Origin of the sequence: Virgisporangium aliadipatigenens (genome assembly GCF_016863615.1) — a bacterium.
In the GTDB taxonomy this organism is placed as follows: Bacteria; Actinomycetota; Actinomycetes; order Mycobacteriales; family Micromonosporaceae; genus Virgisporangium; species Virgisporangium aliadipatigenens.
The window spans coordinates 1-57671 of sequence record NZ_BOPF01000050.1 but is presented as its reverse complement, the minus strand read 5'-3'; the positions used below and the strand labels follow the sequence as shown (position 1 = coordinate 57671).

Genomic DNA, 57671 nt, shown 5'->3' with positions numbered 1-57671 from the left:
GCGACACCGCGGAGGCGGTCACGCCGATGCGGCTGGCGATCGGTTCGCGCACAGCGCTGCTCCGCGAACGCGCGGCGAGCCGGTTCCGCCGCCGACAGCCTTGATAGCGCCCGAGTAGCGGATCCCGTGGCACCGGGCAGGTGGATCGGCTCGAACACCTGCCCGGCGTTCCGGGATTCGCAAGGTGCTTCCGTTAGGGTCGTCACGTCGGACAACTGGTGCTGGAGGGACGATGCTCACCCGTCTGGAGGTCAACGGCTTCAAGAACCTGCTGGACCTCACGGTCGAGTTCGGTCCCTTCACCTGCATCGCCGGGGAGAACGGCACCGGCAAGTCCAACGTGTTCGACGCGATCCAGTTCCTGAGCCTCCTGGCCGACCTGCCGATGCTGGAGGCCGCTCAGCGAATGCGCGGCGTGCATGACGAGCGCACCGGCGATCCCCGAGACCTGTTCTGGAACGGCTACGCGGCCGCCGAGCGCCGGATGTCCTTCGCTGCCGAGATGATCGTGCCGCCGATCGTCACCGACGACCTCGGCCGGCAGGCGACACCTCGGGCGACGTTCCTGCGCTATGAGGTGGAGATCGGATACCTGCCGCCGGAGGGCGCCGAACGGCTCGGCCGGCTGTGGCTGGCCCGCGAGTCTCTGGTCGCCGCCGACCGTGGACGCATCCGGTTCCCGCGCCATACCGAGCGCCTTCTTGCGCGTCTGCTGTGGGGCCGCGACGATGACGTGTTCATCTCGTCCGCCGACACCGACTCCGGCCCGCGCATTCAACTGCACGGACCCCCCGGAATGGCGCCGACCGTCGTCGCGGGCGCACCGCCGTCGGCTGTCGTGCGTATCGCCAACAGCATCGAGAATCCGACGCTGCTCGCGGCCCGCCGCGAGTTGCAATCCTGGCGGCGACTCGCATTGGAGCCGACGGCACTGCGCACCGCCGATCGGTACACCGATCCCACCACAATGGGACCGGACGGTAGGCATCTCGCCGCGACCCTCTACCGGGTGGCGGCTATGTCCGGCGCCGAGGACCCCACCGCCGTCTACGCCAGGGTCGCCAATCGACTGGCCGAGTTGACCGGTGTTCCCGTGCGCACGATCGAGGTGATCGCCGACGACGTGCGCGAACTGCTGAGCGTGGAGCTGACGGAGACCTCGGGGATGCGCCTGCCCGCGCGGAGCCTGTCCGAAGGCAGCCTGCGGTTCCTGGCGTTGTGCGTGCTGTTGGAGGACCCGTCGACCGGCGGCCTCTTCTGTATGGAGGAGCCGGAAAACGGGATTCACCCGTCGAACCTTCCCGCCATGGTCGATCTCGTCCGGAGTCTTGCTGTTGATCCGACGGAGGCGCCGGGCGACGACAACCCCTTCCGCCAGGTCATCATCAACACCCACTCGCCCGGAGTGGTCCAACTGGTCGACCCTGCCGACCTCCTGTTCGCGACGCCGGGACGGGCCGTTTCGCCGGACGGCGCCATCTCTCGCTCCCTGGCGTTGCGACCGTTGACCGGGACGTGGCGCGAAGCGACTCCGGCCCAGGTCGATGGGATGACCAAGGCCGACATCCTGCCCTACCTGGCCAAGCAGCCGGGTGCGCGGCTCTCGCTCGGGCCCGATGCGGCATGACGCACCGGGTGCCCTTCCTCGGTGAAGGGACGAGTGATCTTGGCATTGTCACCCACATCCAGCGACTCGCGGAGCAATGCGAGCGGACGATCCGGATCACCGCGCCGGACGTAGAGATGCTGCCGTCGCCCGACCGCTCCGTCGCCGGGAAGCTCGCCTCGGTACGACACCTGGGCGCCGACTACGACCTGGTCGTCGTGCACCGGGACGCGGACAACGCGGGCAGGGACGCGCGGCTGCACGAGATCCGGTCCGCCATGGAGGCGGTCATGCCCGGTTCGGCGTGTGCCCCCGCCATTCCGGTGCGGATGACCGAGGCCTGGCTCGTGCTCGACGAGGCCCAGATCAGGTCAATGGCCAGTAACCCCGGAGGCAAGATGCCGCTGGACATCCCGACCTGGAAGGAAGCGGAGCGGATCGCCGATCCGAAGACGCTTCTCCGGGATCTACTCGTGACCGCCTCAGGCCTGACCGGAAGGCGCCGCAAAGATCTTGCCAACCGGTTCCCGCGGCTGCGGGCACTCCTCCTCGAACGGCTGGATCCGCAGGGGCCGGTCTGCCGGCTCTCCTCCTGGCAGAGGTTCGAGGAGGACGTCACGGCAGGGCTCGCCGCCCTGCCGTGATTCGCTACGGGCGGGCGTACTCCAGGATCGCGGCGGACTCCGGGGGGAGTTGGACGGCGTCGCGGTCCAGGATCAGCCCCTGCTCGGTCGTGAAGAGCACACCCTTCACGACGTCGTGGAGGTTGAGGCGCTGCTCGTGGGACGCCAGGTTGGCCACGACCACGAAGCGGCCCCGGCGCATCGCCAGGTGCTGGTCGCCGTGCCACACCTCGACCCGGTCCAGCCGGGGGTCCGACAGGTCGGCGTGGGCCTTGCGGAGCCGGATCAGGGTCCGGTAGGTCTCCAGGATCTCCCGGTGCGCGGCCTTGTCGCACTCCGACCAGTCCAGCTTCGAACGGTCGAACGTCGCCCGGTCCTGCGGGTCGGGCACGTCGCCCTCGGGCCAGCCGTGCGCGGCGAACTCGCGCCGCCGGCCGGTCGCGACGGCGGTTGCCAGTTCGGGCTCGGGGTGGCTGGTGAAGAACTGCCACGGTGTGCTCGCGGCCCACTCCTCGCCCATGTACAGCATCGGCGTGAACGGCGACGTCAGCAGCAGGGTCGCCCCGACGCGCAGCAGCCGCGGCGAGAGCGTCTCGGCCAGCCGGTCGCCGGTGGCGCGGTTGCCGATCTGGTCGTGGTTCTGCAGGTAGGCCACGAAGCGGTGGCCGGGCACGCGGCTGCGGTCGACCGCCCGGCCGTGGATCCGGTTGCGGAAGCTCGACCACGTGCCGGCGTGGAAGAACGCGCCGGTGAGCACGTCGCTGAGGCACTCCAGCGAGCCGAAGTCGCCGTAGTAGCCCTGGCGTTCGCCGGTGAGCAGGGCGTGCAGGGCGTGGTGCACGTCGTCGTCCCACTGGGCGTGCAGGCCCATGCCGCCGCCCTCGCGCGCCGTGATCAGGCGCGGGTCGTTGAGGTCCGACTCGGCGATCAGGGTCAGCGGGCGGTTGAGGTGCGTCGACAGGCTCTCGATCTCGGTGGCCAGTTCTTCCAGCAGGTGAACGGCGCGATGGTCGACCAGCGCGTGCACGGCGTCCAGGCGCAGCCCGTCGATGTGGTAGTCGCGCAGCCACATGCGGGCGTTGTCGATGATGTACTGCCGCACACCCTCGGACCACGGCCCGTCGAGGTTCATCGAACGGCCCCAGCTGTTGCTGCCCTCGGAGATGTACGGGGCGAACTGCGGCGCGTACGCACCCGAGGGGCCGAAGTGGTTGTACACCACGTCGAGCACCACGCCGAGGCCGCGCCGGTGGCACTCGTTGACGAACCGCTTCAGCCCGTCCGGCCCGCCGTACGCCTCGTGCGGGGCGTACCAGGCGACGCCGTCGTAGCCCCAGTTGTACTCGCCGTTGAACGACGCCACGGGCAGCAGTTCGACCATGTCGACGCCGAGGTCGACGAGGTGGTCGAGGCGCTGGGCGGCGGCGTCGAAGGTGCCCTCCGGCGTGAACGAGCCGACGTGCAGCTCGTACAGCACGCTCCCGGGAAGTTGCCGGCCGGAGAAGCCTTCGTCCGACCATTCGAACGAGGCGTGGTCGTACAGGCGACTCGCCCGATGCACCCCTTCAGGTTGCCAGAGCGACCGCGGATCAGGTAGCGCTCTGTCATCATCCGCCAGCAGAAAGGCATAGTCGGTACCGGGGCCGGCGTCCGGCACGTCGGCCGACCACCAGCCGTCCTCGGCCCGCGTCATCTCATGATCGACGGCACCCACACGTACCCGGACGCGCGGCTGCTCCGGGGCCCATACCGAGAAGATGCTCATTGTTTCCCGCCCAATATCGGGGCGGCGCTTTCGGTGCCGCCTTCCCTCGTCGCTCCGGTCGCTGCGCTTCCTGCGCTCCTCGGTCCAGGCGGCACCGCGCCGCCCCGATGTGTGCTCATTCCCTCACCAGTAGCGCGACGGGGTAGACGGACAGCAGATCACGGATGACGGGTTCGACACCGTCGACGGGCCGGCCGGTGAGCGCGTCGGTCCACCGTCCGGGTGGCAGTTCGACGGTGGTGTCGGCCCAGCCGCCGCGGGCGCGCAGGCCCACCGGCAGGCGGGTCGCCAGGGCCACTACGCCGCCGCGGTCGAACGCGACCAGATGCCGCGCCGCTTCCCCCGTGACCATGAGCGGCCGATACCCGGAAAGTTCCCGTTCACGCCTGATCCGCAGGGCGCGGCTCACCACGAGCAGCTTCGCCGCGCCGGTGGCGTCGACCGGTGGCAGCCATCCGCCGTCGAGGCGGCCGAGCAGTTCGCGGCGCGCGTGGAAGTCGACGGGGCGGCGGTTGTCCGGGTCGACGAGGGAGTTGTCCCACAGTTCGGTGCCCTGGTACACGTCCGGCACCCCGGGCATGAGCAGCTGGACGATCTTCTGTCCGAGGGAGTTCGACCAGCCGTGCGGCGTGATGGCGGCGACGAACGCGTCGATGTCGGACTTGAGCGGCCCGTACGCGGCGTCGACGGCGTCGTGCAGCGCCCCCTCGAACTCGGCGTTCGGGTCGGCCCAGCTCGTGTGCGTCGAGGCCTCCCGGGCGGCCTTCTCGATGTAGGCGTGCAGGCGTTCGGGCTCGATCGGCCAGGTGCCCGCGACGCTCTGCCAGAGCAGGTGGGCGTGTGCCGCGTCGGGGATCGGGGCGGCCGCGTGCCAGCGCCGGACGACGGCGGCCCAGTCCTCGGGGCGTTCGGAGAGCACCGCCAGGCGGGCCCGCACGTCCTCGCCGCGCTTGGTGTCGTGGGTGGAGAGCGTGGTCATCGTCTCCGGCCAGCGGGCCTGCCGGGTGACCTGCGCCGCGTGGAAGTCGGCCGGCGGGACGCCGAAGCGGGCCGGGTCGCCGCCGACCTCGTTGAGGGCGGTGAAGCGGGTCCACCGGTAGAACGCCGTGTCCTCCACGCCCTTGGCCATCACCGCGCCCGTGTACTGCTGGAAGCGGATCGCCAGCTCCGAGGTCTCGTCGCGCAGCCGGCGGCCGAGCGTGTCGAAGTCGAGGTCCGGCCGGCGCGCCCGGGCGGCCGAGAGCGCGGCCTCCAGGTGGCCGAAGCCGACCGGCAGGTACGACCGGTAGACGCCGAAAGCCGCGGCTGTCTCAGCGACGGCTGCCCGTTCGACCGGAACAGGCGAGAGGGCGACGAGCCGCGACAGCTCCGCGGCGAGTAGCTCGGTGGCGGCCGCGAACTTGGCGTCGTGGACCAGCCCGGGCCAGTCGACGGGCCCGGCGATGGAGGTGAACGCGGCCTCGGCGGACGGGTCGACGAAGAGCCCGCAGGCCTCGCCGAGCGCGTCGTAGCCGGTGGTGCCGGCGACCGGCCAGTCGGGCAGGTCCTCACCGGGCTCGAGGATCTTCTCCACCACGATCCACGCGCCGGGCGCGGCGGCCGCCAGGTCCCGCAGGTAGCCGCCGGGGTCGCGCAGGCCGTCCGGGTGGTCGACCCGGATGCCGTCCAGCTCGCCGGCGGCGTGCCAGCGCAGCAGCTCGCGGTGCGTCGCCTCGAAGACGTCCGGGTCCTCGACCCGCACGGCGGCCAGCTCGGCGATGGCGAAGAAGCGCCGGTAGTTGATCTCGGTGTTGCCGCGCCGCCAGTCGACCAACTCGTACTGCTGCCGCTCGTGCACCTCCTGCGGGGTGCCGCCGGCCGTGCCGGGGGAGATCGGGAAACGGTGGTCGTAGTAGCGCAGTTCGCCGTCGGCGACGGTCAGCTCCTCCAGCGCCGCCGCGTTCCCGAGCACCGGGATCAGCAGACGCCCGCGGGACCAGTCGATGTCGAACCAGTGCGCGTAGCGCGACTCCCGCCCGTGCGTGAGAACGTCCCACCAGGCGGGATTGGCGGCCGGGACGGCGACGCCCATGTGGTTGGGCACGATGTCGACGACCAGCCCCAACCCGTTGGCGCGCAACGCCTTCACCAGGGTGAGCCGGCCCTCCTCGCCGCCGATCTCCGGGTTTACCGAGGAGTGGTCGACGACGTCGTAGCCGTGCTGCGAACCGGGCGTCGCCGTCAGGAGCGGCGACGTGTAGAGCCGGGTGACACCGAGATCGCGGAGGTAGTCGACGACGCCCGCCGTCTCGGAGAGTGGGAACGACGGGCTGACCTGGATCCGGTAGGTGGAGTCCGCCATCAGACGGTCCGCTCCAGGAGGACGAGCGAACGCTCCGGCACGGTCAGCTTGTCGCCGGCCGTCAGCGCCGTCAGCTTCTCCTCCACGTCGGCCGTGTTGACCAACGACTGCCACTTCTGCCCGAACTCCGGCCCCGGCAGCACGAAGTTCGTCGGCTCCCAGTGCGCGTTGAACAGCAGCAGGAACGAGTCGTCGGATCTGCGTTCGCCCTGCGGGCCGCGCTCCCTGATGCCCTCGCCGTTGACGAACAGCGTCACCGAGTGCCCGAAGCCGTGGCCCCAGTCCTCCATCGTCATCTCCCGCCCGTCCGGTGTGAACCAACCCAGGTCCGGCAGCGACGCGCCCGACGAGCGGCGCACCGGCCGGCCGGTGAAGAACTTCCGCCGCCGGAACACCCGGTGCGCCGTGCGGATCGCCGCCACCCGGCGGGTGAACGCCAGCAGCTGCTCGTCGACGTTCTCCCAGTCCACCCACGCCAGCTCGTTGTCCTGGCAGTAGGCGTTGTTGTTGCCCTTCTGGGTGCGGCCCAGCTCGTCGCCGTGCCCGATCATCGGCACGCCCTGCGACAGCAGCAGCGTCGCCATCAGGTTGCGCCGCTGTCGCGCCCGCAGCGCCAGCACGTCCGGGTCATCGGTCGGCCCCTCGGCCCCGTGGTTCCACGAACGGTTGTGGCTGTCGCCGTCCCGGTTGTCCTCGCCGTTGGCCTCGTTGTGCTTGTCGTTGTACGAGACCAGGTCGTTGAGCGTGAAGCCGTCGTGGCAGGTGACGAAGTTGATGCTGGCGAACGGCCGCCGCCCGTCGTCCTGGTACAGGTCGGCGCTGCCGCAGATCCGGCTGGCGAACTCGGCCAGGGTCGAGGGCTGGGTGCGCCAGAAGTCGCGCACGGTGTCGCGGTACTTTCCGTTCCACTCCGTCCACTGTGGAGGGAAATTGCCGACCTGGTAGCCGCCCGGCCCGATGTCCCACGGTTCGGCGATCAGTTTCACCTGGTTGAGTACCGGATCCTGCTGCACCACCTCGAAGAAGACCGACAGGCGCGCCACCTCGTTGCCCTCGCGGGCCAGCGTCGGCGCCAGGTCGAAGCGGAACCCGTCGACGTGCATCTCCTGCACCCAGTAGCGCAGCGAGTCCATCACCAGCTGCAGGGTGTGCGGGCTGCGGACGTTCAGGCTGTTGCCGCAGCCGGTGTAGTCCGTGTAGTAGCGCGGGTCCTGGTCGTCGAGCCGGTAGTAGTGCGAGTTGTCGATGCCCTTGAAGCACAGCGTCGGCCCCAGGTGGTTGCCCTCGGCCGTGTGGTTGTAGACGACGTCGAGGATCACCTCGATCCCGGCCGAGTGCAGCGCCTTGACCATCGCGCGGAACTCCTGCACCTGCTGGCCGTGCCGGCCGGTGGCGGCGTAGCCGTGGTAGGGCGCGAAGTAGCCGATCGAGTTGTAGCCCCAGTAGTTCGACAGGCCCAGTTCGGTCAGGCGGTGGTCGTGCACGAAGTGGTGCACCGGCAGCAGTTCGATCGCCGTGACGCCGAGCGACTTGAGATGTTCGATGATCACCGGGTGGGCGATGCCGGCGTACGTGCCGCGCAGGTCGTCCGGGATCTCGGGGTGACGCATCGTGAGGCCCTTCACGTGGGCCTCGTAGACGATCGAGTTGTGGTACGCCACCCGCGGCGGCCGGTCGTTGCCCCAGTCGAAGTACGGGTTGACCACCACCGACTTGGGCAGGAACCGCGCCGAGTCGGTGGTCGACATGCGTTCCGGGTCGCCCCACTCGTAGCCGTACAGCGCGGGGTCCCAGGTGATGTCGCCGTCGATCGCCCGCGCGTAGGGGTCGATCAGCAGCTTGTGCGGGTTGCACCGCAGGCCGCGCGCCGGGTCGTAGGGGCCGTGCACCCGGTAGCCGTACCGCTGGCCGGGCTCGATGCCGGGCAGGTAGGCGTGGAAGACGAACGCGTCGACCTCGGGCAGGGGGATGCGGCGTTCGGCCCCGTCGGCGTCGAACAGACACAGCTCCACCGCGTCGGCAACCTCGGAGAAGACCGCGAAGTTGGTGCCCATCCCGTCGTAGATCGCGCCGAGGGGGTACCGGTGTCCGGGCCAGACCTGCATCGTGCGCTGTGCTCCTTAAGTTATGGACCGTGCGTGCGGGGTATTGCCCCGTGACACGTTGCGCTAATCAGACCACGGTAATGTGACGTTCGGCCGACAGTTGGTCGGCGCGGGGACATGGGGTGCGGTGATCCATGATGGTTGACGACGACTCCCTTCCCGCCCTCCGGTTCGGCCCGCAGGTGTGCGGTGCGCTGGATCACCCCGCCGGTGGGGGCAGCCGCGAGTGGCTGGTGGCCGACGGCACCGGCGGTTACGCCACGGGCACCGTCGCCGGCCTGCGCACCCGCCGCTACCACGGGCTGCTGGTCGTGGCCGGTCCGGACGGTTCGCGCACGATGGGCCTCACCGCGCTGGACGCCGCGCTGACGCTTTCCTCCGGCGCCGAGGTGAAACTCGCCACGCACGAGTGGGAGTCGGGCGCGCACGCGCCGGCCGGGCACCGCTATCTGGAGCGGTTCGAGCTGGTCGGCGGGCTGCCGCGGTGGCGCTGGCGGATCGGCGAGGTGGTCCTCGAGCGCGAGCTGGCGATGCTGCACGGTTCGCCGTCGCTGGCCGTGGTGCACCGGCTGGTGTCGGCGCCGAGCGCGGTGACGCTGTCGCTGACGGCCCTGGTCGCGTGGCGGCCGGCCGACGAGATCCGCCGCGCGGGCGACCCGCCACGGGTGACGCAGGTCGCCGACGGGGTCACCGTCGAGGACGCGTTCCGCCTCGCCGGGCCGGGCTGGCGTTCGCGCGGGGAGTGGTGGCAGGGGGCGTTCCTGCGCGAGGAGATGGCGCGCGGCCTGCCGGCGACCGAGGACCTCTGGTGCGCGGGCGGTTTCACCACGACGCTCGCGCCGGGCGAGGTGGCGGAGGTCTCGGCGTGGGCCGGTGACCTCTCCCGGCGCCCGCCGCGCGCCACGGTCGTGCTGGGCGTCGCCCGCCGCCGGGCCCGCGCGGTGGTCGCGGCCGCGAAGCCGACCGACCGGACCGACGCGCTGCTCGCGCTGGCCGCCGACCAGTTCGTCGTCAAGGGCCCCGACGTGATCGCGGGTTACCCGTGGCACGGGACGTGGACCCGCGACTCCATGGCCTCCTACGAGGGGCTTTTCCTGGGAACGGGCAGAGCGGTCGAGGGCGCCGCGTTGCTGCACCGGCAGGCGGGGAAGATCGCCGGCAGGCGGGTCGACGACGTGCTGGCGCCGGAGGAGGGCGTCGACGGGCCGCTCTGGTTCGTGCACGCGGTCGACCGGCACGTGCACGCCACCGGCGACACCCACCTGGCGTCGGAGCTGCTCGGCACGCTCGACGCGGTGATCGCCGGCTACGAGGGGCCCGAACACACGTTCCGCGCCGAGGTGGACCCGGCCGACAACCTGCTCGCCATCGGGCACGCCGACGCGGCCGCCACGTGGATGAACGCCCGCCGCGACGGCCTGCCGGTCACCCCGCGCGACGGCAAGCCCGTCGAGCTGAACGCCCTGTGGGTCAACGCCCTGTCGGCGGTGGCCCGCCTTCGGGAGCGCTGCGGCGCCGACGCCGCCGACCTGTGGAGCCGGCACGACCTGGCGCACCGCAGCTTCGGCAAGCGGTTCGGGGCGCCCACGGGTTGGCTGTACGACGTCGTCGACGCGCCGCCCGGGGCCTACCCGCTGGGCGGCGACGAGCATCACGACGACCCGGTGCTGCGCCCCAACCAGCTCTTCGCGTACGCGCTGCCCTACGCGCCGATCGACCCGGCAGAGCCGCGCGCGGTGCGGGCGGTCGGCGCGGCGCTGCTGACGTCGCTGGGGCTGCGCAGCCTGGCGCCGTCGGAGTACGGCTACCGCGGTTCGTACGGCGGGCCGGAGCCGGACCGCGACGAGGCGTACCACCAGGGCACCGTGTGGCCGCACCTGATCGGCGCCTACGTGGACGCCTGCCGCTCGGCGGGCCTGCCGAGCACCGGGCTGCTGACGGGCCTGGAGACGCACCTGGAGGAGTGGGGCCTGGGCTCGATCTCCGAGGTGGCCGACGGCGACGCCCCGCACCAGGCCGGCGGCTGCCCGTTCTCGGCCCGCTCGGTGGCCGAGCTGATCCGCGCCCGCGCCCGCCTGTCGCGTTAGTCCAGGCGCCAGCGTTGCGTGGGGGCGCCGGTGCAGTCCCACATCCGTAGCCAGGTGCCGGGCTCGGCGTCCTTCGTCGCCGGTTCCACGCAGCGGCCGGTGGACTTCTGCATCAGGGCGCTGTCCGGCGTCAGCGTGAACAGCTGCGCCTCGGCGCCGGTGCACTCCGCCAGCCGCAGGCCGCTGCCGAGCGCCGGACTGCCGGTCTCCAGGCAGCGGCCGAGCGCGCGCAGGGTCCCGTCGGTCGGCAGGGTCAGGCGCTGGCCCGGGCCGCCGGTGCAGTCCCACAGGCGCACGGGCGACTTCGTGTCCGGGGCGCCGCCGGGGATGTCGACGCAGCGGCCGGTGGACTGGTGCACCAGCTGTCGGCCGGGTACGGAGCCCGCCTGACCCGCCGTCGGCCCCGGATCCTTCCCGCCCATCAGCGGCACCACGAACGCCGCGAGCATGACCAGCGCCGCGAACCCGCCGACCAGCCGCCACCGGTGCTTGCGCAGCCGCGAGCGCAGCCACCAGCGGAACGTCCCGAGATCGAGCCCCTTGCGCCCACCGGCCGCGGCAGCCAGCCGGCGGGCCGCCTCCGCGCCGTCGATGCGCCGCCGCACGTCCTTGCGCAGCAGCCCGTCGAGCGCACCGGCCAGCGGGCCCGCGTTCGTGGCGGGGGCCGGCTCCTCCGTCGCGAGCGCCACCAGCGTGGCCATCGACGTCGACCGCCGGAACGGCGCCTGCCCCTCGACGGCCGCGTAGAGCGTGGCGCCCAACGACCACAGGTCGGCGGCCGGCCCGCCGATGCCCTCGGTGGCGCGTTCGGGGGCCACGTACTCCGGCGAACCGAGCACCACCCCGGTCTGCGTCATCGACGGGTCGTCGGCGTGCGCGGCGACCCCGAAGTCGGTGAGCACGACGCGGCCGTCCTGGCCGAGCAGGATGTTCGCCGGCTTGACGTCCCGGTGCGAGATCCCGACGTCGTGCGCGGCCCGCAGCGCCGCCAGCACGGCCACCCCGATCCGCGCCACCCGTCGCGGCGACAGCGTCCCCTCGGTGGCGATGATCTCGTCGAGCGACCGCGACGGCACGAACTCCATGACGATCCACGGCTCGCCGCCGTCGTGCACCACGTCGAAGATGCGCACCACGTTGGCCTGGTCGATGCGGGCGATGGCGCGCGCCTCGCGCATCGAACGTTCGCGCAGATCGTCGCGGGCCTCGTCGGTGAGGCCGGGCGGCGACAGCAGTTCCTTGACCGCGACGTCACGGCGCAGCGTCTCGTCGCGGCCGAGCCACACCCGGCCCATCCCGCCCTGGCCCAACTGGCGGACGAGGCGGTACCGGCCCGCGACGATGCGGGACGACGTATCGGTCACGGTCGGCTACGCTAGCCGACTTTCCCGGCGGTGGAATGGTCCGGTGTCGATCGCTAGTTCTTTTCGGCCGGTGTCAGCCGACCCGCCACTTCTGGTGATCGACTCCCGTGCAGTCCCAGGTGTGCAGCCAGGTGCCGTTGGCGCTGTCGCCGTTCTTCGGCTCCAGGCACTTTCCCGTGCGAACGCTGGTCAGCGAGCCGCCCACGGTCATTGCGAAGCGCTGGAGGTCGCTACCGGTGCAGTCGGCGATGTGGAAGGCGCTGCCGGTGGCGGTCGAGTCGAGTTCCAGGCAGCGGCCGAGCACCCGCAGCGTCCCGTCGCCCGGCAGCGTGAACGCCTCGCCGGTGCCGCCGAAGCAGTCCCAGACGTGGATCTGCGACGTGGTGTTGCGGTCGGCGCCGGGCAGGTCGATGCACTTGCCGGTGCCGACGTTGCGGATCGGCTTGTCCGTCGCGATCGGCGTCAGCGGCGCGGCCGCGCTGGAGCGCGCGGCGCTCGGCGACCCGGCCCGCGACGGGGTGGCGCTCGCGGCGGCGCCGCGCGACGGCGACTGGCCGGCCGTGGGAACGGGCGACGGGATGACCGCCGCCGACGGGAACGCGCCACCGGCCCCGCCCGGCCGGGGCGGCGCCTTGCGGCTGTCGGCCGCCGACGGCTCACCGGAGCGGGTCAGCAGCAGCGGAACGGCCACCGCCAACGCGAGCACCGGCACCGCCAGCAGCGCCGCGACGGCCGCGCGCCGGGGCCTGCGCACGCCGGTGGCCGCCACGGTCGACGGCGGCGGGTCGCGCGGGTCGTCCGGGGCGGCCCAGGTGGGGCTGGCGGCCGCCGCGCGCACGGCGTCGGTGTCGCCCCACGCGCGGCCGAGGTCCGAGTCGGCCCGCCCGCCGGCGGCCGTGCCGACCACGGGATGGGACCAGGTGTCGCCGTCGTACCCGGGCCCACCGGCACCGCCGGCCGGACCGCTGCCCGGGGCGGACGGGCCCGCGTCGCCGGCCGCCGTGCCGCCGTCGGCGCCCGCCGGTCCCGGCGTTCCGGGAGCGGCCGGTGTGCGGGGCACGGCGACGGTGGCCGTCGCGCCGGAGGAGACCGGGCCGAGCGCCGTCACCCACCACGGCGGGCCGTCCACTGTGGACCGTCCGCCGGGGACGGTCGCGGCGGCCGCGCGGAGCAGGCGTTCGGTCTCGTCGGGGCCGACCCGGTCGCGGGGATCCTTGCGCAGCAAGCCTTCCAGCGCGGCCGTCAGGACACCGGCCTGCTTCGGCGGCGGCGGGCGTTCGGTGGCGAGGGCGGTGAGCGTGGCGACGCCGGTCGACCGCTCGTACGGCGGCCGGCCCTCCACGGCGGCGTACAGCGTGGCGCCGAGGGACCACAGGTCGGCGGCCGGACCGATCATGCCGTCGGTGGCGCGTTCCGGTGCCAGGTACTGCGGGGAGCCCATCACGATGCCGGTGACGGTGATCGACGTGTCCTCCGCGGCGAGCGCGACCCCGAAGTCGGTGAGCACGACCCGGCCGTCGTCGGCGAGCAGGATGTTCGCCGGCTTGACGTCCCGGTGCAGGATCCCCGCCCGGTGCGCGGCCCGCAGCGCGGCCAGGACCCCGAGGCCGATCCGCGCGGCGCGCGCCGGGGCGACCGGGCCGTGCGCGTTCAGCACGTCCTGGAGGGAACGCGACGGGATCAGCTCCATCACGATCCACGGCTGCCCGCCGTCGTGCACCACGTCGAAGAGGCGCACCACGTTGGCCTGATCGATGCGGGCGATGGCACGCGCCTCCCGCAGGGCGCGCTCCCGCAGGTCGTCGCGGTCCCGTTCGGTGGCGGCCGGGGGCAGCACCAGCTCCTTGACGGCGACGTCGCGCAGCAGCAACTCGTCGACGGCCCGCCACACCCGGCCCATGCCACCCTGGCCGAGCGGCAGCACGAGACGGTAGCGGCCGGCGAGGACCTGGGGCGGCGTGTCGGACACGGTGCGGAACGGTAACCGAGTCACGCTCACGAACAGGTCACGGTGCACGGCCGCAAACACGACAGTCGGCCTGATCACAGCACCTGGGAACGGTTCGTGACCGCACCCGTGTGAGCCGTGACGAAGGCGACGAACGGCCGACGGCACCGGCCTCCCGCGGGCGCCGCGCGAGTCGCCGCCCCGGTTCCGGCGACGGCGGTGCCGCGCCGATACCGGCGACCGGACGGATCCGGGGCCCGCCGAACTTTCTAGGTGTTTCCCGAGCGTCCGTGCACGCCGGGACGGCACGCGCGGCGGAGCGGTCCCGGTCGACCGACGGTGGCGTGAAACAGTTCGGGCCCTCCCGCGCGTTCCCGGCGTGACGACGGAAGGGGACGGCATGGACGACGGGTTCGAGGCGTTCGTGCGGGCGCGCCTGCCGGCACTGGTGCGCTACGGCACCGTGCTGGCGGGCAACCCGCACGACGGCGCCGACCTCGCGCAGGAGGCGCTGGTCCGGGTGAACGGCCGGTGGGCGCGGATCAGCGGCGGCGATCCGGAGGCGTACGTGCGGCGCACCATGGCCCGGCTGCACGTCAGCTTCTGGCGCCGGGTCCGTCGCGAACGCCTCTCCGGCACACCACCCGAGACGGGCTACCTCGACGACGGGATCGCCCGGGCCGACGGCGACGTCGGGCTGGCGCGGGCGCTGCGGGCGTTGCCGCCGAAGTACCGCGTGGTGCTGGTGCTGCGCTACTACGAGGACCGGTCGGACCCGGAGATCGCCGAACTGCTCGGCATCTCCCGCGCGACGGTGCGCACGCGGGCGGCCCGCGCGCTGGAACGCCTGCGCGCCGCCGACGTCCCGCACGACATCGCCCTGGCGGGGAGGCTCGCATGAGCACGGAACTCGACGTGCGGCTGCGGCGCACGATGGACGCCATCGCCGCTTCCGCGGAGCTGCCCGACCCGGAGGCGGTGCACCGCATCGGCGCGCTCGGCCGGCGTCGGCGGCGGGCGCGCACGGGTGGCGCGCTCGCGCTGGTGGCGGCGGCGGTCGCGGCCGCGGTGGCGATCTCGACGAGCGGCCTCGGCGGCGGGAACGGGCCGGACGAGGAGTCCGCCGAACTGCCGGCCGTGCCGCCGCCGGTGGTGGTGCAGGACCTGCGCACCGCGCAGGAGCTGTGGCCGGAGGCGGTGCTGCGACTCCCGGCGACGATTCCGGTCAACCGGGAGGGCACACCGGTCGGACGTGCCCCGGACGGCAGGTACGTGCTCCACACGGGCATCAAGGCTGGCGAGTCGCTGTACCCGGTGCTGTACGACCCGAGGACCCGCCGCGTCCAGGAAGTGATGCGCGCGGAGGCGCCGCCCGAGGGCTGGGACCGGGTTGTGGTCCAGCAGGCCGCCGCCGTCGTCGGTGGGCGGATCTGGTGGCAGCGCACCGCTTTGCGCGGCGGTCCCGAGGTGTTCGAACGCCGCACCGAGCTGTGGAGCGCGGCCATGGACGGCGGTCAGCGGACGCTGTGGGCCGTGTTCGCACCCGGCTCCGGGCTCGAGACGCCGGGACAGGTCTTCGGCACCGCCGACCGCCTCTACATCCAGCCGATGGGCGACGGGGACCGGCTCTACCGGCTCACCGCCCCGATGGCACCGCCCGAACCGGTGCCGACGACGGGAAGCTGGTGGCCGACCGGCGACGGCGCGTGGATGCAGGGTTACGAGCCGCCGTACCGGTTCCGGAACACGTTCTGGAACGTGGCGACCGGCGAGACGGTCAGCAGCACCCGCGACGTCAAGGAGTGGAACTGCGATCGGGAGCTGTGCGTGCGCTACGAGGCGCGCGGCCTGGTCGCCACCGGGTTCGGCGCCGACGCGCCGGAGCTGGCCCACCTGCCGAACGCCGGCCCCCGGGCGCCCAGCGCGCAGTTCGAGGTGGTGCCCGGTGGCCGGTTCGTCTACGTCAACTGGGGTGAGCGCCAGCAGTACGTGTGGGACGTGCGGACGAACACCCTCGCCTCCATGCCGGAGTTCCCGCACCGGGGATTCCGCGGGTCCTACATGCTGCGCGCGGGGCGCGGCGAGAACCTCTGGCTGATCACCGCCCAGATCCCCTGAACAGGGTCGCGCCCCGGCCGAGCCTCCCCACGGCCGGGGCGCGACGTCCTGTTCCCCGTGCCTACTTCACGCTCGCCGCCCACCAGTAGGCGTAGGCGAGCTTCGCACCGGCCTGAACGGGCCGGCCGGAGGCCAGCAGGTGATCCGCCTCGGCGGTGGCCGTCACCGCACCGGCCGGCGCGCGGGTGCCGAGCCGCGCGAGTTCCGCCTGGGCGAGGCCGCGCAGGACGGAGACCACGGTGTCGACCCGTTCGTAGGTGCCGGCCGGCGTGGCACCGAGCAGCCCCACCGCCACCAGCGTGAACGTCTGCACCCCGGCCGCGTCGCGCACGGTCCCGTCGGCGTTCCACCGCCGCTGGTCCGCCGCCTGCTCCAGGGCCGCCGCGGCCGCCTTGGCCAGCGGGTCGCGGGCACCGGCGAGGTCGGCCTTCACGGCGAGGAGCCGTTCGCGCGGCGCGTCGGTGCGGATGCCCCAGCCGTACGGGAACTGCGGCTCGTACTTCGCGTCGCCGACGTTGATCGGCAGCTGGTCCTCGCTCTTCGGCCAGGTGACCGGCAGCCGCCCGGTGAACGGCTTCGCCCCGAACAACACGTCCGCCACGCCGGCGCCCTCGGAGCCGGGCAGCCACGAGGCCACGACGGCGTCCATCGCGTCGAGCTGGTCGCTGATCACGAGCGGCCGCCCGGAGACCACCAGGACGGCGCACGGCATCGCCGCGCACACCCGGTCGATCGCCGTGCGGTCGGCGGCCGACAGGCGCATCGTGTGCCCGTTGCCGACGTCGCCGACGCCCTCGGCGTAGGGCCGTTCGCCGACGACGACCACACCGACGTCGGATCCCGCGGTCGGCGCGGAGGCGTCCGCCGAGTGCGTGATCGTGGCGCCCGGTGCCACCTGACGCATGCCACCGAGGATCGTGGTGCCGCTGGTGATGTTCCCCGAGGAGCCCTGCCAGGAGATGGACCACCCACCGAGCTGGTTGCCGAGGTCGTCGCTGTTGCTGCCGGCGACGTAGACCTTGGCGTCCTTGCGCAGCGGCAGGACGTTGCCGGTGTTCTTCAGCAGCACCTGCGACTTCGCGGCCGCCTCGCGGGCCACGGCCCGGTGCTCGGCGCCGCCGACCTTCGACAGGTTGGTGCGGTCCGCGTACGGCTTCTCGAAGAGGCCGAGGCGGAACTTCTGCCGCAGGATCCGGCTCACCGCGTCGTCGATGCGCGACATCGGCACGCGGCCGGCGTCGACCTCGGCGCGCAGCGTCTGCTCGAAGACGGTGTACTGGGTCGGCACCATGATCATGTCGAGGCCGGCGTTGATCGAGGTGCGCACGTCCGAGGCGTAGTCCCCGGGCAGCTGGTCGATCGCCTGCCAGTCGCTGATGACGAACCCGTCGAAGCCCAACTGTCCCTTGAGGACGTTCGTGATGAGCTCGGCGTTGCCGTGCATCTTGACCGGACCCTTGTCGTCACCCGGGAAGTCCACGCTCGAGTACGAGGGCATCACCGTGCCGACGCCGCGGTCGATCGCGTCGGCGTACGGCGCGATGTGCACCGACCAGAGTTCCTCCGGCGTGACCCGCGTGACGCCCTGGTCGGTGGTGTACGAGCCGGTCGTCGAGGAACCGTAGGCCGTGCCGCCGTCGCCGACCCAGTGCTTCGCCGTCGCGAGCACCGTGTCGTTGCGGGTCAGGTCCTTGCCCTGCATGCCGGTGATCACAGTGTTGAGCTGGGCCACCAGGGCCGGGTCCTCGCTGTAGGACTCGTAGGAACGGCCCCAGCGTTCGTCCCGGCTCACGCACAGGCAGGGCGCGAAGTCCCACGGGACACCGGTCGCGCGCACCTCCGTGGCGGTCACCTTGCCGGTGCGTTCGACCAGGGCGGGGCTGCGCGTCGCGCCGAGGCCCACGTTGTGCGGCAGCAGCGTCGCGCCGATCACGTTGTTGTGCCCGTGCACCGCGTCGACCCCGTAGATGAACGGGATCTGCAGCCGCGTCTGCCGGGTGCGCAACTGGTACGCGTCGATCATGTCGGCCCACGCCTGCGGCGTGTTCGGGGTCGGGACCGAGCCGCCGCCCGACAGCAGGCTGCCGAGGTTGTAGGTGGCGATGTCGCTCTGCTTGCGCAGGGCGTTCCGCTCGGCCTGCGTCATCTGGCCGATCTTCTCGTCGAGGGTCATCCGACCGAGCAGGTCCCTGACCCGGGCGCTGATCGGCAGCGCCTTGTTCAGGTACGGCAGGCCGTGTGCGCGAATGACCACTGTGGACAGATCGGCCAACACCGCGGCGCGGTCGGAGCGCAGGCTGATCGGCACCGTCTCGGCCGTCTCCCCGTCCCGGTCCTTCTTCGTGAGAACGGGGAAGGTGCGCACCGTTCCCGACGCGGTGCCGGCCGGGAAGGCCAGTTCGCCGGAGGCGGCCTGGTAGTCCTTCTTCGGGTCGGCCGTGCCCGCACCGGTCGCGTAGCGAACCGTCACCGGCTCCGGCAGCGGCTCACCGCCCGGCGTCGTGAGCACCACCTTGACCGTGGCGGTCTGCCCCTCCTCGACCTCCACCACCGGCGGGGCCGTGTCGATCAGGGCCAGCGGCGGCAGCGGCGCGACGCCGTACACCTGCAACTCGTCCAGGTCGACCGCACCCGGCCGGCCCTGCGGGAAGGTGAACGCGTAGCCCCAGGCGCGGGTGAGCGTCAGCACGTGGTCGATGCCGCCCACCGGCTGGTAGTCGCCCCGGTAGGCGAACTGGCTGAACGGCAGCTCCACCAGGTGCCAGCCCTGCCAGTCGTCGGTGAACGAGACGTTCCACAGCTCGCTCGCCTCGCCGTTGGCGCCGCCGTCCTTCACCTCGAAGAAGATGCGCGGGCCGGAGCCGGGCGGCAGCGGTGCCAGGTTCTGCCCGTACCACCAGAAGCGGATGCCGGCGAAGCCGCTCCAGTCCTGCGGGTCGGTGTCGTAGGAGACGTTGTGGACAAGCCCGCCCCAGCCGCTGATGTTGTAGTCGGCGTGCAGGGTCTTGTTGCCCGCCGGCGCCCCGTCGCGCGGCTTGTCGGCGCGGATGCTCAGCGTCGGGTTGTCCGGCCCGTTGGAGCCGAACGTGAAGATGCCCGGCCCGGGCGCCGCCGTGAACGGCACCTCCCCGTCGAACGCGTCGATCGTGCGCACCTGCTGGTAGATCACGACCTCGTCGAGCACCACGGTGCCGTTGGCGCGGCTGATCCCGTAGCTCTGCACGGCGCTCAGGCTCAGTTCGCCGTCGGAGCGGGTGAAGTCCCGCCACGGCAGGCGCACCTGCCGCCACCCGGCCACCGAGTCGACGAACGCCGCGTTCCACGCCTCGCCGCCGGTCTCGGTGACGGTGACGGTGGTGCGTTCGCCGGTGCCGGTTCCCTTGAACCAGAACGCGATCCCGTCGTAGCCCGACCAGTCCTGGGCCGGCGACAGCGCGCGGGTGCCGGTCGTCAGCGAGACGGCCTTGTTGCCGGCGGCCGCACCCGGGCGGTCCGCCGCGTCCACCGGTGCGCCGCCGAGGCCGGCCGGCACGCCCGCCTCGAAGTCGTCGACGATCCGCTGCGGGCCGGAGAGCGGCGCCGCGTCGTCGTCGGTGACGCTGACCGTGATGCTGCCGCGCGGGATCCGCACGTCGGCCGGCGTGGGCTCGGTCAGCACCAGGTCGAACGACTCGGCGTTCTCGTGGAGGCCGTCGTCCACGCCCTTGAGCGTGATGGTCTGCTCGGTGCTTCCCGGCGGGAACGTCAGGACACCGCTCGCGGCCACGTAGTCCGTGCCGGCCGTCGCCGTACCGTCCACAGTGGAGTACTTCACGGTGACCGGGGCGTCGGATGCTTTGTTCAGGCGCACCGGCACCGTCCGCGTGCCGCCCTCGGGCAGGTCGGCGCCGGGCACCCCGAGCGTCACGGCCTGCTCGGTGAAGGTGCCGAAGACCTGGAGTTCGTAGAGCGAGTAGCCGTACGTGGTGACCCGGGCCAGGCCGGTCATGCGCACGTAGCGGGCCGTCCCGGTGAGGTTCTTGATCTCGTCGGTGCCGCCGTCGCCGGTGGCCGTCTCGTACACGGTGTTCCACGTGGTGCCGTCGAGGGAGAGGGCCACCTGGTAGGCGGTCGCGTAAGCCGGTTCCCACACGAGGGTCACACCGGAGACGGCGGCCGCGGCACCGAGATCGACGGTGAGGGACTGCGGATCGCTCCACGCACTCGACCAGCGGGTGGCCGGGTCGCCGTCGATCGCCCGGTCGGGTCCGAGGCCGGCGTTCTCGGCGGAGGTGGCGCTGGCGGTGCCGAACGGCGCCAGATTGGGGTCGGCGGCCTGCGCGGGCGCCGCGACGACGAGGATCGACGCGAGTACGGCTAACGCCGTCGCGATCCTGGTTCTCTTCATAGGTGGTCTGCCTTCTGATGGCGGCGGGGTGGCCGTCTGGCGGGACGGGCGTCGGCATCGAACTGCACAACTGTTGAGGAGGTTGCACCACGTCGCCGGGGAAATCAAGAGAGCGCTCTCTACGGCACCTGTCCATGCGGCGACGCGCGCCGACGTAGACTCACTCTCTGTCCTCAGAACCCCGCGTTACCTGGAGTCTCCTCACGTGACCGTGCAACCGATCCGCCTCTTCGGAGACCCGGTACTGCGTACTCCGGCCGAGCCCGTGGTCGACTTCGACAAGGAGTTGCGCCGCCTCGTCGCCGACCTCATCGAGACCATGGACGACGAGGGCGGTGCCGGCCTCGCCGCGCCGCAGATCGGCGTCGGCCTGCGCGTCTTCGCGTTCCACGTGGACGACGAGGTGGGCCACATCGTCAACCCGGTGCTGGAGTTCCCCGACGAGGAGGAGCAGGACGGGCCCGAGGGCTGCCTCTCCATCCCCGGCCTCTACTTCGACACCAAGCGCCGCCTGCACGTTGTGGCCAAGGGCGTCAACGAGTACGGCGACCCGATGCAGATCGTCGGCGACGGCATGCTCGCCCGGTGCGTGCAGCACGAGACCGACCACCTCGACGGTGTGCTGTTCATCCAGCGGCTGGACCCGGATGCCCGCAAGGCGGCCATGAAGGAGATCAAGGCCGCGCCGTGGTACGACACCGGCGCGCCGCCCGTGGTCAAGGTCAGCCCGCACGGGGGCCCGTTCGGGCTATGAAGCTGGTCTTCGCCGGTACCCCCGAGGTGGCCGTGCCCTCCCTGGACGCGATCGCCGCCGGCGGTCACGACATCGTCGCCGTGGTCACCCGCCCCGACGCGCCCTCGGGCCGCGGTCGGCGGCTCGTGCGCTCGCCCGTCGGTGCCTGGGCCGACGCCCACGGCGTCGAGGTGCTGACGCCCGACCGCCCCCGCTCGCCCGATTTTCTGGAACGCCTGCGCGAGATCGCGCCCGACTGCGTCCCCGTGGTCGCCTACGGCGCGCTGGTCCCGCAGGCGGCCCTGGACATCCCGCGCCACGGCTGGATCAACCTGCACTTCTCGTTGCTGCCCGCCTGGCGCGGCGCGGCACCGGTCCAGCACGCCGTGCTGCGCGGGGACGAGGTGACCGGCGCGAGCGTGTTCCAGCTCGAGGCGGGGCTCGACACCGGGCCGGTCTTCGGCACGCTCACCGACGAGATCCGGCCCACCGACACCTCCGGTGACCTGCTCGGCCGGCTCGCCGTCTCCGGCGCGCAGCTGCTCGTCCAGGTGCTGCACGCGATCGGGTCGGGACAGGCCCGCGCCGTGCCGCAGCCCGCCGACGGGGTCTCGCTGGCGCCCAAGATCACTCCCGAGGACGCGCGGGTGCGCTGGACCGAACCGGCGTTCGCCGTCGACCGGCGGATCCGGGCCTGCACGCCCGCGCCCGGCGCCTGGACCACGCTGCGCGGCGACCGGGTCAAGCTCGGGCCGGTCAAGCCGGTCCGCGTCGAGGGCATCGCACCCGGTGAGATCCGGGTCGAACGCGACGGGGTCATGGTCGGCACGGCCACGACCCCGGTGTCGCTGGGCGAGGTGCGGCCGGCCGGCAAGAAGGCGATGGCGGCCGTGGACTGGTTGCGAGGGCTGCGGCCCGAGGCCGGGGAGTGCTTCGAGTGAACCAGCACGAACGACGGGCGTCCGGCGCGGACAGCCCGCGCGACCGCACGCGCGGCGGTCGGGGCGGCGGCCGGCGTGGTGGTCGGGACGGCGGGCGCGGGCCGCGGCCGACGGTGGATCCGGCGCGGTGGGCGGCCTACGAGGCGGTCGGTGCCGTGCACCGCGACGACGCCTACGCCAATCTCGTTCTGCCGCGGATCCTGGCGCACTACGACGTGCACGGGCGGGACGCGGCCTTCACCACCGAACTGACCTACGGCACCCTGCGCCTGCTCGGCACCCTCGACGCGGTGATCGCCCATGCGGCCGAGCGGGCCGTCGACCGGATCGACCCGCCGGCGCGGGACGCCCTGCGGCTCGGCGCCTACCAGCTGCTGCGGATGCGGGTGCCGGCGCACGCGGCGGTCAGCACCACCGTCGACCTCGTGCGGGCCGTCGCGCCGGGCGCGGCCGGGTTCGCCAACGCGGTCCTGCGCAAGATCGGATCGCGGGACTGGGACGGCTGGACGGCCGCGCTGGCCCCGGCCGACGAGGTCGAACGCCTCGGCCTCGCGCACGCGCACCCGCCGTGGGTGGTGCGGGCGTTCGCGGAGGCGCTGGGGGAATCGCCGGTGGAGCCCGCGCTCGCCGCCGACAACGTCGCCGCGACCGTGCACCTGTGCGCGCGGCCGGGCCGGATCACCGCCGCCGCGCTCGCCGAACGCACCGGCGGCGAGGTCGGCCGCTACGGCCCGTTCGCGGTGTACCTGCCCTCGGGCGCGCCCGGCGAGGTGCCGGCGCTGGCGCAGGGGCTGGCGCACGTTCAGGACGAGGGGAGTCAACTGGTCGCGAACGCGCTGGTCGACGCGCCCCTCGACGGGCCGGACGAGCGGTGGCTGGACCTGTGTGCCGGCCCGGGCGGCAAGGCGGCCCTGCTCGGGGCGCTGGCGGCCGTTCGGGGTGCGCGCGTGACGGCCGTGGAGGTGGCGCCGCACCGGGCCGCCCTGGTGGAGAAGGCCACCCGGGGGCTGCCGGTCGAGGTGCGCGCCGACGACGGCCGCGAGATCGAGGGAACGTTCGACCGGGTGCTGGTCGACGCCCCGTGCACCGGCCTCGGCGCGCTGCGGCGGCGACCGGAGGCGCGGTGGCGGCGCCAGCCGTCGGACCTTCCGCCGCTGACCAAGCTGCAGCGCGAACTGCTCGGTGCCGCGCTGCGCGTGGTGCGCCCGGGCGGGCTGGTGGCGTACGTGACGTGCTCGCCGCACGTGGCCGAGACGCGGGTGACGGTCACCGAGACGTGCCGCCGCAGCGCGGTGGAGTGCGACTTCGTGGACGTTCGGCCGTACCTGCCGGCGGGGATGCCGGAACTCGGCGGCGGGCCGACCGTGCAGCTCTGGCCGCATCGGCACGGGACGGACGCCATGTTCGTGGCGTTGCTGAGGCGTAGCGCGCAGTAGTACCGCGGTACCACGGCGGCATCGACGATGACAACTGCGGTACGACGAAACTAGTGAGAATCGGGCCTAGCGTTCGGGCCATGACGAAACCTGACAGTTCACTGTGGAGGTTCGGGGTGGCCGCCGTGGCGCTGGCTACGGCGTTCGCTGTCGTCGCCGCCTGCGGGTCGGACGCCGATGACAGCGCCGCGCCCGCGGCGACCGGTTCGCACGGCGCGCACGCGGGCGGGTCGTCGGCGCCGCCGCAGCCGTTGCGCGCCGGTGAGCGGTTCGTCGACCTGAGGATGGCCGAGGCGTACACGCCCGCGCCGCCGGAGGGTGGCGGCACGGACGAGTACCGGTGCCAGGTGATCGATCCGGGCCTGAGCAAGGCGCAGTTCCTGACCGGGACCCAGTTCGTCCCGGAGAACGTGGCCATCGCGCACCACGCCATCGTGTTCGCGGTGCCGGCGAGCGAGGCGGCGAAGGTGCGCGCGCACGACGAGCAGACCCCCGGCCTCGGCTGGCAGTGCTTCGGCGAGACCGGCATCCCCGGCGGGGTGGACGCGGCGTGGGTGGACACCTGGACGCCCGGCGTCACGGAGACCCTGCTCAACCAGGACGCCGGCTACAAGCTGGAGCCGGGCAGCCTGCTGATTCTCCAGATCCACTACAACCTGCTCGCGACGGACGGCAAGCCGGCCGGCTCGGACCGTTCGACGGTGCGGCTGCGGCTGACCGAGGGCACGCCGCAGACCCGCGAACTCGTCACCTGGCCGATCAACGCGCCGACCGAGCTGCCCTGCGCCGCCGACGAGTCGGGCCCGCTCTGCGACCGGGGAACCTCGATCGCGGACGTGGCGAAGCGGTTCGGGCCGGAGGTCGGCGGCGCCGCGGACCAGCAGCTCAAGGAGTGCGGGCACGCCGCGCCGAAGCCGGGCGAGACCCAGTCCTGCGACCACGAGGTGCCGGCGCCGATGACGCTCTTCGCGGGCTTCGGGCACATGCACCTGCTCGGGCGGGCCATGAAGGTCGAGCTCAACCCGGGCACGCCGAACGCCAGGGTGGTGCTGGACGTGCCGGAGTTCGACTTCGACAACCAGCGGCTGGTGGCGCTGCCGGCGCCGGTGGACATCGGCCCGGGGGACACGCTGCGGGTGACGTGCACGCACGACGCGGGACTGCGCAAGCGGCTGCCGCAGCTCCGCAAGCTGCCGCCGCGCTACGTGGTCTGGGGCGACGGCACCAGCGACGAGATGTGCCTCGGCATCATGACCGTCAGCCGTAGGTCCTGACGACGTAACGCGGACCCGGCAGCGGAGTCTTCACGGCAGGGCGCGCAGCCGCCCTGCCGTGAAGCGGAGCGGTCCCCGCGGGAGCGGCGGTAGTAGTCCGACGGACCGTGGCGATGAAAGCACTGAAAGCTCTGGATCTACACCGGCCGGGTGAGACGAAGGTCGTAGGCGATGATGACGGCCTGGATGCGGTCGCGTGCGCCGATCTTGGCGAGGACCCGCCCGACGTGCGTCTTGACCGTCGACTCCGACAGCGTGAACCGCTGCGCGATCTCCCCGTTGGTGAGCCCGTGGCCGATGGCGACCAGGATCTCGTGCTCGCGCTCGGTCAGCGAGTCCAGCCGGGGGTCCTGCGCGGGCGGGCCGCAGTCGTCGTCGAGCCGATCGGCGAACGCGTCGAGCAGCCGCCGGGTCAGCGCCGGCGCGATGACGGCGTCCCCGGCCGCGACGGCCCGGATGCCGGCGAGCAGCTCCTCCGGCCGGGCGTCCTTGAGCAGGAAGCCGCTCGCCCCGGCCCGGATCGCGGCGACCGCGTACCGGTCCACGTCGAACGTCGTCAGCACCAGGATCCGCGAACGCCCACCGGCGGCGATGATCCGTCGGGTGGCCTCGATGCCGTCGACGCCCGGCATGCGGATGTCCATCAGCACCACGTCGGGATGCAGTTCGGTGGCGCGCCGGACGGCGTCGGCACCGTTCTCGGCCTCGCCGACGATCTCGGTGTCCGGGGTGCTTTCCAGCAGCATGCGGAACCCGAAGCGCTGCAGCGGCTGGTCGTCCACCACGAGCACGGTGATCATGAGTGACTGCCCTTCAGGAGCGCGTGGACCGCCCAGCCGCCGTCGGGTGCGGGGCCGGCGGTGACGGAGCCGCCGTAGAGCGCGGCGCGTTCGGCCATCCCGGCGAGTCCGTGGCCGGCGTCCCCGGTCGCCTTCGCCGGCCCGACCGGGACGGTGTTGCGGACGACGATGCGCAGGTCGCAGGCGTCGGCCTCCAGGGTCAGCACGACGTCGGTGTGCGGGCCGGCGTGCTTGAGGGCGTTCGTCAGCGCCTCCTGCACGATCCGGTACGCGGCCAGTTGCACGCCGAGGTCCAGCCGGTCCGGCCGGCCGCTCGGGCGGTACGTGACGGTGGGGCCGGCGACGCGGAACCGTTCGCAGAGCGCCTCGATGTCGGCGATGCGCGGCTGCGGGCTGAGATCGGGCGGGTCCACGTCCTCGCGCAGGACCGCGAGCGCGCGCCGCAGTTCGGCCAGGGCCCGCCGGCCGGTGTCGCCGATGAGCAGGTGGGCCTCCTTGCCCTTCTCCGGGGAACGGTCGATGGCGTACGCGCCGCCGTCGGCCAGCGTGATGATCACCGAGAGGCTGTGCCCGACGATGTCGTGCAGCTCGCGGGCTACCCGCTCCCGTTCGGTCGCGGCGGCGAGGCGGCTGCGCTGGTCGCGTTCGACCGCCAGCCGGGCGGCCCGGTCGTGCAGCGCCACCAGCTGCGCCCGGCGGATCCGCAGCGCCAGCCCGAGCGCGGCGGCCGCGACGGTCGAGGTGACCAGCACGGACAGCGCGTCCCAGAACGAGATCAGCAGCGCGGCCCGCCACGTGGCGAGGCTCACGACGGTGACCAGCGTGACCGCCACCCACACCAGCCGCGCCGGCCGCTCGTGCAGCACCACGCTGAACAGCGCGACGAGCACCGCGTTGTCGGCCTGCAACAGGATGCCGAAGCTGAAGTGCGCCGCGAAGACGGCGGTGACGACGTAGAACACCGCCGCCGGTGCGCGCCGCCACCACCACAGCGGGACCACCAGCGCCAGCTGGATCAGCAGTAGGGTCGGCGGGTGCAGGGCGGCCACCCGTTCGTCCAGCACACCCGGGTGGTGCGCGCTGATCCCGCCGAGGTCGCGCACGCAGAAGACGACGTACACGACGAGAACGACCAGGGTGTCCGCGACCCACGGGCGGGCGCCGTCGACGCGGCGCAGCGCCTCCAGTGCCCCGATCACCCATCGATCATCGCGCATCGCGTGTGCGGGTTGTGATACCGCGGTGCCGTTCGGTGTGCGTCGGCGTGGTACCGCGGTACTACCCGGTGTGGCCGGCCCCGGCCCGCCCAAGGTCTTCTTAAAAGAGCCCTAGGTTTGCGACATGCCGTCGGTGCTGTCATGCGCGCGGGGTCGGTTCGTAGACTGATCGCGTGAGTGGACCGTCGCTGATCGTTGCCCCGAGTATCCTCGCCGCCGACTTCGCCCGGCTGGCCGACGCCGCCCGCGCGGTGGAGGGTGCCGCCGACTGGCTGCACGTCGACGTGATGGACAACCACTTCGTGCCCAACCTGACCATCGGGCTGCCGGTGGTGAAGAGCCTGCGGCAGGCCACCACGCTGCCGTTCGACTGTCACCTGATGATCGAGCGGCCGGACCACTGGGCGACGGGCTACGCGGAGGCGGGCGCCTACAACGTGACGTTCCACGTGGAGGCCGCCGAGGATCCGGTGCGGCTGGCGAAGGACCTGCGCGCCGCGGGGTCGCGGGCCGGGCTGGCGATCGACCGGGACACGCCGGTGGAGCCCTACCTGGAGCTGCTGCCGCACTTCGACACGTTGCTGATCATGACGATCAAGGCCGGGTTCGGCGGCCAGGAGTTCATGCCCGAACTGCTGGAGAAGGTGCGCACGGCGCGCCGCGCCGCCGGCGGCGGCCATCTGGAGCTGCGGATCGAGGTCGACGGTGGGATCGCCGACGACACCGTGGCGGCGGCGGCCGAGGCCGGGGCGGACGCGTTCGTGGCGGGCACCGCGGTCTACGGCGCGGACGACCCGGCCGAGGCGGTCCGCCGCATCCGCCGGATCGCCACCGACGCGGTCGGGGAGCCGGCCGATGGGTGAGCACGCGGCGGGGCGGCGCGTGCCGTCTGGAGTGAGGAGCGCAGGGAGCGCGGCGACCGGAGTGACGAGGGAAGACGGCGCATCGGGCGCCGCTCCGCCGCTTGTGCGGGTTGCGCTGACTGAGTCCGTGGTCCGCGCGGCGTTCGGGCGGGGGCCGCGATGACCGAGGTGAAGGAGAAGCTGCTCGTCGTCGACGACGACGTGGACATCGCGCGGTTCATCGAGGTCAACCTGCGCCTGCAGGGCTACGAGGTGCTGCTGGCCCACGACGGCGAGAGCGCGTTGCACCTCATCGACGAGCATCAGCCGTCGCTGGCGATCGTCGACTGGATGATGCCGAAGATCGACGGGCTGGAGCTGACCCGGCGGGTGCGGGCCAACCCGATCACGACCGCGATGCCGATCATCCTGCTGACGGCGCGGGAGTTCACCGTCGACAAGGTGCTGGGGCTCAACGCGGGTGCCGACGACTACCTGGTGAAGCCGTTCGACACGCTGGAACTCGTCGCGCGGGTGCGTTCGACGCTGCGCCGCAACCAGGAGAATCGCGAGGTGTCGCCGCTGACCGGCCTGCCCGGCAACAACCGGATCTTCCGGGAGATCGCCGACCGGGTGCGCAGCGGCGCGGCGTACGCCGTTCTGTACATGGACATCGACCGCTTCAAGAGCGTCAACGACCGGTACGGCTTCGGGCGCGGGGACGAGTTCATCGTGGCGCTGGCGAAGTCGCTGCACCGGGCGATCGTGGCGGTGGGGGAGCCGCCGGCGTTCATCGGGCACATCGGCGGCGACGACTTCGTGGCGATCTGCACGCCGGAGCAGGTGCGTCCGCTGACCGAGAAGGCGATCGTGGACTTCGAGGCGTCTGCCGACAACCTGTACGACCCGGAGGACGCCGCGCGCGGGTACCTGAAGCTGGCCAGCCGCAACGGCGAGGAGCAGATCGCCAACCTGGTGACGCTGTCGGTGGGGGTGGCGCTGTCGATGACGCGGCTGTACGCGGATCCGCGCGAGGTGGTGGCGGTCGCCTCCGACATGAAGACGGTGGCGAAGAAGAACCCGGGCTCGTTCGTGGCGTTCGAGCGGCGGGGCAAGATCTGACCGCGTGTGATCGACGTCTCGGGTCCGCGCAACGGTGCTGTGTCAGACTCGGAAGGTCATACCCACCACGCGCGTTGGCGGGGTTCGGTGAAATTCCGAACCGGCGGTGATCCGGCCCGATGGCCGGTAAGCCCGCGACCCGGCCGAATCCATCGGCCGGTGGACCCGGTGAGATTCCGGGGCCGACGGTTAAAGTCCGGATGGGAGGCAGCGCGCGGGCAGGCGGAGCCGTCGGCGCGTTGCTGCGCCCCCCGGCACCGCCCCTGTCCGGCACCTCTCGTCAGCCCGCTCGCGCGTTGCCACGCGAACCGGAGGCTGACGTGTTCACCGGCATCGTCGAAGAACTCGGCACCGTCATCGACATCTCCGCCGAACGCCTGTCCCTGCGCGGCCCGCTGGTCACGAAGGACGCGGCGCACGGCGACTCGATCAGCGTCAACGGCGTCTGCCTGACCGTGGTGACCGTCGAGGAAGACGTGTTCACGGTCGACGTGATGGAGGAGACCTGGAAGCGTTCGTCGCTCGGGGTGCTGCGCCCCGGTGACCGGGTCAACCTCGAACGCGCCGCGACCCTCGCCACCCGCCTCGGCGGCCACCTCGTGCAGGGGCACGTGGACGGCGTCGGCACGGTCGAGTCGCGCACCCCGGGGGAGACCTGGGAGGTGGTGCGCCTCACCGTCCCGGCCGCGCTGACCCGTTACCTGGTCGAGAAGGGCTCGATCACGGTCGACGGCATCTCGTTGACGGTGGTGGAGGTGGGGCCGGACTGGTTCACGGTGAGCCTGATCCCGACCACCCTCGAGCTGACCACGCTCGGCCGCAAGGCCCCCGGCGACCCGGTGAACCTCGAGGTCGACGTGATCGCCAAGTACGTCGAGAAGCTGGTGGGCGGCCGGTCATGACCGACTTCGACGAGATCGAGAAGGCCGTCGCGGACATCGCCGCCGGCAGGGCCGTGATCGTGGTCGACGACGCCGACCGGGAGAACGAGGGCGATCTGATCTTCGCGGCGGAGCACGCCACGCCGGAACTGCTGGCGTTCATGGTGCGGCACACGTCGGGGTTCGTCTGCGTGCCGATGCCCGAGTCGGTGGCCGACCGGCTGGACCTGCCGCCGATGTACCACACCAACCAGGACAAGCGCGGGACCGCCTACACCGTGACCGTGGACGCCCGTTCCGGGGTGTCGACGGGGATCTCCGCGACCGACCGGGCGCACACGATCCGGCTGCTCGCCGACCCGGCCGCGGGCGCGGCGGACTTCTCCCGCCCCGGGCACGTGGTGCCGTTGCGGGCGCGCTGCGGAGGTGTGCTGCGCCGGCCCGGGCACACCGAGGCCGCCGTCGACCTGGCCACCCTCGCCGGACTGCGTCCCGTGGGGGTGCTGTGCGAGCTGGTCCGCGACGACGGCGAGATGATGCGCGTACCGGACATGCTGGCGTTCGCCCGGGAGAACGGGCTCGCCATGGTCTCGATCGCCGACCTGATCGCGTACCGGCGGCGGACCGAGAAGCAGGTCGAACGCGCCGCGGAGGCCCGCATCCCGACCGACTACGGCGTCTTCACCGCGGTCGGCTACCGCACCGCGCACGAGGGCGCCGACAACGTCGCGCTGGTCTACGGCGACCTCGGCGACGGCGAGGACGTGCTGGTCCGGGTCCACTCCGAGTGCCTGACCGGCGACGTCTTCGGCTCGCTGCGCTGCGACTGCGGCCCGCAGCTGCAGGCGGCGCTGAAGCGGGTGGCGGCGGAGGGCCGCGGCGTCGTGCTGTACGTGCGCGGGCACGAGGGCCGGGGGATCGGCCTGCTGCACAAGCTCCAGGCGTACCAGCTGCAGGACGAGGGGCGCGACACCGTCGACGCCAACCTGGACCTGGGCCTGCCGGCGGACGCCCGCGACTACGGCACGGGCGCGCAGATCCTCGCCGACCTGGGGATCCGGACGATGCGGCTGTTGACGAACAACCCGGCCAAGCGGGCCGGTCTGGAAGGATACGGACTGCGGGTGACCGGCCGGGAGGCCATGCCCGTGCGGGCGCACCCGGAAAACGTGCGGTACCTGCGGACCAAACGGGACCGCATGGGACACCTGCTCGACGAGTTGGATCAGATCGCGGAAGGGCTGGCCTGATGGCGGGTTTGGGGGCACCGGACACCGCTCCGGTGGACGCGGCGGGGTTGACGCTGGGGGTCGTCTCCACGACCTGGCACGCGGAGCTGGTCGACCAGATGCACGAGCGGGCGCTCGCGGCGGCGAAGGAGAGCGGGGTCACGCACGTGATCGACGTGCGCGTCGCCGGCGCGGTCGAGCTGCCGGTGGTGGCGCAGGCGCTGGCCCGCCGGTGCGACGCGGTGGTGGCGCTCGGCGTGGTGATCCGTGGGGACACGGCGCACTTCGACTACGTGTGCAAGTCGGTGACCGAGGGGCTGACCCGGGTGGCGCTGGACGAGTCGACGCCGGTCGCGCACGGGGTGCTGACCGTGGACACGGTCGCCCAGGCGCGTGATCGCGCCGGGCTCCCGGACTCCGCCGAGGACAAGGGCTTCTCCGCGACCGCGGCCGCGCTGGGCGCCGCATTGGCACTGAAGGCCGTCCGCCGCGGCTGATCGGATCTGGACGCGCGTCCGCTCATGAAGGTCATCGGGCGAGTTGACCTACGTGAGCGACCGCGCGTCAAGATCGGGTCAGGGCGTCCAAGGGGGCCGGTTGGCCGTAGCGGTAGCCCTGGCCCAGGTCGCAGCCGAGGTCGGACAGGATCCTCGCCTGCTCGGGGGTTTCCACGCCCTCGGCGACGATCGTGATGCCGAGGGCGCGGCAGATCGCGATCACGGAGCGGCAGACCGCCTCGGCGCGTTGCGGGTCGCCGTCGACGGTGGTGATCGCGCGGTCGAGCTTCACGATGTCGACCGGCAGCGCGTGCAACTGGGCGAGGGCGTTGAAGCCGGTCCCGAAGTCGTCGAGGGCCAGCCGGACCCCGCGCCGCCGCAGTCGCCGGCCGGCAGCGGCCGCCGCGGTCAGGTCCGGGATGCGGCTCGTCTCGGTGATCTCCAGCACCAGCTTGGTCGGGTCGAGCCCGTGGCGGCGCAGCGCGGACTCGACCGCGGCTTCCAGTTCTGGGGTGGCGAGGCGGCCCGCGGAGACGTTCACGTGCACGTCGGGGGCGGCGCCGAAGCGTTCGGCCAGGGCCGCGGCGTCGGCGCAGGCGCGGTCGAGCACGAAGTCGTCGAGGCGGGCGACCAGGCCTGCGCGTTCGGCCACGGCGACGAAGACGTCGGGTGCGACCACCCCGGCGACCGGGTGCCGCCAGCGGGCGAGCGCCTCGACGGCGGCCACCGTCCCGTCGCCGAGCCGCACGATCGGCTGGTAGTACACGTCGAACCCCTCGCCGGCCGGGTCGCCCTGCAGCCCCGCGGCGAGCAGGTCCGGCAGGTCGGGCAGGTCCAACCCGTCGGTGTCGTCGGTGCGGTAGCGCACCAGCACACCCTTGCCGCGCCGCTTGCCGGCGTACATGGCCGCGTCGGCGTGGCGCAGCAGCGCGTCGGCGTCGAGGTCGCCCGAGCCGTCCGGCACCACCACCCCGACGCTGGCGCCGACGGTGACGGAGTGGCCGTCGATCCGGAACGGCCGGTGCAGCGCGGCGAGGATGCGTTCGCCGACCCGTTCGGGGGAGACGACGCGGTCGTCGCTGGGGTCGGCCGGCCCGTCGAGCAGCACGGCGAACTCGTCCCCGCCGAGCCGGGCCACCGCGTCGATCGCGCGCACGCAGGAGCGGAGGCGTTCCCCGACGGCGCCCAGCAGGCGGTCCCCGGCGGCGTGGCCCAGGCTGTCGTTGATCAGCTTGAAGTCGTCGAGGTCGACGAAGAGAAGTGCGACCGGCGAACCGTCGCGGCGGTGCCGTTCGACGGCTCGGGTGAGCCGCCGGCGCAGGAGTTCGCGGTTGGCGAGGCCGGTCAGCGGGTCGTGGTAGGCGCGGAACGCCAGTTCGGCCCGGTCGGCCGAGGTGATCAGCCAGCGTCCGGCGAGGATGACGACGAGGGCCCACCCGAGGACGGCCTCGCCGCCGGTGACCGGTACGCCGGATGCCACCCGCCAGGCGACGTGCCCCGCCGCCGCCACGGCCGGCAGGCATCCGGCGACGACCAGGCCGGGCCGGTACCGGCTGGGGATCTCGCGCGTCGCCCGGGCCCACTGCGGTTCGGGCCGGGTCGCCACCAGCGCCAGGAACAGCGGCCCGGCCACATGCCCTGCCGTGGCCAGCGGCGGGACGATGTCGGCGGCCGCGATCGCGGTGAGCCCGAGCCCCAGCGGGATGAGCACCGGCCGCCCGGGTGCCGCGCGCAGCAGCACCAGAACGGCCGCCAGCACGCCCGCCGCCGCGATGAGCAGCCGGGTCCCGGACCGGTCGCCGAAGGCTCCGAGGTACGGCCAGGCCAGCGCGGTGAGCGCCATGGTCGCCATGAGCCCGTCGAGCAGCGGCACCAGGCGCGACACCGGGCCGCTGCGCCCGGGCGGGTCGGCGCTCAGCACCAGCACGGCGGCGGCGGCCAGCAGCGGGGCGAGCAGCCCGGCCGCGTCGGCGGCCTCCGGTGCCAGCGGGCGCAGCAGGTGCCCGGCGGTCCACGCGGCGGCGGCCGTCCCCAGGAACCCCCGCCAGGTGCGGGCCGTCCCGGTGTGCCGCCGGGTCACCCAGGAGAGTGCGGCGAGCGCCACGACAGCGGCGATCAACTGCGCCACGTCGCCGATCGGCTGCGCCGCGTCACCACCGGCGACCCCGGTGGCGATCACCACGATCAGCGCGGCGATCAGGGGTAACGCGAGCCAGCGGTACAGCCGGGAGGTAGCCATCTCCTCGTGCCCAAACGTGCGGGTGACAGGTCGCGCCACGGTACCCCGACCCGTGCGACGCGAATAGGACAAGGTCAGGGCGCATCAGGTGATGTATGCGACGGGTGAAAGAATGCCGTCCCGTGAAGACGTTCGACGAGTTGTTCGACGAGCTTTCCGCGAAGGCGGCCGCGCGTACCCCGGGATCGGGGACGGTGGCGGCGCTGGAGCGGGGGGTCCATGCCATCGGCAAGAAGGTGGTCGAGGAGGCCGCCGAGTCGTGGATGGCCGCGGAGCATGAGGGTCCGGAGCGCACCGCCGAGGAGATCTCCCAACTGCTCTACCAGGTCCAGGTGCTGATGCTGGCCACCGGACTGAAGCTCGACGACGTGTACCGCCACCTCTGAGAACGGGTTCCCCCACATGCTTCGTATCGCCGTGCCCAACAAGGGCACCCTCTCCGGTCCGGCGGCCCAGATGCTGCGCGAGGCCGGGTACCGCCAGCGCCCCTCCGACCGCGATCTCGTGTGCGTCGACGCCGACAACGACGTCGAGTTCTTCTACCTGCGCCCGCGGGACATCGCGACGTACGTCGGCTCGGGTGATCTGGATCTCGGCATCACCGGCCGGGACCTGCTGATCGACGCGGACTCCGGCGCGTCGGAGATCCTGGACCTCGGCTTCGGCGGGGCGACGTTCCGCTTCGCCGCCGTCCCGGGCACACCGGAGGACCCGCAGGGCCTCGCCGGGCGGCGGATCGCCACCTCGTACGCGACGGTGGTCCGCAAGCACCTGGCCGACCTGGGCGTGACGGCCGACGTGATCCGCCTCGACGGCGCCGTCGAGAACGCCATCCGACTGGGCGTGGCCGACGTCATCGCCGACGTCGTGGAGACCGGGTCCACGCTGCGCCAGGTGGGCCTGGTGACGGTCGGCGAGCCGATCCTGCGTTCGTCCGCGCTGCTGATCGGGCGCTCCGCGGAGCAGCCGGCGATCACCCAGCTGGTTCGGCGGCTGCAGGGTGTGCTGGTCGCGCGCAGGTACGTGATGCTCGCCTACGACGTGCCGTCGGAACGGCTGCCGGAGGCGGTGGCGCTGACGCCGGGCATCGAGTCGCCGACGGTGGCACCGCTGCACCGGGAGGGCTGGCTGGCCGTGCAGGCCATGGTGCTGCGCGCCGACGTGCACCGGGTCATGGACGAGCTGTACGACGTGGGCGCGCGGGCCATCCTCGTGACGGACATCGCGGCGAGCAGGCTCTAATGGACACCATGACGTCGGCGCCCTCGCAAGTAGCACCTGTTGTCGCCCGGCCGCGCAGGATCAGGCTCCTGGTCTTCGTGTTCGCGCCGATCATCGTGGTGGTGTTCACGCTGATCTCGTTCAGCCTGCACGGGACCATCAACGACCAGGGCGCCGTCTTCGAGACCGCGGACCACTGGGCGATGATCATCCTGGGGGTGGTCGTCGCGCTGGTCAGCCTGATCTTCGCCCGGCCCAGCGTGCGCGCCGACGCCGAGGGCATCCGGGTGCAGAACCTGCTCGGTTCCTACGACGTGCCGTGGTCGATCGTGCGCGCGGTCAAGTTCAACCGGGGCTCCTCCTGGGCGATGCTGGACCTGCACGACGACGACGTGCTGGCGGTGCTGGCGGTGCAGGCCGCCGACAAGGAGTACGCGGTCGACGTGGTCCGCCGGCTGCGGGCCCTCCACGCGGCGGCTCAGCAGAAGCGTCCGGAGGAACCGACGGCGCCGGAGACAGTGGCACAGCCCTCGCCCGCTGACGCGGAGTAGCACGTGGTAACCTTGGTCGTCGACCACACCCGTTTCATCTCTTCGAGGTAAATCGGGTGCGCAAAGCGGAGCGTCCCGCTCCCACCCGAGCCACCCCTGAGGTAGCCGGGTCCGGTCAACCGCTCGGCTGAGGCCGGGTGGTAGGCGTGTCCTTCACGGGTGCGCCGCGACGACCGGTCGAGCGGGCCCTGGGCACATCACGTGTCAGGGCCTCTTCGTTTTGTGCTGTGGCCGCCTCGCGTGGACAGTCCACGCGAGGGTGCGCAACGATTCGAGGAGGCCCCATCAGCGTCGAGCCACGCGTCAACGAACAGATTCGGGCGCGCGAAGTGCGGCTGGTCGGCCCGGAGGGCGAGCAGGTGGGCATCGTTCCCCTGGAGCGTGCTCTTCAGCTGGCCGCCGATGTCGACCTGGATCTGGTCGAGGTTGCGCCCATGGCGCGTCCTCCGGTGTGCAAGCTCATGGACTACGGCAAGTTCAAGTACGAGAGCGCACTGAAGGCGCGTGAAGCGCGGCGTAACCAGCAGCAGACCGTCATCAAGGAGATGAAGCTCCGTCCCAAGATCGACTCGCACGACTACGAGACCAAGAAGGGTCACGTCGTGCGGTTCCTCAAGGCCGGTGACAAGGTCAAGGTCACGATCATGTTCCGTGGTCGTGAGCAGAGCCGGCCGGAGCTCGGGTTCCGGTTGCTGCGCCGGCTCTCCGAGGAGATCTCGGAACTCGGTTTCGTGGAAGCCGCTCCGAAGCAGGACGGTCGAAACATGATCATGGTGATCGCTCCGCACCGGGCCACGAAGGCCGCCGCGGTTGCCGCCAAGAGCGGCGAAGTGCAGGCCGATGCCCCGGAGGCGACCCCCGTCAGCGCGGGCGACCAGTAAACGAAGAGAGCGGTTTTCAATGCCGAAGATGAAGAGCCACACCGGCATGGGCAAGCGGGTGCGGGTCACGGGTAATGGCAAGATCGTGTCCGCGCAGTCGGGCAAGCGGCACCACATGGAGGTCAAGTCCTCCCGCCACGCCCGCCGGATCACCGGCTTGGTCGTGCTGACCAAGGCGGACACGAAGCGCATCAAGCGCCTGCTCGGGCGCTGACGCCGAGCTGCTGTACCAGGCCGCTCTAGCGCGCCATGGCCGAGCACTCGTGCGAGGGCACAGCGAGGCCAATTCCGAGTAGTGACCTGACCGGCCCCGGTGCGTGGGCCGGTCCTTGATGAGGAGTACGAACCGTGGCACGCGTGAAGCGGGCGGTCAACGCCCAGAAGAAGCGCCGTACCATCCTGGAGACCGCGAGTGGCTACCGCGGTCAGCGCTCGCGCCTTTACCGCAAGGCCAAGGAGCAGGTGCTGCACTCGATGCAGTACGCCTACCGTGACCGCCGTGACCGCAAGGGCGACTTCCGCCAGCTGTGGATCACCCGGATCAACGCGGCCGCTCGCGCCAACGGGCTCACCTACAACCGCCTGATCCAGGGCCTGCGCCTCGCCGGCATCGACGTGGACCGCAAGATCCTGGCCGATCTCGCCGTCAATGACGAGAAGGCGTTCGCCGGCATCGTGGCCGTGGCCGCGAAGGCCGTCGCCGACAACGGCACCGGTGCGACCGCTGCCTGAGACACCCGCACTGCGACCCGGGGCCGCACCGCTCACCCAGCGGTCACCCCGGGTCGTCGCTGCTCGGCGCCTGCAGCGGCGGCGCGAACGCGACGAGACCGGCCGCTTCCTCGTGGAGGGGCCGCAGGCGGTGCGCGAGGCGTCGGCCCACATCGAGGAGCTGTTCGCCACGCCGAAGGGCGTCGCCGCCCATCCCGAACTGACGGCCGGCGCCACATTGATCAACGACGCAGGCCTCGGTGCGCTCGCCGAGACGGTCAACCCGCAGGGCCTGGTCGCGGTGTGTCGCACCTTCGACGTGCCGCTCTTCGAGGCCCTGGCGAAGCGGCCGCGGCTGGTGGCCGTTCTGGCCGAGGTGCGCGATCCCGGCAACGCCGGCACCGTCCTGCGCACGGCCGACGCGGCGGGTGCGGGCGCCGTGATCTTCGCGGGCGACGCCGTGGATCCGTACAACGGCAAGGCGGTGCGCGCCTCGGCGGGCAGCCTGTTCCACGTCGACGTGGTGCGCGAGGAGGATCCGTTCCACGTGGTGAAGGCCTTGCGGGACAACGGTTTCACGGTGCTCGCGGCCGACGGCTACGGCTCCGTGTCGCTGTACGACGCGCCGCTTTCCGGGCCGACCGCGTGGCTGTTCGGGACCGAGGCGCACGGGCTGCCCCCCGAACTGGCCGACGCCGCCGACGCCCGCGTGCACGTGCCGCTCCACGGCCGCGCCGAGAGCCTTAACCTGGCTGCTGCCGCCGCGGTGTGCCTGTACGCTAGTGCGCGAGTGCTTTCTATCGAGGAGCGTTCCCTGTGATGGGTCATCTGTTTATGCAGCCCGCCGGTGTCGGCGGGCGGGCGAGCTGACCCCTCTTCCACCCCTCCTGAGCCACCGGCGGGCGACGGCACAGCCGCGCCTACACTTTCCGAGCGTTCCGGGCTGAGGAGATTTGTGATGAGCGACTACGACCCCAAACAGGTGGCGCTGCTCGACCAGACCGCCCTTGACGAGGCGGTGGCCGCGGCGGAGAAGGCGTTCACGGGTGCGGCCGACCTCGAGGGGCTGCAGGCGCTCAAGCCGCAGCACCTCGGCGACCGCTCGCCGGTGTCGCTGGCCCGCCGCGAGATCGGGGCGCTGCCGCCGGCCGCGAAGGCCGACGCCGGCAAGCGGGTCAACATCGCCCGCGCCGCGATCCAGGCCGCTTACGACGCCGCGCTGGTGACCCAGGAGGCGGAGCGCGAACGGCGCGTCCTGCTGGAGGAGACGGTCGACGTCACGCTGCCGACCGCGCGCCGGCCGCAGGGCGCCCGCCATCCGCTGACCACGCTGATGGAGCGGATCGGCAACCTGTTCATCGGTATGGGCTTCGAGGTCGCCGAGGGCCCCGAGGTCGAGCTGGAGTGGTTCAACTTCGACGCGCTCAACATCGCGGCCGACCATCCGGCGCGGTCCATGATGGACACGTTCTGGACCACGGCGCCGGGCCTGGTGCTGCGCACGCACACGTCGCCCGTTCAGGCGCGCACGATGCTGACGCGCAAGCCGCCGATCTACATCGTGGTCCCCGGCCGGGTGTACCGCACCGACGAGCTGGACGCCACGCACACGCCCGTGTTCCACCAGGTCGAGGGGCTCGTGGTGGACAAGGGCATCACGATGGCGCACCTCAAGGGGACGCTGGATCACTTCGCGCGGTCGATGTTCGGCGACGAGGCGCAGACCCGGCTGCGGCCGTCGTACTTCCCGTTCACGGAGCCGTCGGCCGAGGTGGACCTCTGGTTCCCGCAGGCGAAGGGCGGGCCGCGGTGGATCGAGTGGGGCGGCTGCGGCATGGTCAACCCGCGGGTACTGACGGCGTGCGGGATCGACCCGGACGTGTACTCCGGATTCGCGTTCGGCATGGGCATCGAGCGGACGCTGATGTTCCGCAACGACGCCACGGACATGCGCGACATGGTGGAAGGCGACGTGCGGTTCTCGCGCGCGTTCGGAATGGAGGGCTGAGGCAGTGAAGGTGTCCGTCGCGTGGCTGCGCGAGTACGTCGACCTGCCGGAGCTGTCCGCGCTCGAGCTGGAGCGGGCCCTCGTGAAGGTCGGGCTCGAGGTCGAGGGGATCAGCGACCTCGGGTCCACTGTGGAGGGTCCGCTCGTCGTCGGGCGGGTCGAGTCGTTCGAGCCGGTGCCGAAGGTCAAGAAGCCGATCCGCTACTGCCAGGTGGATGTCGGCGAGGCGCACGGCGGCGTGCGCGGGATCATCTGCGGCGCGCAGAACTTCGACCCCGGTGACCTCGTCGTCGTGGCGCTGCCCGGCGCCGTTCTCCCCGGCGGGTTCGAGATCGCCGCGCGCAAGACCTACGGGCAGATCTCCAACGGGATGATCTGCTCCGGGCGGGAGCTGGGCGTCAGCGACGACCATGCCGGGATCATCGTGCTGGAGCCGGGTACCGCCGAGCCGGGCACCGAGGCGCGGCCGCTGGTGGGCCTCGACGAGGTGCTGATCGAGCTGGCCATCACCCCGGACCGCGGCTACTGCTTCTCGGCGCGCGGCATCGCCCGGGAGCTGTCGCACTCGTTGGGGCTGCCGTTCCGGGATCCGGCGCTGTCGGTCGAGCCGACGCCGGGCACGCCCGAGCCGGCGTACCCGGTCGCCGTGGTGGATCCGCTGGGCTGCGACCGGTTCGCGGCGCGCGTCGTGCGCGGGATCGACCCGTCCGCGCGGGCTCCGGAGTGGATGCGCAAGCGGCTCGCCGTGGCCGGTGTCCGTTCCATCAATCTGGCCGTCGACATCACCAACTACCTGATGATGGAACTCGGCCAGCCGATGCACGCGTTCGACCTGAATCTGATCCGCGGACCGCTCGTCGTACGGCGGGCGAACGCCGGGGAGAAGCTGACCACGCTCGACGGCGTCGCACGCACGCTCGACCCCGAGGACATGGTGATCTGCGACGACACCGGGCCCATCTCGCTCGCGGCCGTGATGGGCGGCGAGACGAGCGAGGTCCAGCCGTCCACTGTGGACATCCTGTTCGAGGCGGCGCACTGGGACCCGGTGATGGTGGCCCGCACCGCGCGACGGCACAAGCTGCCGAGCGAGGCCTCCAAGCGCTGGGAACGCGGCGTCGACCGCGAACTCTGCCTGGTCGGCCTCGAGAAGGCGGTGCGGCTGCTGGTGCAGTACGGCGGCGGCACGCCCGGCACGGAGCTGCTCGACTTCGACACCCGGCCGACCCGCCGGCAGGTGCAGCTCGACGCGGCGCTGCCGTCCCGGGTGGCCGGCGTGGACTACTCGCGCGAGCGGGTGACCGAACTCCTCCAGGAGATCGGCGCCGACGTGGTGGCCGACGGCGACCGGCTGACGGTGACCCCGCCGACCTGGCGCCCCGACCTGACCGACCCGGCCGACCTGGTGGAGGAGGTGATCCGGCTCGACGGGTACGACAAGGTGCCGAGCGTGCTGCCGATCGCCCCGCCCGGTAACGGCTGGACGGCGACGCAGCGCCGCCGCACGAGCGTGGGCCGGGCCCTGGCCGAGGCCGGCTTCGTGGAGGTGCTGACGTACCCGTTCGTCGGTGAGTCCGCGCTGGACGCGCTCGGCATCCCGGCGGACGACCCGCGGCGCGCGCAGGTGCGGCTGGCCAACCCGATCTCCGAGGAGGAGCCGGCGCTGCGGACCACGCTGCTGCCGCCGCTGCTCGGGGCGCTGCGGCGCAACCTGGGCCGGGGGCACCGGGACGTGGCGCTCTACGAGATCGGTCCGGTGTTCCACCCGGGGAACGGGGCCACGCCGCCCGCGCTCGGGGTGGACCGGCGGCCGACCGACGAGGAGCTGGCGCTGGCGCAGGCGGTCGTTCCGGCGCAGCCGTGGCACGTGGCAGCGGTGCTCGCCGGTGACGCGGAGCCGGCCGGCTGGTGGGGCGCGGGGCGGCCGGTGTCCTGGGCCGACGCGGTCGACGCCGCGCGTCTGGTGGTGGAGACCGCCGGCGCGGAGCCGGTCGTGCGGGCCGGCACCAACCCGCCGTGGCACCCGGGCCGCTGCGCCGAGATCGTCGTCGGCGGCAAGGTCATCGGCCACGCCGGCGAACTGCACCCGGCCGTGTGCGCCGCCCTGGACCTGCCGCCGCGTACCTGCGCGACGGAACTGGTGCTGGACGACGTTCCGCTGCCGGGGATCGTGGTGACGCCGACCGTGTCGTCGTACCCGCCGGCGCTGATCGACGTGGCGTTGGTGGTCGACGCGGCCACCCCGGCGGCGGAGGTGCAGCGCGCGCTGACCGACGGCGCGGGCGAACTGCTGGAGGCGGTGCGGCTGTTCGACGTCTACACGGGTGCGCAGGTGGGGCAGGGGCGCAAGTCGCTCGCCTACAAGCTGACGTTCCGCGCGGGGGACCGGACGCTCACGGTCGACGAGGCGGTCGCGGCCCGCGACGCCGCGGTCACCGTGGCTAGGGAACGTCTGGGGGCCGCCCTGCGCGGCGCATGATCCGTACCGGGTCGTGCATATGATCATCGGCATGCCGGTGACCCGTATCGATGCTGACCTGCTCATCCCCGGCCGGGGCGACCCGATCCGGAACGGGACCGTCGTACTGGACGGGCCGGCGATCCGCTATGCCGGCCCGTCCGACGTCGCCCCGCCCACCCCGAACGCCACCGTGGTGCGCACCCCGGCGGTGCTCCCCGGCCTGTGGGACGCCCACACGCACCTGCTCGGCTTCCACATGTTCGACCTGGCGCAGCTGCCGCAGCTGCCGGTGGCGCTGCGGGCGGCGCGTTCGACGGCCGACCTGCGGGCCGCCCTGAACGCCGGGATCACCAGCATCCGGGAGCTGGGCGGCCTCGGTGTGCACCTGGCGCGGGCGGTGGAGGAGGGGGCGATCGAGGGCCCGGCGATCTACGCGGCCGGCGCGATCCTGTCCACCACCGGCGGTCACGCCGACGTCCACTCGATGCCGCTGGCCTGGATGGACGAGTACAGCGCGGCCGGTGCGGAGGTCCGGATCTGCGACGGGCCGGCCGAGTGCGCCAGGGCCGCCCGGGAGCAGCTGCGCCGCAACGCCAAGGTGATCAAGGTGTGCGCGTCGGGCGGCGTGCTGTCGGAGGTGGACCCGCTGGAGCACCAGCAGTTCACCGGGGCCGAGTTGCGCGCCGTCGTCGAGGTGGCCGGCATGGCCGAACGGATCGTCGCCGCGCACTGCCACGGCAAGCCGGGAATCATGGCCGCGCTGGAGGCCGGGGCGCGCACGATCGAGCACGGGACGTTCCTGGACGAGGAGAGCGCGGACGCGATGCGCGAGACCGGCGCCGTCCTCGTGACGACCCGCACCATCGTGCACGAAATTCTGGACTCCGGGGCAGCGCCCGCGTTCGCGCTGCCGAAATTGGAAGCGGTCGCCGACCGGCACGCCGCGGCGATTCAACTGGCCGTCGAACGCGGGGTCACCGTCGCGATGGGTAGCGACCTGGGCGTGAGCGGTGCGCACCGGCCGGCCGGATGGGGTCGCAACGGCCGCGAACTACCCCTGTTGTTGCGTTTGGGTTTCACCCCGTTACAAGTAATTGAAATGTCCACGGCAACCGGCCCGGAGACATTGGGACCGCAGGCACCGCGCTCCGGACAACTGCGGGAGGGCTTCGACGCGGACGTGATCACGGTGGATGGCGATCCGCTCACCGAATTGACGCTTCTGGCCGATCCCGCACGTATTACCGGCGTTTGGCGGGCGGGTCGACGCGTCAAGGTATGAATCTGTGCCTTTTGCCCGGTCGCATTTACGGCTGTACACCGGCAGACTCGTTCACGTGACCTCTACCCGGACCGATGCACCTGTCGGCCGTGGCGATCTGCTCGCACGCGCGGGCACCGAGCTCGCCGCGGGCGGCAGCGTGCTGCTCTGGGGACCGGCCGGCATCGGCAAGTCGACCATCCTCGGGGCGATCGGTGCCACCGGCACCGGAGGGCTGGTCCTGCGCGCCGCCGCGGCCCAGGCCGAGGCCGAGCTCCCCTATCTCGCGCTGGTGGACCTGTTCGACGGGATCCTGGACGACGACTCCGGGCCGGCGCTGCCGCCGCAGCTGCGCGCCGCGCTCGACGGGGCCCTGCTGCGCAGCGCCGTTCCGGCCACGCCGCAGGACCAGTTGGCGGTGCGGCTGGCCGTGCTGGAGCTGCTGCGCGGGCTCGCCGCGGAGCGGCCGGTCCTGCTCGTCCTCGACGACGTGCAGTGGATCGACGAGCCCAGCGCCGGGGTGCTGCGCTTCGTCGCGCGGCGGCTGGCCAACGTTCCCGTGCAGGTGATCGCCGCCGAACGGGTGAGCGACGGCGGCAGCCCGGCCCTCGCGGACCTGTGTCCCACGCCGTGCCGGGAGATCGCGGTCCCGCCGCTCGGCGAGGCGGACGTCTCCGACATCCTGCGCGCCCGCTACGGCGCCGCCGTGCCGCGCCACCGCCTCAGCCGGGTCTACGCGGCCAGCGGCGGCAACCCGATGTTCGCCGTCGAGCTGGGCCGTGCGCTGCAGGAGCGCGGCGAGATCTCGCCCACCGGCCCGCTGCCGGTGCCGGATCGGCTGCGTGGCCTGCTGGCGGCGCGGCTCGCGAAACTCTCACCGGCGGGGCGCCCGCCCCTGCTGATCGCCGCCGCGGCGGCCCGCCCCTCGCGGGAGCTGATCAGCCGCTGTGGTGCGGATCCCGGCGGCCTCGCCGACGCCGCGGCCGCCGGGGTGGTGACGGTCGCCGTCGACGGGGCGGTGCGCTTCGCGCATCCGCTGCTGCGCGAGATGGTCTACGCCGACGGTTCGCCGGCCGAGCTGGCCCACGCCCACGAGCGGCTCGCCGGCACGGTCACCGATCCGGTCGAACGCGCCCGGCACCTGGCCGCCGCCTCGACCGGCCCCGACGAGGAGCTCGCCGCCACCCTGGCGGCCGCGGCCGGCACCGCACGGTTGCGCGGCGCACCGGCGACCGCCGCCGACCTCGCGGCGCTGGCCGCCGACCGCACGCCCGCCGGCACCGGTGGGAGCGCCGCGACGGCCGCGGCCCGCCGGCTCTCCGCGGCGCAGTACGCCTACGCGGCCGGCGCCGTCGCCGAGGCGCACCGGTACGCCACCGCCGCCCTGACCGACGCCGCCGACCGGCGCACCCGCGTCGGTGCCCGGCTGCTGCTGATCGACCTGGCCGGGCAGGACATCTCCGGGATCATGCCGCTGCTGGACGCGGCGTTCGCCGACGCGCTGGACGAGCCGGACCTGCTCGCGCACGTGCGCATGTACCGGGCGATGAAGGCCTGGTACGACGCCGACACCGAGAGCACCCTGGCCGAGCTGAAGCGCGCCGAGGAGGTCGCCGAGCAGTGCGGCGACACCGAACGCCTGGTCGAGGTGCTCAGCTGGCGCGGCACCGTGCTGACCGACCCGGAGGGCGACGAGATGTCGATCCGGGCCGGTGAGATCGCGGCCCGCCTGCCGCTGTCCTACGAGACGGTGGTCGCCCGGCAGATGGCGGCGATGCGGCAGATGATGCGCGGCGACATCGCCGAGGCGGAACGCCGCATCGACGCGCTGTGCGAAGAGGTGCGCCAGTCGAGCATGGTCCGCGAACTGGCCCAGGTGCTGGTCTCGGCCGGCATCATCCTGTCCCGCGCGGGCCGCTGCGCCGACGCGCTCGTCGCCGGGCACACCTGCCTGCGGCTGTCGGCCGACGTCGAGGTCAGCCAGGGGCCGGCGCTACTGGTGGCCGCCACGGTGGAGATCCACGGCGGTTCGGTCGAGGCGGCGGCCGGCTACGCCGAACGCGGCCTGCAGGCCTGCCTCGCGGCGGGCGACGAGGACTGGCTGCGGTCGATGTCGGCGATCATGGGCGTGGTCCAGCACATGCGCGGCGACGCCACCGCCGCCGTCGCCTCGATGCGGCAGGCGCACGACCTGGAGCAGCGGCTGTCCCGGGTGGAGCCCGGCGCGGTGCTGTGGCACGCCGACTACGTCGAGGCGCTGGTGGCCACCGGCGCGCGGGCCGAGGCGGCGACCGTGCTCAACGACATCCGCGGGCACGCGCTGCGCCTGGACCGCACGCCGACGCTGCTGGGCCTGGACCGTGCGGAGGCGGTCCTGGTCGCGGCCACGCGGGAGGCCCGCGACGGGGTGGCCGCGCTGCGCGAGTCGATCGACCGGTGGGCGGATCACCCGTACCCGTTGGAGCTGGCCCGCGCCTGGCACACGCTCGGCATCCTCGAACGCCGCGCGCACCGCCGCGCCGCCGCCCGCGCCGCGCTGACCGAGGCGGTGCGCCGGTACCAGGCGATCGGGGCGGCCCCGTGGTTGGCGATCGCCGAGTCGGAGCTGCTGCGCCTGGACGGTGCCCGGGCGGCCGGCCTCTCCGACACCGAGCGCCGCATCGTCGAACTGGTCCGCGCCGGCGCCACCAACCGCGAGATCGCGCGCTCGCTGTTCCTGTCGATCAAGGCGGTCGAGGCCAACCTGACCCGGCTGTACCGGCGGCTCGGCGTGCGCAACAGGGCGCAGCTGGCCCGCATGCTCGATCAGACGCTCGGCGACTGACGGTTTCCCCCTTCCCTCTGACTTTCGGCCGATGCGTGGCGGTTTTCGCGCACCGGATCATTCGCACATGACGATGGTCGTTGCTCCGCCGCGAAGGATGTCGCAGCCGCTGGCCCTGGTGACCGGGCTCGCCGTCGGGGCGCTCACGCTCGGCCTGCAGGCCCTGCCGACGCCGGACGTCCGGGCCGTCGAGGCGGTCCTGGCGACGCTGAACAACTCCGGGGCGGCGTGGTCGTTCGCGGCGTTCGTGGCGTGTGCCGTGCTGCCGGTGCGCGGGTGGGCCGCCGCCCTCGCCGGAACGCTCGTGCTGCTCGGCGCCGATCTCGGCTACTACGCCTGCACGACGCTGTTCCTGCACGACGACGTCAGCGGTGCCGCGCTGAAGGGGCCGCTCGCGTGGGGCGTGGTGGCGCTGGTCGCCGGGCCGCTGTTCGGGGCGGCGGGGGCTACCTGGCGGCGGGGCGAACCGTGGTGGCGGCCGGTCGCGCTCGGCCTGCTCGGCGGGATCTTCGTCGCTCAGGCGCTGTACGACCTCGTGGTGCTGCGCTACGTGCCGGAGGCGGTGGTGTCGGTGGCGTTCGGGGTGGGCGCGGTGCTGCTGCTCGGCCGCACGTGGTCCGAACGCGGCCGGGCGTCGGTCGCCACGATCGCATGGACGGTGCTGATGTGCGTCGCGCTGGGCGGCGTGGTGCTGGTGACCGACGCGATCTTCCTGGGTCGATGAGTCGATGATCGGTACTTCTGGCACCGCGGTGACGTCTGTGAACGCCCCGGCGCCAAAGTACCCATCATGGAGCCTAGGCCGCGATCTTGGAGGCCACCTCCGTCGCGATCGCCGTCGCCTGGGCGGTCGTCAGCGGCGGGGCGGCGGAGACCGGTGGGAGGGTGGACGCGTTGCCGACCGACACGGTCAGCAGCCGGTCCCCGGGCGCCCCGACATTGATCTTGAACCCCTTCTCGGCGCCCAGGTCGTAGACGTAGGTGACGATCTTCACTCCGCCCGGGCCGGTGCTCTCGGTGCAACCGGCGAAGCCCGCGCAGGACAGCCCGAGCGTCGGCGTGCCGTTCTTCGGCGGCCCCTTGGGGGTCGGGATCGTCATCAGGCCCAGCGTCCCGTGCACCCGGCACCGCCCGCTTCAGCGCCCGGTCCAGCGCCTCGCTCAGCCGCTTCGCCGACGCCTCCGCGGCCTCGGTGGTGTCGCCGACCAGCCGGGACGTCGCATCCGGCGGCTGCGCCACCGGCGGCGCGGGTTCGCCCGTCGGGCCCGTTCCGGTGAGGACGAGTGCGCCGGAGACGGCCGCCGCGACCACGGCCGTCATCCCGTAGCCGGTGAGCCTGCCCGCACGATCGCCGGAACGTCCACAGTGGACGGCGGGGGCGTGCCGATCAGTTCGTCGAACAGTTGGTGGGACATGGTCTCCCGCCCTTCGTGGTCAGTGGGGGTTCGCGGCGGCCGCGGTGCGCAGCGCCTCCAGGCCGCGCGCGGACTGGGACTTGACGGTGCCGGGCGAGACGTCCAGGACCGCGGCGGTCTCCTCGGCCGAGTAGTCGTGGTAGTAGCGCAGCACCAGGACGGCCCGCTGCCGCTTGCCGAGCGAGCGCAGCAGGGCGGCCAGCGCGTCCCGGTCGGCGATCCGGTCGGGCGGCTGCCATCCCGGGTCGGGCAGCCGTTCGGCGCTGTGTTCGCGTCGCCAGCGCACCAGGCGGCGTTCGGAGAGCCAGGCGCGGGTGAGGATGGTCTGCGCGTAGGCGTCCGGGTTGCATGTCCGAGGGGCGGGTGGCTCAGGCCGGCAGCGGCCTCGCGAGCAGGACGCGGTGCGGGCGCTTCAGCCATTCGGCGGTGAGGGCCACGCCGGTGCGGCGTTCGATGAGGGCCAGCATCGCGCCCCGGGAGTCGCCGCCGCCACCCCGGGCCGTCGCGAGGAGCTGATCCAGGTCGGTGCTCAGCGCGTCGGGTGCCTCACCCCAGCGGCTCCCCGGCAGATTTCCGTCGAACGCCGTGAGCACCCGCCCGTCGACCGCGTAGCTGAAGCGCGAGGCGCCCTCGATGTTCCAGAACGCGCTGTGCACGAGCGCGTCGACGCTCAACGCCCGCAGGACCCGGGGATTGGCGCCCTGGTAGCCGTGGAACTCCACCATCGCCACGGCGGGTCCGACGGCGGCCAGCCGGAACGCGCGTTCGTGGCCGTCGCCGTAGACGAGCCGGTCGTCGTCGCCGTCGCCGAGCACGTGGTCGACCAGTACGGCCGGGTCGCCACCGAGGCGCCGCGCCACCTCGTCGACGTCGACGGGACGGCCGCCGGGCTGCACGACGGTCCAGCACAGGGCGTCGGTCGGGGCGGGGCCGGCGTCCAGCAGTTGCCGGTAACGTGCGGCGGTCTCGCTCGACATAATGCCGATCGTCGTGCCAGACCGATGGGTTTGGGGATCATTCGCCCGAATTGGCCGCGCGACCGCGTCGCGCACCCGCGAGGCCAAGCGTCTGGACGGGTGCGGTGCATCCTGATACGTTGGGCTGCATAATTATGAGGAGGGATGCATGGGACTCACCGTCAGCGTGGCGGGTGCCAGTGGCTACGCCGGCGGGGAGCTGCTCCGCCTGATCTCGGCTCATCCGCACCTTGACCTCGGCGCGGTCACCGCACACAGTCAGGCGGGCGCGCGGCTCGGTGACGTTCACCCGCAGCTCGTATCCATCGGTGACCGGGTCCTGACCTCGGCCGACCCCGCGGCCCTGGCCGAGTCGGACCTCGTCTTCCTGGCGCTGCCGCACGGACAGTCCGCGGCGCTCGCGGCCCAGCTGCCCGAGCGGGTCAAGGTGGTCGACCTGGGCGCCGACTTCCGGCTGCGGGACGCCTCCTCGTGGGAACGTTATTACGGCGGCCCGCACGCCGGCACCTGGACGTACGGCCTGCCGGAGCTGCCCGGGCAGCGCGCGGAGATCGCCGCGAGCGCGCGGGTCGCCGCCACCGGCTGCTACGCCGCCACGATCACGCTCGCCCTCGCCCCGCTGATCGCGGCCGGGGTCGCCGCGCCCACCGACGTCGTGGTGGTCGCCGCCTCCGGCACCTCCGGCGCGGGCAAGTCGCCCAAGACGCACCTGCTCGGCAGCGAGGTGATGGGCGACCTGTCGCCGTACAAGGTCGGCGCGCACCAGCACGTTCCGGAGATCAAGCAGGCGACCGGCGCGGTCTCGCTGTCGTTCACGCCGGTGCTGGCGCCGATGCCGCGCGGGATCCTGGCGACGGTGACCGCCGTGCCGCTGACCGACGCCGACCCGCGCGAGGTGCTGCGGGCCGCGTACGCGGACGAGCCGTTCGTACACGTGCTGCCGGAGGGGCGCTGGCCGCACACCGCCGCGACCGCCGGCTCCAACTCGTGCCACCTGCAGTCCACAGTGGACGTCGACAGTGGACGGATCATCGTGGTCTCCGCGCTGGACAACCTCGGCAAGGGCGCCGCCGCCCAGGCCGTGCAGTGCGCCAACCTGATGCTCGGCCTGCCCGAGACGGCGGGCCTTTCGGTGGACGGGGTGTCCCCATGAGCGTCACCGCGCCTGGCGGATTTCGGGCGTCGGGGGTTGCCGCGGGGCTCAAGGCGAGCGGTGGGCCCGACGTCGCCGTGGTCGTCAACGACGGGCCGCGCTTCGAGGCGGCCGGGGTGTTCACGTCCAACCGGGTGCACGCCGCACCGGTGAAGTGGAGCCGGCAGGTGCTCACCACCGGGCTGCTGAAGGCCGTCGTGCTCAACTCCGGCGGTGCCAACGCCTGCACCGGCCCGCTCGGCTTCCAGGACACGCACGCCACGGCCGAGCACACCGCGGCGGCCCTCGGCCTCGGCGCGATCGACGTGGCCGTCTGCTCGACCGGCCTCATCGGGGAAAGATTGCCGATGGACAAGCTCCTCCCCGGGGTCACCGACGCGGTCGGCAAGCTCGCCGCCGACGGCGGTGGCGACGCGGCACGGGCCATCATGACCACCGACACCGTGCCGAAGACCGCGGTGCTGCGCCGTGACGGGATCACCTACGGCGGGATGGCCAAGGGCGCGGGCATGCTGGCGCCCGGCCTCGCGACGATGCTGGTGGTGCTCACCACCGACGCCGTCGCCGCCTCGGCCGACCTGGACGCCGCGCTGCGCCACGCCTGCGCCTACACGTTCGACCGGCTCGACTCCGACGGCTGCATGTCCACCAACGACACGGTGCTGGTGCTCTCCTCCGGAGCCTCCGGCGTCACCCCCGGCCTGCCCGCGCTGACGCAGGCGCTGCGCGACCTGTGCGACGACCTCGCGCGGCAGTTGCTGAGCGACGCCGAGGGATCCACGAAGGACATCGCGATCACCGTGCGCGGGGCGGCCTCGGAGGCGGACGCCGTGACGGTGGGGCGTTCGGTGGCGCGCAGCAACCTCGTCAAGACGGCGTTCTTCGGCAACGACCCCAACTGGGGGCGGATCCTGTCGGCGATCGGCGTCACGGACGCGGCGTTCGACCCGGACGCGATCGACGTCGCCATCAACGGTGTGCCGATCTGTGTCGGGGGTGCCGCCGGCGCCGATCGGTCCACAGTGGACCTGAGCGCCCGCGCGGTGGACGTGAGCATCGACCTGCACGCCGGAACATCGGAGGCGACCATCCGCACCAACGACCTGTCGCTCGCCTACGTCCACGAGAACTCGGCCTACAGCACATGAGTACGAGCAGGGCGAGGGATCTGGGGATCGCGCTCGGCAAGGCCTCCACGCTCATCGAGGCGTTGCCGTGGCTGTCGCAGTTCCACGGGTCGACGTTCGTCATCAAGTACGGCGGCAACGCGATGATCGACGCGGAACTGCAGCGCGCCTTCGCGGCCGACATGGTGTTCCTGCGCATGGTCGGCATCAAGCCGGTCGTGGTGCACGGCGGCGGCCCGCAGATCTCGGCGATGCTGGGCCGGCTGGGCCTTGCGAGCGAGTTCCGGGGCGGGTTGCGGGTCACCACGCCGGAGGCCGCCGAGGTGGTCCGCATGGTGCTCGTGGGACAGGTCGGGCGGCAGCTCGTCGGCCTCGTCAACGAGCACGGCCCCTACGCCGTCGGCATGTCCGGCGAGGACGCCCGCCTGTTCACCGCCGTGCGCCGGCACGCGGTCGTCGACGGCGAACCGGTCGACATCGGCCAGGTCGGCGACGTCGCGCACGTCAACACCGCCGCCGTCGACGACCTCATCATGGCCGGCCGCATCCCGGTGATCTCCACCGTGGCGCCCGACGCCGACGGCGTGCTGCACAACCTCAACGCCGACACCGCCGCCGCGGCGCTGGCCGTCGCGCTAGGTGCCCGCAAGCTGATGGTGCTCACCGACGTCGAGGGCCTCTACTCGGACTGGCCCGACACCGGCAGCCTCATCTCCCGGCTCTCCGCCGCCGAGCTGGCCGAACTGCTGCCGACCCTCTCCGCCGGCATGGTGCCGAAGATGGAGGCCTGCTACCGCGCCGTCGTCGGGGGTGTGCCCGCCGCGCACGTCGTCGACGGCCGGGTACCGCACTCGATCCTGTTGGAAATCTTCACCTCGGAAGGCTTCGGAACGATGGTGACCCCCTCATGAGCGGACGCTTGCGGGAGCGAATCATGGAGCACTGGGCGCTTGGGTCTCATGGCGTCGGTGAGCGAAGCGAGGCGACGTCATGAGCCGTCTCGTGGAGCGCTGGACCGGCGCCGTCATGAACACGTACGGCCCGCCGTCGATCGGCCTGGTGCGCGGCCAGGGCGCGATCGTCACCGACGACACCGGACGCTCCTATGTGGACCTGGTCGGCGGCATCGCGGTCTCCGTTCTCGGGCACGCGCACCCGGCCGTCGTCAGCGCCGTCACGCGTCAGATCGCGACCCTCGGGCACGTCTCCAACCTCTACGCCAACGAGCCGGCCGCCGCACTCGCCGAGCGTCTGGTCCACCATGCCGGTCGCGACGGACGCGTCTTCTTCGCGAACTCCGGAGCCGAGGCCGTCGAGGCGGCGTTCAAGCTGTCGCGGCGCACGGGGCGCACCCATGTCGTCGCCACGCAGGGCGGCTTCCACGGGCGCACGATGGGCGCACTCGCCCTGACCGGGCAGCCCGCCAAGCAGGATCCGTTCCGGCCGCTGCCGGGCGAGGTGACCCACGTGCCCTACGGGGACGTCGACGCCCTCGCCGCGGCGGTCACCACGGAGACGGCGATGTTCATCGTCGAGCCGATCCAGGGCGAGAACGGCGTCGTCGTCCCGCCGCCCGGCTACCTCGCGGCGGCGCGGGAGATCACGGCGAAGGCCGGTGCCCTGCTCGTCCTCGACGAGGTGCAGACCGGCGTCGGCCGGACCGGGCACTGGTTCGCGCACCAGGCCGACGGGGTGGCGCCGGACGTCATCACCCTGGCGAAGGGGCTCGGCGGCGGGCTCCCGCTGGGCGCCTGCGTCGCGTTCGGGGCGGCGGCCACGCTCCTCGGGCCGGGCATGCACGCGTCGACCTTCGGCGGCAACCCGGTGTGCTGCGCGGCCGGGCTGGCCGTCCTTGACACGATCGAGAACGACAACCTGCTGCACCGCACCAAGCAGCTCGGCGAACGGCTGCGTGACGGCATCGAGGGGATCGGCACGCCGCTGGTGTCGCACGTTCGCGGGGCCGGGCTGCTGCTCGGCATCGTGCTGACCGCCGCGAAGTCGCCGGCGCTGGCCGCGGCGCTGCTCGACGCCGGCTACCTCGCCCAGGCCGTGCAGCCGGGCGTGCTGCGCATCGCGCCGCCGCTGGTGCTGACCGACGACCAGGCCGACGCGTTCGTGGACGCGTTCGCCGACGCCGCAGAAAGTGTGGACAAATGAGCGGACGCTTGCGGGAGCGAATCGTGGGGCACTGTGCCTTCGGGCCTCAGGGCGCCGGTGAGCGGAGCGAGGCGGCGGCATGAGCCTGCGGCACTTCCTGCGCGACGACGACCTCACCCCCGAGGAACAGAACGCCGTGCTCGACCTCGCGGCGGCGATGAAGACCGAACGGCTGCGCTGGCACCCGCTCGCCGGCCCTCGGGCCGTGGCCGTCATCTTCGAGAAGCCGTCGATGCGCACGCGCGTGTCGTTCGAGGCGGGCATCGCCGAACTGGGCGGCTATCCGCTCATCATCGACGCGCAGACCATGCACTTCGGCCGCGGCGAGACCGTGGCCGACGCCGCCCGGGTCCTGTCCGGCTACGTGAGCGCCATCGTGATCCGCTCCAACGCCGACGCCCGGGTGGCGGAGCTGGCCGAGTACGCGTCGGTGCCCGTGGTGAACGCCCTCACCGACGGCTTCCACCCCTGCCAGCTGCTCGCCGACCTGCTGACGATCCGCGAACGGCTCGGCGGCACGAAGGGGCGCACGCTGGCGTTCCTCGGCGACGCCGCGAACAACATGTCGCACTCGTACCTGCTCGCCGGCGCGACCGCCGGGATGCACGTGCGGGTGGCCGGGCCGGCCGGGTTCGCGCCCGACCCGGCCGTCGTGGCGGCGGCGGCCCGGATCGCGGAGACCACCGGCGGCTCGGTCCGGGTCGGCGAGGATCCGCACGCGGCGGTCGACGGCGCCGACGTCGTGGCCACCGACACGTGGACGTCGATGGGACAGGAGTCCGACGGGCTCGACCGGGTGGCGCCGTTCCGGCCGTTCCAGATAAATCAGGAACTGCTCGGACGGGCGGCGACGGACGCGATCGTCCTGCACTGCCTGCCGGCCCACCGGGGCGACGAGATCACCGACGAGGTGATGGACGGCCCGCAGAGCGTGGTGTGGGACGAGGCGGAAAATCGCCTGCACGCCCAGAAGGCGCTGCTCACCTGGCTGCTCGGCACCGGCCCGGCCAGCGGCGACCTGATCGCCCGATCCATCGTGGGGGAATTCCGATGAGCCGGTACCGATTCGGCGGGGAGTACTGATGACCAGCACCATGACGAAGGCGGCGCGGCACGCGCGCATCACCGAGCTGATCCGCGAGCGGGCGGTCCCCTCGCAGACCGTTCTCGCCGAACTCCTCGCCGCCGAGGGCATCAAGGTCAACCAGGCGACGCTCTCCCGCGACCTGGAGGAACTGCGGGCCCTGAAGCTGCGCGACGGCTATCTCATCCCGGAGGACAACTCCCCGCCGCTGCGCCCCGCCGAGGACGCGCCCAGCCGCCTCATCCGCCTGCTGCGCGAACTCCTCACCGGCGCCGACGCCAGCGGCAACCTCGTGGTGCTGCGCACCCCGCCCGGGGCGGCGCAGTTCCTGGCGAGCGCGCTGGACCGCTCGGGGCTGCCGGACGTGCTGGGCACGATAGCCGGCGACGACACGATCCTCGTGGTGGCCCGCGAGGGCACGACCGGCGCCGAACTGGCCGAGACGCTGACCGGCTGGTCCAAGAACGATGAGCCCGAGGCGCCTGTGGAAGGATCGGACGCGTGACTCAGACCGAACCGGACACCCCCACCCGCCTGTGGGGCGGCCGCTTCGCCGGCGGCCCGGCCGAGGCGCTGGCGCGGCTGTCCGTGAGCGTGCAGTTCGACTGGCGGCTGGCGCCGTACGACCTCGCGGCCTCCCGCGCGCACGCCCGGGTGCTGGCGCGCGCGGGGCTCCTCGACGCCGACGAGCTGGGCAGGATCCTGGCCGCGCTGGACGACCTCGAGTCGGCGTGCGCCGCCGGGGAGTTCCGGCCGTCGATCGACGACGAGGACGTGCACACCGCCCTGGAGCGGGGGCTGCTGGAGCGCCTCGGCACGCTCGGCGGCAAGCTGCGCGCGGGGCGTTCGCGCAACGACCAGATCGCCACCGACCTGCGGCTGTACCTGCGGGACCGGGCGCGCGGGATCGCCACCCGGCTGGTGGAGCTGACCGACGCGCTCGTCGAGCAGGCCGAACGCCACGTCGACACCCCCGCGCCCGGCTTCACCCACCTGCAGCCGGCGCAGCCGATCGCGTTCGGGCACCAATTGCTGGCCCACGTGCAGGCGCTGCTGCGGGACCTGGACCGGCTGCGCGACTGGGACAAGCGGGCCGCGGTGTCGCCGCTGGGCGCGGGTGCGCTCGCCGGTTCGTCGCTGCCGCTGGATCCGGCGCAGGTGGCCAAGGAGCTCGGGTTCGAGGCGCCGGCCGCCAACTCGATCGACGCCGTCGCCGACCGCGACTTCGCCGCGGAGTTCCTCTTCGTGGCGGCCCTCGTCGGGGTGCACCTGTCCCGCCTCGGCGAGGAGGTGGTGCTCTGGACGACGCCGCAGTTCGGCTGGGTGGAGCTGGACGACGCGTTCGCCACCGGTTCGTCGATCATGCCGCAGAAGAAGAACCCGGACATCGCCGAACTGGCGCGCGGCAAGTCGGGCCGCCTCATCGGCAACCTGACCGCCATCCTCACCATGCTCAAGGGGCTGCCGCTCGCCTACGACCGGGATCTCCAGGAGGACAAGGAGCCGGTCTTCGACGCCGTCGACACGCTCGACCTGGTACTGCCGGCGATGGCGGGCATGATCAGCACGATGACGGTGCGGGTGGACCGGATGGCCGCCGACGCGCCGCTCGGCTACACCCTCGCGACCGAGGTCGCCGAGTGGCTGGTGCGGCGCGGGGTGCCGTTCCGCGAGGCGCACGAGATCACCGGCCGGCTCGTGATGATCTGCGTCGCCCGGGACTGCGCGCTCGACGCCGTCTCCGACGAGGACCTCACCGAGGTCAGCCCGCACCTGACGCCGGAGGTGCGCGACGTGCTCTCCGTGCGCGGCGCGCTCGCCGCCCGGATCACGCCCGGTTCGACCGGCCCCGGTCCCGTCGCGGACCAGCTGGCCTCCGCGGGCGACCGGCTCCAGACGTGGCGGGAGTGGGCGGCCGAGCGGGTGGTGCCTCGCTGAGCAGCGAGGACCGCGGTCTCGCGGCATTGCTGTCCGGTGGGGCTCCCGAGGCGGCGCGCGGCCTCCTCGGGTGCCTGCTGTCCGCGGGCGGCGTCACGGTCCGCATCTCCGAGACAGAGGCCTACGCGGGAACGTCGGACGCGGCGTCGCACGCGTTCCGTGGACCGACCGCGCGCAACGAGGTGATGTTCGGGCCGCCCGGTCACGCGTACGTCTACTTCACGTACGGGATGCACTGGTGCATGAACGTCGTCTGCGGTCCGGACGGTCTCGCCGCCGCCGTGCTGCTGCGCGCGGGTGCGGTGGTGGACGGTCTCGCCGCCGCCCGTGCGCGTCGGGGTGCGGCGGTGCGGGAGCGGGATCTCGCGCGGGGGCCGGCGCGGTTGTGCGCCGCGCTGGGGATCGACCGTTCCGCGTACGGGGTGGACCTGTTGGATCCGGCGTCTGCCGTGCGGCTGCTGCCGGCGGTCGAGCCCGTGCCGGCGGAGTCCGTCCACAGTGGACCACGGGTGGGGGTTACCGGGGCTCATGACGTTCCATGGAGATATTGGATCGAGGGTGACCCGACGGTCAGCGCATACCGTCGGCACGTGCCGCGAGCGGCGAAAAGGCCGTAGCGGGCGGTAACCCGATGGACCCGTTTGCGAGAATCGACGGGTGACCGACGTTATCGAAGAGCTGCAGTGGCGCGAGGTGCTCGCGCTGTCCACCGATCTCGACGAGCTGCGCGCGGAGCTGGCACGCGGGCCGGTCACGTACTACTGCGGCTTCGACCCCACCGCGCCGAGCCTGCACATCGGCAATCTCGTGCAGATCCTGACGATGCGGCGCCTCCAACTGGCGGGCAACCTGCCGCTGGCCCTCGTCGGCGGCGCCACCGGCCTGATCGGTGACCCCCGCCCCGAGTCCGAACGCCAGTTGCAGGAGCGCGACGTCATCGCGGAGTGGGTCGGGCGCATCCGGCGGCAGATCGAGCCGTACCTCGACTTCACCGGCACGTACGCGGCCCGGATGGTCAACAACCTGGACTGGACGTCCCAGCTGTCGGCCATCGACTTCCTGCGCGACGTCGGCAAGTACTTCCGGGTCAACCGGATGCTCGCGAAGGACGCCGTGAGCGCCCGGCTCAACTCCGACGCCGGTATCAGTTACACCGAGTTCAGCTACCAGATCCTGCAGGGGTACGACTTCCTGGAGCTGTTCCGGCGCTACGGCTGCAAGCTCCAGACGGGCGGCTCCGACCAGTGGGGCAACCTGACCGCCGGCACCGAACTGATCCGCCGGGTCACCGGGGAGACGGCGCACCTCATCGCCACCCCGCTGATCACCGACGAACAGGGCAACAAGCTCGGCAAGTCCACCGGCGGCGGGGCCATGTGGCTCGACCCGACGATGACCAGCCCGTACGCGATGTACCAGTACTTCGTGAACGTCGGCGACGGCCAGGTCGGGTCGCTCCTGCGGACGTTCACGTTCCTGGAGCGGGAGGAGATCCTGGCCCTGGAGAAGGAGACGGCGGAGCGACCGCACCTGCGCCTGGGGCATCGCCGGTTGGCGGAGGAGATCACGCGATTCGTGCACGGCGAGGCGGAGACGGCAGCGGTGATCGCCGCGAGCGGGGCCCTGTTCGGTCGGGGTGAATTGGCCGGGCTTCCGGAGTCCACGCTGCATGCGGCCCTTTCGGAGGCCGGCCTCGTCGAGGCGCCACGGGACACGTCCGTCGCGGAGCTGTTCCGCCTCGCCGGTCTGGTCGCCGGCAGAGGGGAGGCCCGCCGGGTCGTCGCCGAGGGTGGCGCCTACGTCAACAATGAACGCGTCACCGACGCCGACGTGGCGGTGGCCACACCGTTGCACGGAAAGTACGTGGTGCTGCGCCGCGGCAAGCGCACGCTCGCCGGCGCGGTTTTGCTGCCGTAGGGCCTTTGACCTGCCGATTTGTGTCTGGGCCTCGGCGCACGTACTGTAGCCGAGGCTCAGCGAGCGGCGGACAGTTCTTAACTGGCCGTCAACGCTGGGAGAGCCTGATCGAAACAGCGGCGGGGTTGCAAGATCCCGAAGCGGTGGGGTAAGGTTCTAGACCGGCAGGAAAACGGACGAGGCGCGAGACACCAGTTGGCTCGCTGCGGACGTTCTGCCAAATCCCTCGGAATCACACTCACCGCCATTTAGGTGGCGGCGACGAATGATGCCCGAATGCTGATTGACCGGATCGACAAACGCCGATTTGGAAAGCAGCGGGGCGGGGGGTAAAGTAAGACAGGCAAGAGCGAGCAAGGCAAAAGCAAGAAACACACTGCGAAACACGGAAACGAAACAGTGTGGTAAGCTTGAAACGCCGCGAGAG

Annotated in this window: 47 protein-coding genes, 2 pseudogenes and 1 riboswitch; of the genes and pseudogenes, 35 read left to right on the top strand and 14 right to left on the bottom strand. The window is 72.5% G+C overall.

From position 1 onward, the window contains the following. Window positions 1–232 precede the first annotated feature (232 nt). A complete protein-coding gene (locus Val02_RS42195) occupies window positions 233–1627 on the top strand; it encodes an AAA family ATPase (RefSeq protein ID WP_203904972.1) in 1395 nt (464 codons plus the stop codon). A 116-nt stretch (window positions 1628–1743) separates the two neighbouring features. Beyond that, complete coding sequence (locus Val02_RS42190) at window positions 1744–2250, top strand: hypothetical protein (RefSeq protein WP_203904971.1); 507 nt, start codon at window positions 1744–1746, stop codon at window positions 2248–2250. A gap of 4 nt (window positions 2251–2254) precedes the next feature. Here the strand turns inward: Val02_RS42190 and treZ are convergent, their stop codons facing one another. The 3 genes from treZ to glgX all read right to left on the bottom strand — a co-directional run bounded on the left by treZ (window position 2255) and on the right by glgX (window position 8440). Continuing rightward, window positions 2255–3994 (bottom strand): malto-oligosyltrehalose trehalohydrolase, encoded by a 1740-nt coding sequence (gene treZ, locus Val02_RS42185; RefSeq protein WP_203904970.1) that lies wholly within the window; start codon window positions 3992–3994, stop codon window positions 2255–2257. 115 nt (window positions 3995–4109) lie between these two features. Continuing rightward, window positions 4110–6335: a malto-oligosyltrehalose synthase gene (gene treY, locus Val02_RS42180; RefSeq protein ID WP_203904969.1), complete on the bottom strand. Its 2226-nt coding sequence runs from the start codon at window positions 6333–6335 to the stop codon at window positions 4110–4112. Further along, a complete protein-coding gene (gene glgX / locus Val02_RS42175; RefSeq protein WP_203904968.1) occupies window positions 6335–8440 on the bottom strand; it encodes a glycogen debranching protein GlgX in 2106 nt (701 codons plus the stop codon). Before glgX ends, treY begins: the two co-directional genes overlap by 1 nt. A 134-nt stretch (window positions 8441–8574) precedes the next feature. Between glgX and Val02_RS42170 the strand changes: the two genes are divergently transcribed. Then, window positions 8575–10527, top strand: a complete 1953-nt coding sequence (locus tag Val02_RS42170) for an amylo-alpha-1,6-glucosidase (protein ID WP_203904967.1) — start codon at window positions 8575–8577, stop codon at window positions 10525–10527. On the opposite strand, the gene Val02_RS47970 is transcribed toward Val02_RS42170, so the two are convergent. The 3 genes and pseudogenes from Val02_RS47970 to Val02_RS42160 form a co-directional block, all read right to left on the bottom strand. Beyond that, entirely contained in the window at window positions 10524–10949 is a 426-nt protein-coding gene (locus tag Val02_RS47970; protein WP_239153755.1) for a ricin-type beta-trefoil lectin domain protein, read from the bottom strand. The two genes, Val02_RS42170 and Val02_RS47970, sit on opposite strands and share 4 nt — an antisense overlap. Window positions 10950–11066: 117 nt before the next feature. Beyond that, a pseudogene (locus Val02_RS47965) lies at window positions 11067–11891 on the bottom strand (serine/threonine-protein kinase); the annotation flags it as partial. A 73-nt stretch (window positions 11892–11964) separates the two neighbouring features. Continuing rightward, window positions 11965–13860, bottom strand: a complete 1896-nt coding sequence (locus Val02_RS42160) for a serine/threonine protein kinase (RefSeq protein WP_239153754.1) — start codon at window positions 13858–13860, stop codon at window positions 11965–11967. Window positions 13861–14239: 379 nt separating this feature from the next. On the opposite strand from Val02_RS42160, the gene Val02_RS42155 reads away from it, so the two are divergent. Beyond that, window positions 14240–14740, top strand: coding sequence for a SigE family RNA polymerase sigma factor (locus tag Val02_RS42155; protein WP_203904964.1), 501 nt, complete (start codon window positions 14240–14242; stop codon window positions 14738–14740). Then, entirely contained in the window at window positions 14737–15957 is a 1221-nt protein-coding gene (locus Val02_RS42150; RefSeq protein WP_203904963.1) for a hypothetical protein, read from the top strand. The genes Val02_RS42155 and Val02_RS42150 overlap by 4 nt, the downstream gene beginning before the upstream one ends. A gap of 61 nt (window positions 15958–16018) precedes the next feature. On the opposite strand, the gene Val02_RS47960 is transcribed toward Val02_RS42150, so the two are convergent. After that, on the bottom strand, window positions 16019–20344 hold the full coding sequence (locus Val02_RS47960) for a glycoside hydrolase family 3 N-terminal domain-containing protein (RefSeq protein WP_239153753.1): 4326 nt from the start codon (window positions 20342–20344) through the stop codon (window positions 16019–16021). Window positions 20345–20549: 205 nt separating this feature from the next. Here Val02_RS47960 and def point away from each other — a divergent pair, with 205 nt between their 5' ends. From def to Val02_RS42110, 4 genes are all read left to right on the top strand, one after another. Beyond that, entirely contained in the window at window positions 20550–21098 is a 549-nt protein-coding gene (gene def, locus Val02_RS42125; RefSeq protein WP_203904962.1) for a peptide deformylase, read from the top strand. Continuing rightward, the gene (gene fmt, locus Val02_RS42120) at window positions 21095–22018 is read left to right on the top strand and encodes a methionyl-tRNA formyltransferase (RefSeq protein WP_203904961.1); all 924 of its coding nucleotides are present in this window, start codon (window positions 21095–21097) and stop codon (window positions 22016–22018) included. Before def ends, fmt begins: the two co-directional genes overlap by 4 nt. Continuing rightward, entirely contained in the window at window positions 22006–23454 is a 1449-nt protein-coding gene (locus Val02_RS42115; RefSeq protein ID WP_373318037.1) for an RsmB/NOP family class I SAM-dependent RNA methyltransferase, read from the top strand. Before fmt ends, Val02_RS42115 begins: the two co-directional genes overlap by 13 nt. Before the next feature lie 80 nt (window positions 23455–23534). Next, window positions 23535–24728, top strand: coding sequence for a monooxygenase (locus Val02_RS42110; protein ID WP_203904960.1), 1194 nt, complete (start codon window positions 23535–23537; stop codon window positions 24726–24728). A gap of 137 nt (window positions 24729–24865) precedes the next feature. Here Val02_RS42110 and Val02_RS42105 read toward each other — a convergent pair whose 3' ends face one another. After that, window positions 24866–25528, bottom strand: coding sequence for a response regulator (locus tag Val02_RS42105; protein WP_203904959.1), 663 nt, complete (start codon window positions 25526–25528; stop codon window positions 24866–24868). Then, window positions 25525–26727, bottom strand: a complete 1203-nt coding sequence (locus tag Val02_RS42100; protein ID WP_239153751.1) for a sensor histidine kinase — start codon at window positions 26725–26727, stop codon at window positions 25525–25527. Before Val02_RS42100 ends, Val02_RS42105 begins: the two co-directional genes overlap by 4 nt. A 191-nt stretch (window positions 26728–26918) precedes the next feature. Here Val02_RS42100 and rpe point away from each other — a divergent pair, with 191 nt between their 5' ends. From rpe to ribH, 5 genes are all read left to right on the top strand, one after another. Then, on the top strand, window positions 26919–27608 hold the full coding sequence (gene rpe, locus Val02_RS42095) for a ribulose-phosphate 3-epimerase (protein ID WP_203904957.1): 690 nt from the start codon (window positions 26919–26921) through the stop codon (window positions 27606–27608). 159 nt (window positions 27609–27767) lie between these two features. Next, window positions 27768–28709, top strand: coding sequence for a GGDEF domain-containing response regulator (locus Val02_RS42090; protein ID WP_203904956.1), 942 nt, complete (start codon window positions 27768–27770; stop codon window positions 28707–28709). A 69-nt stretch (window positions 28710–28778) separates the two neighbouring features. Continuing rightward, window positions 28779–28925, top strand: a riboswitch (FMN riboswitch). A 104-nt stretch (window positions 28926–29029) separates the two neighbouring features. Further along, a complete protein-coding gene (locus Val02_RS42085) occupies window positions 29030–29611 on the top strand; it encodes a riboflavin synthase (protein ID WP_203904955.1) in 582 nt (193 codons plus the stop codon). Beyond that, window positions 29608–30840 (top strand): bifunctional 3,4-dihydroxy-2-butanone-4-phosphate synthase/GTP cyclohydrolase II, encoded by a 1233-nt coding sequence (locus tag Val02_RS42080; protein WP_203904954.1) that lies wholly within the window; start codon window positions 29608–29610, stop codon window positions 30838–30840. The genes Val02_RS42085 and Val02_RS42080 overlap by 4 nt, the downstream gene beginning before the upstream one ends. Continuing rightward, window positions 30840–31316, top strand: a complete 477-nt coding sequence (gene ribH, locus Val02_RS42075; RefSeq protein ID WP_203904953.1) for a 6,7-dimethyl-8-ribityllumazine synthase — start codon at window positions 30840–30842, stop codon at window positions 31314–31316. The genes Val02_RS42080 and ribH overlap by 1 nt, the downstream gene beginning before the upstream one ends. Window positions 31317–31383: 67 nt before the next feature. On the opposite strand, the gene Val02_RS42070 is transcribed toward ribH, so the two are convergent. Further along, window positions 31384–33555, bottom strand: coding sequence for a putative bifunctional diguanylate cyclase/phosphodiesterase (locus tag Val02_RS42070; protein WP_203904952.1), 2172 nt, complete (start codon window positions 33553–33555; stop codon window positions 31384–31386). Between the two features lie 122 nt (window positions 33556–33677). Here Val02_RS42070 and Val02_RS42065 point away from each other — a divergent pair, with 122 nt between their 5' ends. The 12 genes from Val02_RS42065 (at window position 33678) to Val02_RS42010 (ending at window position 46197) form a co-directional block, all read left to right on the top strand. Further along, window positions 33678–33941, top strand: a complete 264-nt coding sequence (locus tag Val02_RS42065) for a phosphoribosyl-ATP diphosphatase (protein WP_203904951.1) — start codon at window positions 33678–33680, stop codon at window positions 33939–33941. Between the two features lie 16 nt (window positions 33942–33957). Then, complete coding sequence (gene hisG, locus Val02_RS42060; protein WP_203904950.1) at window positions 33958–34797, top strand: ATP phosphoribosyltransferase; 840 nt, start codon at window positions 33958–33960, stop codon at window positions 34795–34797. Between the two features lie 8 nt (window positions 34798–34805). Then, the gene (locus tag Val02_RS42055; protein WP_203904949.1) at window positions 34806–35327 is read left to right on the top strand and encodes a PH domain-containing protein; all 522 of its coding nucleotides are present in this window, start codon (window positions 34806–34808) and stop codon (window positions 35325–35327) included. 284 nt (window positions 35328–35611) lie between these two features. After that, the gene (infC, locus tag Val02_RS42050; protein WP_203904984.1) at window positions 35612–36208 is read left to right on the top strand and encodes a translation initiation factor IF-3; all 597 of its coding nucleotides are present in this window, start codon (window positions 35612–35614) and stop codon (window positions 36206–36208) included. A gap of 19 nt (window positions 36209–36227) precedes the next feature. Then, window positions 36228–36422 (top strand): 50S ribosomal protein L35, encoded by a 195-nt coding sequence (gene rpmI / locus Val02_RS42045; protein ID WP_203904948.1) that lies wholly within the window; start codon window positions 36228–36230, stop codon window positions 36420–36422. A 134-nt stretch (window positions 36423–36556) separates the two neighbouring features. Next, on the top strand, window positions 36557–36940 hold the full coding sequence (gene rplT, locus Val02_RS42040) for a 50S ribosomal protein L20 (protein ID WP_203904947.1): 384 nt from the start codon (window positions 36557–36559) through the stop codon (window positions 36938–36940). Further along, the gene (locus Val02_RS42035; protein WP_239153749.1) at window positions 36924–37739 is read left to right on the top strand and encodes a TrmH family RNA methyltransferase; all 816 of its coding nucleotides are present in this window, start codon (window positions 36924–36926) and stop codon (window positions 37737–37739) included. The genes rplT and Val02_RS42035 overlap by 17 nt, the downstream gene beginning before the upstream one ends. 138 nt (window positions 37740–37877) lie before the next feature. After that, a complete protein-coding gene (pheS, locus tag Val02_RS42030; RefSeq protein ID WP_203904945.1) occupies window positions 37878–38927 on the top strand; it encodes a phenylalanine--tRNA ligase subunit alpha in 1050 nt (349 codons plus the stop codon). Window positions 38928–38931: 4 nt separating this feature from the next. Beyond that, a complete protein-coding gene (pheT, locus tag Val02_RS42025) occupies window positions 38932–41406 on the top strand; it encodes a phenylalanine--tRNA ligase subunit beta (RefSeq protein WP_203904944.1) in 2475 nt (824 codons plus the stop codon). 85 nt (window positions 41407–41491) lie between these two features. After that, entirely contained in the window at window positions 41492–42670 is a 1179-nt protein-coding gene (locus tag Val02_RS42020; RefSeq protein ID WP_203904983.1) for a metal-dependent hydrolase family protein, read from the top strand. 55 nt (window positions 42671–42725) lie between these two features. Then, window positions 42726–45473, top strand: a complete 2748-nt coding sequence (locus Val02_RS42015) for a helix-turn-helix transcriptional regulator (RefSeq protein ID WP_203904943.1) — start codon at window positions 42726–42728, stop codon at window positions 45471–45473. A gap of 67 nt (window positions 45474–45540) precedes the next feature. Further along, on the top strand, window positions 45541–46197 hold the full coding sequence (locus Val02_RS42010) for a DUF6518 family protein (RefSeq protein WP_203904942.1): 657 nt from the start codon (window positions 45541–45543) through the stop codon (window positions 46195–46197). 73 nt (window positions 46198–46270) lie between these two features. On the opposite strand, the gene Val02_RS42005 is transcribed toward Val02_RS42010, so the two are convergent. The 3 genes and pseudogenes from Val02_RS42005 to Val02_RS41995 form a co-directional block, all read right to left on the bottom strand. Then, window positions 46271–46573 carry a hypothetical protein gene (locus Val02_RS42005; protein ID WP_203904941.1) on the bottom strand — a complete coding sequence of 101 codons (303 nt, stop codon included), beginning with the start codon at window positions 46571–46573 and terminating at the stop codon, window positions 46271–46273. A gap of 334 nt (window positions 46574–46907) precedes the next feature. Next, window positions 46908–47213: pseudogene (locus Val02_RS42000) on the bottom strand (sigma-70 family RNA polymerase sigma factor); the annotation flags it as partial. Window positions 47214–47256: 43 nt separating this feature from the next. Further along, complete coding sequence (locus Val02_RS41995; RefSeq protein ID WP_203904940.1) at window positions 47257–47865, bottom strand: DUF6461 domain-containing protein; 609 nt, start codon at window positions 47863–47865, stop codon at window positions 47257–47259. Window positions 47866–48013: 148 nt separating this feature from the next. Here Val02_RS41995 and argC point away from each other — a divergent pair, with 148 nt between their 5' ends. The 9 genes from argC (at window position 48014) to tyrS (ending at window position 57244) form a co-directional block, all read left to right on the top strand. Then, the gene (gene argC, locus Val02_RS41990) at window positions 48014–49018 is read left to right on the top strand and encodes an N-acetyl-gamma-glutamyl-phosphate reductase (protein WP_203904939.1); all 1005 of its coding nucleotides are present in this window, start codon (window positions 48014–48016) and stop codon (window positions 49016–49018) included. Next, window positions 49015–50166 (top strand): bifunctional glutamate N-acetyltransferase/amino-acid acetyltransferase ArgJ, encoded by a 1152-nt coding sequence (gene argJ, locus Val02_RS41985; RefSeq protein ID WP_203904938.1) that lies wholly within the window; start codon window positions 49015–49017, stop codon window positions 50164–50166. The genes argC and argJ overlap by 4 nt, the downstream gene beginning before the upstream one ends. Beyond that, a complete protein-coding gene (argB, locus tag Val02_RS41980) occupies window positions 50163–51056 on the top strand; it encodes an acetylglutamate kinase (protein WP_203904937.1) in 894 nt (297 codons plus the stop codon). Before argJ ends, argB begins: the two co-directional genes overlap by 4 nt. Window positions 51057–51135: 79 nt before the next feature. Continuing rightward, window positions 51136–52305, top strand: a complete 1170-nt coding sequence (locus Val02_RS41975) for an acetylornithine transaminase (RefSeq protein ID WP_203904936.1) — start codon at window positions 51136–51138, stop codon at window positions 52303–52305. Window positions 52306–52384: 79 nt separating this feature from the next. Further along, a complete protein-coding gene (gene argF, locus Val02_RS41970) occupies window positions 52385–53359 on the top strand; it encodes an ornithine carbamoyltransferase (RefSeq protein ID WP_203904935.1) in 975 nt (324 codons plus the stop codon). 28 nt (window positions 53360–53387) lie between these two features. Further along, complete coding sequence (locus Val02_RS41965; RefSeq protein ID WP_203904934.1) at window positions 53388–53894, top strand: arginine repressor; 507 nt, start codon at window positions 53388–53390, stop codon at window positions 53892–53894. After that, window positions 53891–55327, top strand: coding sequence for an argininosuccinate lyase (gene argH, locus Val02_RS41960; RefSeq protein WP_239153747.1), 1437 nt, complete (start codon window positions 53891–53893; stop codon window positions 55325–55327). The genes Val02_RS41965 and argH overlap by 4 nt, the downstream gene beginning before the upstream one ends. After that, window positions 55297–55944: a DNA-3-methyladenine glycosylase gene (locus Val02_RS41955; protein WP_373318036.1), complete on the top strand. Its 648-nt coding sequence runs from the start codon at window positions 55297–55299 to the stop codon at window positions 55942–55944. The genes argH and Val02_RS41955 overlap by 31 nt, the downstream gene beginning before the upstream one ends. A 40-nt stretch (window positions 55945–55984) precedes the next feature. Beyond that, a complete protein-coding gene (tyrS, locus tag Val02_RS41950) occupies window positions 55985–57244 on the top strand; it encodes a tyrosine--tRNA ligase (protein WP_203904933.1) in 1260 nt (419 codons plus the stop codon). Window positions 57245–57400: 156 nt separating this feature from the next. Here tyrS and Val02_RS41945 read toward each other — a convergent pair. After that, window positions 57401–57671, bottom strand: a 271-nt coding sequence (locus Val02_RS41945; RefSeq protein ID WP_203904932.1) for a hypothetical protein, incomplete at its 5' end; no start/stop codon positions are given.

Excerpts from the sequence above, each read along its gene's own strand:
- Val02_RS42195 (WP_203904972.1), top strand. The coding sequence starts at position 233 with ATGCTCACCCGTCTGGAGGTCAACGGCTTCAAGAACCTGCTGGACCTC.
- Val02_RS42190 (WP_203904971.1), top strand. The coding sequence starts at position 1,744 with ATGCTGCCGTCGCCCGACCGCTCCGTCGCCGGGAAGCTCGCCTCGGTA.
- treZ (WP_203904970.1), bottom strand. The coding sequence starts at position 3,994 with ATGAGCATCTTCTCGGTATGGGCCCCGGAGCAGCCGCGCGTCCGGGTA.
- treY (WP_203904969.1), bottom strand. The coding sequence starts at position 6,335 with ATGGCGGACTCCACCTACCGGATCCAGGTCAGCCCGTCGTTCCCACTC.
- glgX (WP_203904968.1), bottom strand. The coding sequence starts at position 8,440 with ATGCAGGTCTGGCCCGGACACCGGTACCCCCTCGGCGCGATCTACGAC.
- Val02_RS42170 (WP_203904967.1), top strand. The coding sequence starts at position 8,575 with ATGATGGTTGACGACGACTCCCTTCCCGCCCTCCGGTTCGGCCCGCAG.
- Val02_RS47970 (WP_239153755.1), bottom strand. The coding sequence starts at position 10,949 with ATGGGCGGGAAGGATCCGGGGCCGACGGCGGGTCAGGCGGGCTCCGTA.
- Val02_RS42155 (WP_203904964.1), top strand. The coding sequence starts at position 14,240 with ATGGACGACGGGTTCGAGGCGTTCGTGCGGGCGCGCCTGCCGGCACTG.
- Val02_RS42150 (WP_203904963.1), top strand. The coding sequence starts at position 14,737 with ATGAGCACGGAACTCGACGTGCGGCTGCGGCGCACGATGGACGCCATC.
- Val02_RS47960 (WP_239153753.1), bottom strand. The coding sequence starts at position 20,344 with ATGAAGAGAACCAGGATCGCGACGGCGTTAGCCGTACTCGCGTCGATC.
- fmt (WP_203904961.1), top strand. The coding sequence starts at position 21,095 with ATGAAGCTGGTCTTCGCCGGTACCCCCGAGGTGGCCGTGCCCTCCCTG.
- Val02_RS42110 (WP_203904960.1), top strand. The coding sequence starts at position 23,535 with ATGACGAAACCTGACAGTTCACTGTGGAGGTTCGGGGTGGCCGCCGTG.
- Val02_RS42105 (WP_203904959.1), bottom strand. The coding sequence starts at position 25,528 with ATGATCACCGTGCTCGTGGTGGACGACCAGCCGCTGCAGCGCTTCGGG.
- Val02_RS42090 (WP_203904956.1), top strand. The coding sequence starts at position 27,768 with ATGACCGAGGTGAAGGAGAAGCTGCTCGTCGTCGACGACGACGTGGAC.
- Val02_RS42080 (WP_203904954.1), top strand. The coding sequence starts at position 29,608 with ATGACCGACTTCGACGAGATCGAGAAGGCCGTCGCGGACATCGCCGCC.
- ribH (WP_203904953.1), top strand. The coding sequence starts at position 30,840 with ATGGCGGGTTTGGGGGCACCGGACACCGCTCCGGTGGACGCGGCGGGG.
- Val02_RS42070 (WP_203904952.1), bottom strand. The coding sequence starts at position 33,555 with ATGGCTACCTCCCGGCTGTACCGCTGGCTCGCGTTACCCCTGATCGCC.
- hisG (WP_203904950.1), top strand. The coding sequence starts at position 33,958 with ATGCTTCGTATCGCCGTGCCCAACAAGGGCACCCTCTCCGGTCCGGCG.
- Val02_RS42055 (WP_203904949.1), top strand. The coding sequence starts at position 34,806 with ATGACGTCGGCGCCCTCGCAAGTAGCACCTGTTGTCGCCCGGCCGCGC.
- rpmI (WP_203904948.1), top strand. The coding sequence starts at position 36,228 with ATGCCGAAGATGAAGAGCCACACCGGCATGGGCAAGCGGGTGCGGGTC.
- pheS (WP_203904945.1), top strand. The coding sequence starts at position 37,878 with ATGAGCGACTACGACCCCAAACAGGTGGCGCTGCTCGACCAGACCGCC.
- Val02_RS42010 (WP_203904942.1), top strand. The coding sequence starts at position 45,541 with ATGACGATGGTCGTTGCTCCGCCGCGAAGGATGTCGCAGCCGCTGGCC.
- Val02_RS42005 (WP_203904941.1), bottom strand. The coding sequence starts at position 46,573 with ATGACGATCCCGACCCCCAAGGGGCCGCCGAAGAACGGCACGCCGACG.
- Val02_RS41995 (WP_203904940.1), bottom strand. The coding sequence starts at position 47,865 with ATGTCGAGCGAGACCGCCGCACGTTACCGGCAACTGCTGGACGCCGGC.
- argC (WP_203904939.1), top strand. The coding sequence starts at position 48,014 with ATGGGACTCACCGTCAGCGTGGCGGGTGCCAGTGGCTACGCCGGCGGG.
- argJ (WP_203904938.1), top strand. The coding sequence starts at position 49,015 with ATGAGCGTCACCGCGCCTGGCGGATTTCGGGCGTCGGGGGTTGCCGCG.
- argB (WP_203904937.1), top strand. The coding sequence starts at position 50,163 with ATGAGTACGAGCAGGGCGAGGGATCTGGGGATCGCGCTCGGCAAGGCC.
- Val02_RS41975 (WP_203904936.1), top strand. The coding sequence starts at position 51,136 with ATGAGCCGTCTCGTGGAGCGCTGGACCGGCGCCGTCATGAACACGTAC.
- argF (WP_203904935.1), top strand. The coding sequence starts at position 52,385 with ATGAGCCTGCGGCACTTCCTGCGCGACGACGACCTCACCCCCGAGGAA.
- Val02_RS41965 (WP_203904934.1), top strand. The coding sequence starts at position 53,388 with ATGACCAGCACCATGACGAAGGCGGCGCGGCACGCGCGCATCACCGAG.